50 protein-coding genes and 2 pseudogenes (1 of these 52 running past the window's edge) are annotated in these 57671 nt (G+C 40.4%); 25 read left to right on the top strand and 27 right to left on the bottom strand.

What is annotated here, in order from left to right:
• A partial coding sequence (locus tag AABK37_RS09530) for an AAA-like domain-containing protein (RefSeq protein WP_432551330.1) occupies window positions 1-2980 on the bottom strand: 2980 nt, incomplete at its 3' end.
• Between the two features lie 296 nt (window positions 2981-3276).
• Here AABK37_RS09530 and AABK37_RS09535 point away from each other — a divergent pair.
• The 6 genes from AABK37_RS09535 (at window position 3277) to AABK37_RS09560 (ending at window position 9192) form a co-directional block, all read left to right on the top strand.
• A complete protein-coding gene (locus tag AABK37_RS09535; RefSeq protein WP_432551331.1) occupies window positions 3277-4584 on the top strand; it encodes an AAA-like domain-containing protein in 1308 nt (435 codons plus the stop codon).
• A 212-nt stretch (window positions 4585-4796) separates the two neighbouring features.
• Window positions 4797-5270: a hypothetical protein gene (locus tag AABK37_RS09540; protein ID WP_432551332.1), complete on the top strand. Its 474-nt coding sequence runs from the start codon at window positions 4797-4799 to the stop codon at window positions 5268-5270.
• Window positions 5271-5806: 536 nt separating this feature from the next.
• The gene (locus AABK37_RS09545) at window positions 5807-7516 is read left to right on the top strand and encodes an ABC1 kinase family protein (RefSeq protein ID WP_432551333.1); all 1710 of its coding nucleotides are present in this window, start codon (window positions 5807-5809) and stop codon (window positions 7514-7516) included.
• Between the two features lie 11 nt (window positions 7517-7527).
• On the top strand, window positions 7528-7677 hold the full coding sequence (locus AABK37_RS09550; protein WP_432551334.1) for a hypothetical protein: 150 nt from the start codon (window positions 7528-7530) through the stop codon (window positions 7675-7677).
• On the top strand, window positions 7659-8033 hold the full coding sequence (locus AABK37_RS09555) for a hypothetical protein (RefSeq protein ID WP_432551335.1): 375 nt from the start codon (window positions 7659-7661) through the stop codon (window positions 8031-8033). Before AABK37_RS09550 ends, AABK37_RS09555 begins: the two co-directional genes overlap by 19 nt.
• Before the next feature lie 277 nt (window positions 8034-8310).
• Window positions 8311-9192, top strand: a complete 882-nt coding sequence (locus AABK37_RS09560; protein WP_432551336.1) for a hypothetical protein — start codon at window positions 8311-8313, stop codon at window positions 9190-9192.
• Window positions 9193-9291: 99 nt separating this feature from the next.
• On the opposite strand, the gene AABK37_RS09565 is transcribed toward AABK37_RS09560, so the two are convergent.
• From AABK37_RS09565 to AABK37_RS09595, 7 genes are all read right to left on the bottom strand, one after another.
• Window positions 9292-10212 (bottom strand): Npun_R2821/Npun_R2822 family protein, encoded by a 921-nt coding sequence (locus tag AABK37_RS09565; protein ID WP_432551337.1) that lies wholly within the window; start codon window positions 10210-10212, stop codon window positions 9292-9294.
• Window positions 10213-10222: 10 nt separating this feature from the next.
• The gene (locus tag AABK37_RS09570) at window positions 10223-11227 is read right to left on the bottom strand and encodes an Npun_R2821/Npun_R2822 family protein (protein ID WP_432551338.1); all 1005 of its coding nucleotides are present in this window, start codon (window positions 11225-11227) and stop codon (window positions 10223-10225) included.
• 27 nt (window positions 11228-11254) lie between these two features.
• Entirely contained in the window at window positions 11255-12211 is a 957-nt protein-coding gene (locus tag AABK37_RS09575; protein WP_432551339.1) for a glycosyltransferase family 10 domain-containing protein, read from the bottom strand.
• A 50-nt stretch (window positions 12212-12261) separates the two neighbouring features.
• Window positions 12262-13473 (bottom strand): glycosyltransferase, encoded by a 1212-nt coding sequence (locus tag AABK37_RS09580; protein WP_432551340.1) that lies wholly within the window; start codon window positions 13471-13473, stop codon window positions 12262-12264.
• A gap of 86 nt (window positions 13474-13559) precedes the next feature.
• Window positions 13560-15806: an ATP-binding cassette domain-containing protein gene (locus AABK37_RS09585; RefSeq protein WP_432551341.1), complete on the bottom strand. Its 2247-nt coding sequence runs from the start codon at window positions 15804-15806 to the stop codon at window positions 13560-13562.
• 72 nt (window positions 15807-15878) lie between these two features.
• Window positions 15879-17078, bottom strand: coding sequence for a glycosyltransferase family 4 protein (locus tag AABK37_RS09590; protein WP_432551342.1), 1200 nt, complete (start codon window positions 17076-17078; stop codon window positions 15879-15881).
• A gap of 425 nt (window positions 17079-17503) precedes the next feature.
• Window positions 17504-17731, bottom strand: coding sequence for a hypothetical protein (locus AABK37_RS09595; protein WP_432551343.1), 228 nt, complete (start codon window positions 17729-17731; stop codon window positions 17504-17506).
• Window positions 17732-18121: 390 nt separating this feature from the next.
• On the opposite strand from AABK37_RS09595, the gene gloB reads away from it, so the two are divergent.
• Window positions 18122-18895 carry a hydroxyacylglutathione hydrolase gene (gloB, locus tag AABK37_RS09600; RefSeq protein ID WP_432551387.1) on the top strand — a complete coding sequence of 258 codons (774 nt, stop codon included), beginning with the start codon at window positions 18122-18124 and terminating at the stop codon, window positions 18893-18895.
• A 7-nt stretch (window positions 18896-18902) separates the two neighbouring features.
• On the opposite strand, the gene AABK37_RS09605 is transcribed toward gloB, so the two are convergent.
• Window positions 18903-19070 carry a hypothetical protein gene (locus tag AABK37_RS09605; RefSeq protein ID WP_432551344.1) on the bottom strand — a complete coding sequence of 56 codons (168 nt, stop codon included), beginning with the start codon at window positions 19068-19070 and terminating at the stop codon, window positions 18903-18905.
• 332 nt (window positions 19071-19402) lie between these two features.
• Between AABK37_RS09605 and rplI the strand changes: the two genes are divergently transcribed.
• The 4 genes from rplI (at window position 19403) to AABK37_RS09625 (ending at window position 23342) form a co-directional block, all read left to right on the top strand.
• Window positions 19403-19861 carry a 50S ribosomal protein L9 gene (rplI, locus tag AABK37_RS09610; protein ID WP_039752392.1) on the top strand — a complete coding sequence of 153 codons (459 nt, stop codon included), beginning with the start codon at window positions 19403-19405 and terminating at the stop codon, window positions 19859-19861.
• A 281-nt stretch (window positions 19862-20142) separates the two neighbouring features.
• Window positions 20143-22773, top strand: coding sequence for a replicative DNA helicase (gene dnaB / locus AABK37_RS09615; protein WP_432551345.1), 2631 nt, complete (start codon window positions 20143-20145; stop codon window positions 22771-22773).
• Between the two features lie 105 nt (window positions 22774-22878).
• Window positions 22879-23145, top strand: a complete 267-nt coding sequence (locus tag AABK37_RS09620; RefSeq protein WP_432551346.1) for a ribbon-helix-helix domain-containing protein — start codon at window positions 22879-22881, stop codon at window positions 23143-23145.
• Window positions 23142-23342, top strand: coding sequence for a type II toxin-antitoxin system RelE/ParE family toxin (locus AABK37_RS09625; RefSeq protein ID WP_432551347.1), 201 nt, complete (start codon window positions 23142-23144; stop codon window positions 23340-23342). Before AABK37_RS09620 ends, AABK37_RS09625 begins: the two co-directional genes overlap by 4 nt.
• A 275-nt stretch (window positions 23343-23617) precedes the next feature.
• On the opposite strand, the gene AABK37_RS09630 is transcribed toward AABK37_RS09625, so the two are convergent.
• Window positions 23618-24139 (bottom strand): FKBP-type peptidyl-prolyl cis-trans isomerase, encoded by a 522-nt coding sequence (locus AABK37_RS09630; protein WP_432551348.1) that lies wholly within the window; start codon window positions 24137-24139, stop codon window positions 23618-23620.
• Between the two features lie 81 nt (window positions 24140-24220).
• A complete protein-coding gene (locus AABK37_RS09635; protein WP_039752394.1) occupies window positions 24221-24544 on the bottom strand; it encodes a phasin family protein in 324 nt (107 codons plus the stop codon).
• 141 nt (window positions 24545-24685) lie between these two features.
• Here AABK37_RS09635 and AABK37_RS09640 point away from each other — a divergent pair.
• The 3 genes and pseudogenes from AABK37_RS09640 (at window position 24686) to AABK37_RS09650 (ending at window position 27618) form a co-directional block, all read left to right on the top strand.
• Window positions 24686-24995: pseudogene (locus tag AABK37_RS09640) on the top strand (TIGR03792 family protein).
• Between the two features lie 66 nt (window positions 24996-25061).
• A pseudogene (locus AABK37_RS09645) lies at window positions 25062-25729 on the top strand (Uma2 family endonuclease).
• Window positions 25730-26601: 872 nt separating this feature from the next.
• Window positions 26602-27618 (top strand): sulfate/molybdate ABC transporter ATP-binding protein, encoded by a 1017-nt coding sequence (locus tag AABK37_RS09650; RefSeq protein WP_432551349.1) that lies wholly within the window; start codon window positions 26602-26604, stop codon window positions 27616-27618.
• A gap of 76 nt (window positions 27619-27694) precedes the next feature.
• On the opposite strand, the gene AABK37_RS09655 is transcribed toward AABK37_RS09650, so the two are convergent.
• From AABK37_RS09655 to AABK37_RS09670, 4 genes are all read right to left on the bottom strand, one after another.
• Complete coding sequence (locus AABK37_RS09655; protein ID WP_432551350.1) at window positions 27695-27850, bottom strand: DUF6887 family protein; 156 nt, start codon at window positions 27848-27850, stop codon at window positions 27695-27697.
• Window positions 27851-27889: 39 nt separating this feature from the next.
• Window positions 27890-28321 (bottom strand): PIN domain-containing protein, encoded by a 432-nt coding sequence (locus AABK37_RS09660; protein ID WP_432551351.1) that lies wholly within the window; start codon window positions 28319-28321, stop codon window positions 27890-27892.
• Between the two features lie 2 nt (window positions 28322-28323).
• The gene (locus AABK37_RS09665) at window positions 28324-28539 is read right to left on the bottom strand and encodes a hypothetical protein (RefSeq protein WP_432551352.1); all 216 of its coding nucleotides are present in this window, start codon (window positions 28537-28539) and stop codon (window positions 28324-28326) included.
• Between the two features lie 202 nt (window positions 28540-28741).
• Entirely contained in the window at window positions 28742-29404 is a 663-nt protein-coding gene (locus AABK37_RS09670; protein WP_432551388.1) for a hypothetical protein, read from the bottom strand.
• A 235-nt stretch (window positions 29405-29639) separates the two neighbouring features.
• Here AABK37_RS09670 and AABK37_RS09675 point away from each other — a divergent pair, with 235 nt between their 5' ends.
• Window positions 29640-29834: a hypothetical protein gene (locus AABK37_RS09675; protein ID WP_432551353.1), complete on the top strand. Its 195-nt coding sequence runs from the start codon at window positions 29640-29642 to the stop codon at window positions 29832-29834.
• A gap of 31 nt (window positions 29835-29865) precedes the next feature.
• On the opposite strand, the gene AABK37_RS09680 is transcribed toward AABK37_RS09675, so the two are convergent.
• Complete coding sequence (locus tag AABK37_RS09680) at window positions 29866-30285, bottom strand: putative toxin-antitoxin system toxin component, PIN family (RefSeq protein ID WP_432551354.1); 420 nt, start codon at window positions 30283-30285, stop codon at window positions 29866-29868.
• Window positions 30282-30548 (bottom strand): hypothetical protein, encoded by a 267-nt coding sequence (locus AABK37_RS09685; RefSeq protein ID WP_432551355.1) that lies wholly within the window; start codon window positions 30546-30548, stop codon window positions 30282-30284. The genes AABK37_RS09680 and AABK37_RS09685 overlap by 4 nt, the downstream gene beginning before the upstream one ends.
• Window positions 30549-31195: 647 nt before the next feature.
• On the opposite strand from AABK37_RS09685, the gene AABK37_RS09690 reads away from it, so the two are divergent.
• A complete protein-coding gene (locus AABK37_RS09690; RefSeq protein WP_432551356.1) occupies window positions 31196-34219 on the top strand; it encodes a CHAT domain-containing protein in 3024 nt (1007 codons plus the stop codon).
• Window positions 34220-34383: 164 nt separating this feature from the next.
• Here AABK37_RS09690 and hisC read toward each other — a convergent pair whose 3' ends face one another.
• Together hisC and AABK37_RS09700 are read right to left on the bottom strand one after the other, a co-directional pair.
• The gene (hisC, locus tag AABK37_RS09695) at window positions 34384-35436 is read right to left on the bottom strand and encodes a histidinol-phosphate transaminase (protein WP_432551357.1); all 1053 of its coding nucleotides are present in this window, start codon (window positions 35434-35436) and stop codon (window positions 34384-34386) included.
• 252 nt (window positions 35437-35688) lie between these two features.
• Complete coding sequence (locus tag AABK37_RS09700; protein WP_432551358.1) at window positions 35689-36477, bottom strand: SDR family NAD(P)-dependent oxidoreductase; 789 nt, start codon at window positions 36475-36477, stop codon at window positions 35689-35691.
• Between the two features lie 299 nt (window positions 36478-36776).
• On the opposite strand from AABK37_RS09700, the gene AABK37_RS09705 reads away from it, so the two are divergent.
• From AABK37_RS09705 to AABK37_RS09715, 3 genes are all read left to right on the top strand, one after another.
• On the top strand, window positions 36777-37157 hold the full coding sequence (locus AABK37_RS09705; protein ID WP_432551359.1) for a hypothetical protein: 381 nt from the start codon (window positions 36777-36779) through the stop codon (window positions 37155-37157).
• Window positions 37158-37387: 230 nt separating this feature from the next.
• A complete protein-coding gene (locus tag AABK37_RS09710; RefSeq protein ID WP_432551360.1) occupies window positions 37388-37957 on the top strand; it encodes a DUF981 family protein in 570 nt (189 codons plus the stop codon).
• Window positions 37958-38040: 83 nt separating this feature from the next.
• On the top strand, window positions 38041-38574 hold the full coding sequence (locus AABK37_RS09715; protein WP_432551361.1) for a pentapeptide repeat-containing protein: 534 nt from the start codon (window positions 38041-38043) through the stop codon (window positions 38572-38574).
• 565 nt (window positions 38575-39139) lie between these two features.
• Here the strand turns inward: AABK37_RS09715 and AABK37_RS09720 are convergent.
• Entirely contained in the window at window positions 39140-39391 is a 252-nt protein-coding gene (locus AABK37_RS09720; protein ID WP_432551362.1) for a hypothetical protein, read from the bottom strand.
• A gap of 111 nt (window positions 39392-39502) precedes the next feature.
• Between AABK37_RS09720 and chlP the strand changes: the two genes are divergently transcribed.
• The 3 genes from chlP to AABK37_RS09735 all read left to right on the top strand — a co-directional run bounded on the left by chlP (window position 39503) and on the right by AABK37_RS09735 (window position 42230).
• A complete protein-coding gene (gene chlP, locus AABK37_RS09725) occupies window positions 39503-40759 on the top strand; it encodes a geranylgeranyl reductase (RefSeq protein ID WP_432551389.1) in 1257 nt (418 codons plus the stop codon).
• A 97-nt stretch (window positions 40760-40856) separates the two neighbouring features.
• The gene (locus AABK37_RS09730; protein ID WP_432551363.1) at window positions 40857-41087 is read left to right on the top strand and encodes a hypothetical protein; all 231 of its coding nucleotides are present in this window, start codon (window positions 40857-40859) and stop codon (window positions 41085-41087) included.
• 411 nt (window positions 41088-41498) lie between these two features.
• Window positions 41499-42230 carry a choice-of-anchor K domain-containing protein gene (locus AABK37_RS09735; RefSeq protein WP_432551364.1) on the top strand — a complete coding sequence of 244 codons (732 nt, stop codon included), beginning with the start codon at window positions 41499-41501 and terminating at the stop codon, window positions 42228-42230.
• Window positions 42231-42334: 104 nt separating this feature from the next.
• Here the strand turns inward: AABK37_RS09735 and AABK37_RS09740 are convergent, their stop codons facing one another.
• Window positions 42335-43078, bottom strand: a complete 744-nt coding sequence (locus tag AABK37_RS09740; RefSeq protein WP_432551365.1) for a response regulator transcription factor — start codon at window positions 43076-43078, stop codon at window positions 42335-42337.
• Between the two features lie 135 nt (window positions 43079-43213).
• Here AABK37_RS09740 and AABK37_RS09745 point away from each other — a divergent pair, with 135 nt between their 5' ends.
• From AABK37_RS09745 to AABK37_RS09755, 3 genes are all read left to right on the top strand, one after another.
• Entirely contained in the window at window positions 43214-44323 is a 1110-nt protein-coding gene (locus AABK37_RS09745) for a YheT family hydrolase (protein WP_432551366.1), read from the top strand.
• Between the two features lie 101 nt (window positions 44324-44424).
• Window positions 44425-45132, top strand: a complete 708-nt coding sequence (gene hetI / locus AABK37_RS09750; protein WP_432551367.1) for a 4'-phosphopantetheinyl transferase HetI — start codon at window positions 44425-44427, stop codon at window positions 45130-45132.
• 258 nt (window positions 45133-45390) lie between these two features.
• Window positions 45391-46302, top strand: coding sequence for an SDR family oxidoreductase (locus AABK37_RS09755; protein ID WP_432551368.1), 912 nt, complete (start codon window positions 45391-45393; stop codon window positions 46300-46302).
• Between the two features lie 160 nt (window positions 46303-46462).
• On the opposite strand, the gene AABK37_RS09760 is transcribed toward AABK37_RS09755, so the two are convergent.
• From AABK37_RS09760 to AABK37_RS09785, 6 genes are all read right to left on the bottom strand, one after another.
• The gene (locus AABK37_RS09760) at window positions 46463-47461 is read right to left on the bottom strand and encodes an NAD-dependent epimerase/dehydratase family protein (protein WP_432551369.1); all 999 of its coding nucleotides are present in this window, start codon (window positions 47459-47461) and stop codon (window positions 46463-46465) included.
• A 97-nt stretch (window positions 47462-47558) separates the two neighbouring features.
• The gene (locus tag AABK37_RS09765) at window positions 47559-49079 is read right to left on the bottom strand and encodes a thioester reductase domain-containing protein (protein WP_432551370.1); all 1521 of its coding nucleotides are present in this window, start codon (window positions 49077-49079) and stop codon (window positions 47559-47561) included.
• A gap of 8 nt (window positions 49080-49087) precedes the next feature.
• Complete coding sequence (locus AABK37_RS09770; protein ID WP_432551371.1) at window positions 49088-50755, bottom strand: PfaD family polyunsaturated fatty acid/polyketide biosynthesis protein; 1668 nt, start codon at window positions 50753-50755, stop codon at window positions 49088-49090.
• 82 nt (window positions 50756-50837) lie between these two features.
• Entirely contained in the window at window positions 50838-54194 is a 3357-nt protein-coding gene (locus tag AABK37_RS09775; protein ID WP_432551372.1) for a PfaB family protein, read from the bottom strand.
• Window positions 54187-55554, bottom strand: a complete 1368-nt coding sequence (locus tag AABK37_RS09780; RefSeq protein WP_432551373.1) for a polyketide synthase — start codon at window positions 55552-55554, stop codon at window positions 54187-54189. The genes AABK37_RS09775 and AABK37_RS09780 overlap by 8 nt, the downstream gene beginning before the upstream one ends.
• A 515-nt stretch (window positions 55555-56069) precedes the next feature.
• Window positions 56070-57671: the 3' portion of an SDR family NAD(P)-dependent oxidoreductase gene (locus AABK37_RS09785; RefSeq protein ID WP_432551374.1), read on the bottom strand. 132 nt of this gene lie beyond the right edge of the window; only the last 1602 of its 1734 coding nucleotides appear in the window; its start codon lies off the right edge, out of view; the stop codon is at window positions 56070-56072.

Consider the following 57671-nt stretch of genomic DNA (forward strand, 5'->3'; position numbering starts at 1 on the left):
AGGCAATTTCTTTACCAGTGGCGAGATTCCACAATTTGATAGTCTTGTCATTACTTGCAGAAGCTAAGGTTTTGCCGTCGGGACTAAAGACGACGCTGCTGACCCAATCTTGATGCCCAGTCAGAGAGGCAATTTCTTTACCAGTGGCGAGATTCCACAATTTGATAGTCTTGTCATTACTTGCAGAAGCTAAGGTTTTGCCGTCGGGACTAAAGACGACGCTGCTGACCCAATCTTGATGCCCAGTCAGAGAGGCAATTTCTTTACCAGTGGCGAGATTCCACAATTTGATAGTCTTGTCATTACTTGCAGAAGCTAAGGTTTTGCCGTCGGGACTAAAGACGACGCTGTTGACCCAATCTTGATGCCCAGTCAGAGAGGCAATTTCTTTACCAGTGGCGAGATTCCACAATTTGATAGTCTTGTCATTACTTGCAGAAGCTAAGGTTTTACCGTCGGGACTAAAGACGACGCTGTTGACGCTTTCTTGATGCCCAGTCAGGGAGGTAATTTCTTTACCTGTGGCGAGATTCCACAATTTGATGGTCTTGTCATTACTCGCAGAAGCTAAGGTTTTACCGTCGGGACTAAAGACGACGCTGTTGACGCTTTCTTTATGCCCAGTCAGGGAGGTAATTTCTTTACCTGTGGCGAGATTCCACAATTTGATGGTCTTGTCACCACTTGCAGAAGCTAAGGTTTTGCCGTCGGGACTAAAGACGACGCTGTTGACGCTTTCTTGATGCCCCTCTAACTGATTACGTTCGTGGATATTTAACAACATCTCCTGTAAACTAAACAATGGACTGTAAGTCGGATAATCAGCCAAAGATCGTTTACCTTTAGCTAAACTTTTCAACTCCCTTCCAGTCCGCATTATTTCCATTAAATTCTCAATTTGCCCTTCTCGATAAAACTGGCGCAATATTCTGATTCCCGCTTGTTCCAATCGTGTAGCTATTTGGGCTTCTTTTTGCTGCTTTTGGGCTTGTTGTGCCAGTTGTTGTGCTTGTTGCTTTTGTTGTTGTGCAAGTTGTGATTCTTTAACAGCAGTTTCCCTCTCTTGCTGGGCTGTTTTCTTTTTTATTAAAGCTGCTAGCTGTTGTTTCTTTATTATTCCTAGTTGATTTAAAGCTATTTGGCGGGTATTTTCTGCTTTTTGACGCTGTTGTTCAACTAACAACACTTGTTGTTCTGCTTGTTGTTTGTCTCCCTGTGCTTGTTTAACTGCTTCCTTTAAAGACTCTCCTCTCTGTTTTAGCTGTTCAACCTCTTGGGTTCTCCGCTTTACTTCCTGATTTTTTTGATTGAATTGTTGATCAATTTTTTTAAAATTAGCATTTGCCTTCTTCTCTTCAGCTTCTGCTCTTTGAACTTGAACTTGTGCTCGATTAGTGGTAACTTTCAACTCTTGAGCCTTTAGGTTTGCTTTCACCCGTTGCTGATTAGCCCAAGTTGCAAAAATCAACGTAGCTAATGCACCAATTGCAGACAGCGCTAAAACAAAAACTCCAATACGAATCTGTCGCTTTTTTTTTTGTTGCACTTCAGCCAAACTCAGATTCGCTTCTCGCGTTGCCTCAGCCAAACTCAGATTTGCTTTTTTTTCTTCCTCAAGGGCTTTTAACGCTTTTTCTGCTTTTTGCTGCGCCTCTATTAAAAATTGGTTATTTTTCTGTTCCGCTTCCAAATTACGTTGAATTCCACGTCTATCAAAATCCTGACTGGCAATTAAATACTGATTATCCAAATGGCTCAAAGTCTTATCACTTGCCCAAAGTAATGCATCCTGCAATGCTTTTCCTCGCAACAAACAAGACTCATCTTGATATTTGGTCTCTTTCCAAACCTTTAAATTCTCAGCATAAAAACGTAATTTACCTAACTCATTCTCTACCCAATTAATATCAAAAACATTCCCATAAATCTTGTTATAAACCCTCAAATTTCCCTGTTGTTCCACCACCAACCCAGTCAAACGCAACCTCATTTGCTCTGCACTACTATCGACAGCAATCTCATTTTGTTGCAAGATTTGCTGATACAACCCCAACAAAGCCACAGCAATTTGCTCGTTAGTGAGAATCCGATCTCGAATTGTCTTTAAATGCTCCTGTTTATCCTGTGTTTCCCAATTATCAATAATTTTAGTTTTAATAATCCTGGCAATTTTTGATTGAGAATCTATATTTTCTTGCCAATTCCAGTTTCTCAACAATTCACAAACCCTCTGGGTTAAAAATGGTTGTCCCCCTGTCCAAGCTAAAACTTGAGTTATCACAGCTTGGGGATTTTCTACTTTTTCTTCTAAACCCTTCACTAATGCTCCAACTTCGTGAATTTTAAATCCATCTAGTTGAATTGGTTCCCCAATATTAAATGGTGTACGGGTTTTATCGGTAATCAAATCACTAGGGGTTGCTACTCCTAATAAAGCAAAAGTTAGACGCTTGTAGGCTGAATTTTCCGATCGCCTATTATAGCAACTTCTAATCAGAGCAAAAAAATCCTCACGACCAAAATTTAAACTCAGAGTGCTGTCAATTTCATCAATAAAAATAATAATCTTCCCTGGGATAGATGCCAAAAGTACATCTTCTATAAATTCATCTAACTTTTGCATTGATGAAATATCATTGCGATCGCGCCACCAAGTACGGCGAAATTCTACGTGATTGGCAATTTTCAAATCCTTAACAATTCTAGAAACAATACCCGTATACCATTGCTCTTGGGTAACGTTATCTTTGCTACCTTGCCCGGAAATATCGATACTACTACAAGCGACTCCCTCATCTATAAATCGTTGCATAGTCCGAGCTTTCAAGCTCGATTTACCCATTTGCCGTGAGTTAAAAACATAACAATACTTTCCAGCTTTCAAAGCATTATAAAAGTCGGAGTCGGCTTTTCTGACTACATAACTGGGAGCATCTGCTGGAAGACTTGCTCCAACTTGGTATTCATAGTTTCCAGTCATTGCTTAGTCTCCAATAGCACAAGTAATAACGGTAAATCGGCACTGTAAATTATTTTCTTATATTCCTATTTTCTGGTTTTTTTCTTCAGAAAAAGTTTAAAAATCAATAAAAATTAAGTAGAATAAAAAGCCCATACCATAGGATTGTAATTGAAAAAATGTCAAGATGTATTTGAGTTTGATTCGAGTTTCATTCGACTTTTTCAGGGCTTCATTTTTTCAAAGAAATCCTGCTTAGGCTTCATTTTTTCAAAGAAATACTCTAAGCTGTTTGTATTAGTTTTATCAATTCGGCTATGAGTAATAATAAAGGGGTGCGAGTACGTCAGGACTGCATAGACAAAGTTAAATTGGCAAAAAAAGCCATACTAATGAAAACCGGCAAGAACAGTCAAGATGCTTTTGCCCATGAAATTGGGTTAGCACCATGTACTCTGAGTAATTTCCTAAATGGTAAAAATGTTCACCTTGGAACTTTCCAATATATTTGTCAGCACCTAAAGTTAAATTGGGAGGAAATTGCTGATATGGAGGATGATGAAATCTCTGTTTCAACTCCTCAACCTCAAACCGTAGCAACCTTCACAGAAAATACTACCATCGAATATCCTGAAGGTCCGGTAGCCTTAGATTCCCGTTTTTACGTCAACCGTCCCCCGAAAGAACAGGATTGTTACAGGGAAATTAGCAAACATGGTGCGTTAATTCGGATTAAAGCACCCGAACAAATGGGGAAGACTTCGCTACTGATTCAGATTTTACATCAAGCAGACCAACAAGGCGATCGCACTGTCTATATCAGCTTGAAAGGAGCAGACGCACAATGTTTTACCAGCTTAGATAAATTTCTGCGTTGGTTTTGTGTAACTATTAGCCACAAGTTAAAGTTGGAAAATCGGTTAAATGAATATTGGGAAGATGATATTAGCTGCAATATGCGATGCGAAACTTATTTTGAAGAGTACATCTTGCCAGAAATCTCTCAACCATTGACTTTAGCTTTGGATGAAGTCGATAGATTATTTGCATATCCCGATATTTATGGTGATTTTTTCGGCTTGCTCAGATATTTACACGAAGAAGCCAGACGAACAAGTATTTGGCAAAAACTGCGGTTGGTAATAGTACATTCCACCGAAATTTACGTACCTTTAGATATCAATCGTTCTCCCTTCAATGCGGGTTTTCCCGTCGATTTACCAGAATTTAGTTTAGAGCAGGTACTAAATTTGGCTCAATTACATGAATTAAATTGGAGCAGCGATGATGTAACCCAACTAATATCTATGATTGGAGGACACCCGTTTTTAGTTCGTCTTGCTTTGTATCATATTGCCCGTCAAGATGTAACTTTAGCAAAATTCCTCCAAACAGCAGCAAGTGAATCGGGTATTTACTACAACCACCTGAGTCGTCTGATGTCTGCTCTGAGCAAACAACCTGAATTATTAGCAGCAATGCGAGAAGTTGCAAAAGCCAGCCATCCCGTACAGTTAATCGCTGAAATTAAATTTAAATTACAAGCAATGGGATTAGTAAAAATCACAAACGATGGGGTAATACCCAGTTGTGAATTATATCGACAATATTTTCGGAATTTTTAATTATTCTTTAAATCAATAAAAATACCATATCTCAAATCATACCAATTTGGATAAATAATGCGGCTCGTAAATAAGACATCTGGGATATGAATCTAGCAATTTTTAATAACTAATTCAATCAGTATTAAATCAAATGAAAGTCCGATAAATCTCAGCGTTCTATTCTTTTAGAAAGAGACAAGATTGAATTGTCGAGTTCAACAGACAATTCAATGCTACATAAAACACTTCAGGCTAAATTACTCGGAACGATCGCTGCTCTTACTGGTATCTCTGCTACTCTTTTCACTGTACCTACCGCAGTTCGTGCTGATGATAGGGAATATATTTATGAAGTTCGCGACCAGCTAATCGAAAAGGCGATCGCTTCTGGTTTAGCTGGCTATAGTTTAACTCATGACCCTTTTATCGACGCATTAGCTCAAGATCGCTCCGATTATATAACAATAAATCTGCGTGCAGGTACATCATACGGCATAGTTGGAGTATGTGACAGTGATTGTCGAGATTTAGATATTGCACTTTATGATAGCCGTGGAAATCTGATTACTTCTGATTTACAAGATGATGATATTCCTGCCATCACCATAAATCCTTCTCGAAGCGGTACATATCGAGTCCGGGTTGATATGGCTAATTGCAATACCAATGCTTGTTACTACGGTATCGGTGTATTCGGTCAGTAAAACCAACTGACCTTGCATAAACAAAGGGGCAAAGAGACAAACTTTATCTACGTCTTATGTCACTTTGCACCTTTGATTTCTCGCCAACCCTTGAATCTAGGTTTAATACCATTTCTGTATAAAGATGCGCCTAATTTAGCCCACGCAGGTGGGCTTTGTTTGTATAGCCGAGCCAGTGCGTTCGGTCGCCAGACTTGAAGCACCTGGCGTCCAGGCTTCTAGCCTGAGGGCGAATAAAGCGCTAGACATTTTACCAGCTTGACTAGCCTTGACAAAACTTTACAAACGTGACCTTCTTAAACTTTCTGAAAGAAGTATTTGTACTTTTATAAAGTATAATTAAGAATAAAGATAAAAAAGACGGGCAACCTCCCTTGGCTAATATTGCCTAGAAAGTTACCCGGAAATGTAAAAAATTTAATTGTTGTAGATAGTTGTAGATAAAAACTACAAAAATCTTGTCTTTGCAGCCAACTTGTAATGCAAGACAAGCAAACAAAACAGTAAAGTTATCGGTTTAAGAGGCAAAGGTCGGCGTGGGTCAGTATCAACCTGCTCAGTTAACGAGCTACAATGCAAACGCGATCGCTCGCTACTACAGCTTGCGTCCCTGGCTAGCGATAGCGCGATCGATAAAGATAGTTTGGTTTTTTGCGGGATTTATTCTCGGTCTAAAATGGGATGAATGGCGTGGAGAAACTGAACGAAACAAGTTCAAACGAGCCATTCAGTTGCGACAAATATTAACGAGTCTGGGTCCAACTTTTATTAAAGTAGGTCAGGCACTCTCGACGCGACCAGACTTAATACGTAAAGATTTCTTAGACGAACTGGTAAAGCTACAAGACCAGTTGCCACCTTTTGATAATGCGATCGCTTATCGAATTATCGAAACTCAACTGAACGCAAGCGTTTCAGAAATTTATAGCGAATTGTCACCAACTCCAGTCGCTGCGGCTAGCTTGGGTCAAGTATATCGCGGTCGTCTCTACAGCGGCGAAGAAGTAGCCGTAAAAGTGCAACGTCCGAACTTACGTCCGGTGATTACACTCGACCTTTATTTAATGCGTTGGGCAGCAGGTTGGCTGAGTCCTTGGTTGCCCCTCAATCTCGGTCACGATTTAACTTTAATTGTGGACGAGTTTGGCACAAAGCTATTTGAAGAAATTGACTATATTAATGAAGGTCGTAACGCGGAAAAATTTGCGAGTAACTTCCGCAACGATCCGCAAGTCAAAATACCAGCTATTTATTGGAGTTATACCAACACCCGTGTTTTAACTCTGGAATGGATTAACGGCTTCAAACTCACAGATACGAAAAATATCCGTGCGATCGGTTTAGATCCAGAAGCGATTATCCAAATTGGTGTCACCTCAGGTTTGCAACAGTTGTTAGAACATGGTTTCTTTCATGCTGACCCCCATCCGGGTAATTTGTTTGCTATGACTGATGGTCGCATGGCTTACATTGACTTTGGCATGATGGATCAGCTAGAGGAAACCACCAAAGAAACTCTTGTAGATGCGTTGGTGCATGTAGTCAATAAAGATTATAATGACTTCGCCGAAGACTTGGTAAATTTAGGCTTTCTCACACCAGAAACGAATATTGCTCCGATTGTGCCGGCATTAGAAACGGTGCTGGGAAACGCAATTGGTAAAAACGTCAAGGATTTTAATTTCAAGACAATTACCGATGAATTTTCGGAATTGATGTATGAATATCCTTTCCGTGTTCCGGCAAAGTTTGCCTTAATTATTCGTTCTCTGGTGACGCAAGAAGGTATTGCTTTAAGCCTCAATCCGAATTTTAAAATTGTCGAGGTAGCTTATCCTTACGTAGCGAGACGATTGCTAACAGGAGATTCTCCAGGATTGCGGCAGCGGTTATTGAATGTGTTGTTCAAAAATGGTAAATTTCAGTGGCAGCGGTTAGAAAATTTAATTGCGATCGCCCGCACTGATAACAACTTTGATTTATTACCAACAGCGCAATTAGGTTTACAATATTTGCTGTCTGATGAAGGCAAGTTTATCCAAAGACAGTTGCTGCTTGCTTTAACTGAAGATGACCGTCTTCACACCGAAGAAGTTCAACGCTTGTGGAATCTGGTGAAAGATGACTTAAAGCCGAATCGTTTGTTGAGTGTAGCGATCGGCATTTTGACAGAATTCTCTAGAGAAAGCGCAGCCGCTATTTTACCGACTGCTACACATCTTGTTTCTTTTGGAAAAAAACAGTAACAACGTGGGGAATGGGGACTGGGGGACAAGGGAGACAAGGGAGACAAGGGAGACAAGGGGGAGTTAAAATTACCAATGCCCATTGCCTAATTCCCAATTCCCAATTCCCAATTCCCAATTCCCATATTAATCAGGAGTTTTCATGTACTATTATCCTCTAAATCCGCCATATTTTCTGTTAGCTGTTGGCTTATTTATTGCATTAACCTCTGGTGCAGCCTTATCTGGAACGCTAAAGTTAATTATGGAAAAAATGCAATTAAATAGTGTAGAAAAGTTAGGTTCTCGTTTTTGGAGCAGAAAGTTATTTGTTCCATTTCTCGGAATCGCTGGTGGTGTTTGTTTATTTCTTACATCAGGTTTTGAAATATTCGGTTTTCCACCATTCCTTGCTTATATAATTGGTGTACCGATTTCTCTTTTAACAAGCGTACTAGTTTGGTTGCAGTTAGGAAGTATGCTGGCTTTTATAGAACGCCAAGGAATGACATCTCTAGACTTAGATTCTATGCCTTGAGTATAAATATGGACACAGAAATACTGTGTCCAAACCTAATTTATTGTGTTATGTCAAGTCCATTTGATGACTTATTATAAAAATCCTACGTCTTTCTCTGCGCCTCTGCGTGAATTTTAATAATATTTTAAATCTAAAATTTCAAAATATATTAATTCAACATCATTTTATTTATTAAAATAAGAATTAAGTATAACTACTGAAGTTCCTAACTTGATTTGTATTTATACCAAATTTACATACAGTATTTCTATCTAAAGTAGGAAATTAAAGAACAATGAATCAAGCAGAGCCAGAATTTTGCTTTTGCAGTATAGCATTTGGTAAGAAATATCGCGCTCTTGCCTTGTTATTAGCACAAGATATAGAGAGATATTCGCCGAAAACTTATTTTATAGTTTTAACTGACAATCCCAGCGACTTTAACAAACAAGCTAACATTTTAGCCTTTAAACATCGGTCGCAGAGCGTTAAGTTTTATCACGACAAAAGATTTGCGATCGCCAAAGCATTATCTCTGTTTAATTCCTGCATATTCATTGATGCAGATATGCGAATACTAGCACCAGTGCCAGCAGATATGCAATGGATTAAAAAAGTAGGAATAACAGCAAGAACTTGCGAAATTATGCCCAAAAAGTATGCCAAAGTTATTGCAGGCACTGCTAGCGCTAAACTTTGTCGAGAATTTCAAGTAACCAAAAAAGCTGCACAAAAGTTAAATCTAGACCTAGAAAATGAAAAGATTAAATTTGTGTACGAGTATTTATTTGCAGTTACAAAAGACTCTGGAAAAGAACTTGAATTTTTAAAACAATGGGAGACACTCGCCAATTATTTTGAATTAAATGGAATTTATGACGGTGAAGGAAACGCAATAGGTTTAGCTGCTGCCAAGGCTGGTTTGGATGTTAGATTAAGTGAGATGCAGGGCATTTCCTTTTTTAAAGATAAAACCGAACTAGTCAGAATCCAAAAAGGACAATCAAAGATGGAGGAAATGTCCATATATTTTGAGCAACAGAAGATGCACGAATACCCCAAGCGTTCCCTTCTAGAAAAAGTCGCTGCTAAACTCCGTCAAAGCATTACTCATTTATATAATTTAGTCCGTCTGAGAATTGTTACCTTAAGCAAGTTTGATTTTTATTACCGATAAGTAGGTAATATATAGCAATCCTATCTGATTTGTGAAAATTGGCAGCATCCAGATCCCCGACTTCTTTAAGAAGTCGGGGATCTAGCTTTTCACAAAAACTTACTTTTTCAGAAAGCGGAATAGAGTTTTAATTTGACTTAAAGTTTGCTGCCAAGAACTTTTTTTAACCTTAACTGGGAAAATTGGCGGTGGCAATGATGGATTGAGATTGCGATAATACTCCCAAATTTCCCAATAAGGGCAATCAGGTTCAATCCGCATCCCTGCCCAGTGAAGAAACTGTAGAGGCTGATTCAACTTGGGGTCTATAAGTATATGCCCTTGAGCTTGAAAATGAGGGCTACCTGCCCAATTTCCAGGTGCTTTACCAGGTCTGTTGACTATATTAAATCGGCGCGGTACATGCTTTAAAACGAGATAGTTAAGGATAGTTTGGTCTGAGTTTAATAAATAGAAATATTCCGGATGGCGAACGCATTCTCTAAAGAGTTCCCAGATATCTTCCTCAGAAAAAGCTTGCTTTTTAGAACACCAAAAACCACTATTAAAAACGTCTTTGAATTCAGTTTCATTAAAGATATTATTCTCTTGAATTGACTGATTAAATACTTCATAAATTCCGCCTGTATGTTGATAGTCATAACAAACGAAATCATTTTCTTGAAGATAGCTGAGATTGTCGATAATTTTGTTAAACACAACAATATCAGTGTCTATATACAAAAACTCATCGAAAGAACCAAACCAGCAAACAAGCTTACGAAGTAAGTTAGGTCTCTCAAAGAAATTTTTTCCGCAGATGTTATCGACTTGCTCGCAAAAGTACTTGATATATTCTAAATTTTCGTAAATTGTTACCCCAGAAAAGTTAGAAAAAACCTCTGCTATCTTTTGATAATTGTCATTGTAGGGAATCATGACAATTGGTGTATCCGAGTCATAAAAACGGATACTATTAATTAAGGCAACGGCATTATCCATCACCTTGTCATTGCCTAGAAGATAAATCCCGCGATTCATTGATTATTCCTCAAACTTTTATACCCAGCTTTTTGAGAACTCTTGTCTTCAAACTAGGAGGTGCATTGTAGGGTTGTGGCTTAGTAGTAAACTTTGGTCGTTTATCGGGTTCGTGCAGGTAACGATAGTGTAAGAAAATATCTCGATATGGGAAATCAATATTGTCACCGTTGCAGACTCTATCAAATAAGCTGGATGACAAGCCGATGTAGTGCAGATAAGTCAGTTTGTTACCTTTGTCATACAACCAATTAGATTTATATTCAAAGTGAGAAGAAGTGACGGCATTTCCAGTTATTTTGCTTTCAGGTAACTGCTTTGATAAGTTACACACCGGAATATTTGCTCGCATTACCATATAGTTGAGAACTGACTGATTAGGCGCTTCTGGGAATAAAATTTCTGCCTCTCCATCTGCCAGTCGAGATACAATAAAATCTCGTTCTTCTGAACTAAATAACCCCCGCTTACCAGCATAAAAACCCGCACAAAAAATATCAGATTTAATTCTGTCTTCACTAAATATTTGAGATAATTTGTCAGATTTTACATTAAAAATGTGTGAGGGGTCTTTGTACTGAAAGTCATAAACAACTAAAGGATGGTCGTTTAACTTATCAAAAATAATTTGCAGAGAATCTAAGACCAAAATATCTGCATCAAAATAGGCAAATTTGTCAAAGGGACTGCTGTTATCAAAAGCGCAGTATCGACGGTTCATGCCAATCCGACGCACCCCTTTAATGCCTTGTTCTTCCCAAACTTTTAAAGCAGTGGGATGTGTTTGCCACACTCGCAAAGAAAAATCTTCCCAATTTTTAAACAATTGGGCATCATTTAGCAGAGTCACATTTTTTCTTGTAGCGACTTCCGCACTAACTTTTTCGATGTTGTTGTCATAGGCAATTACACATACTGGAATATCTGTACCTACGTTGACTTCAACACTATTAAGAAAAGCTACGAGTTGGTTATAAACTACATCGTTGCCGATTGTATAGATACCATTAGTCATGGAAATTTCCGTAAGTGTAAATTTTATTTATGCAATTTGGTTAACTGCGTTATCTAACCAGTTCAGCAGATTTAATTTGTGCAAAATAATCTGCCTAGCTTCAGCGATCGCCTCTTTAGCTGCGTACCAAGCATCAGGAGTAGACGTTACTTCCTGAATGTATGCCAAACCCTTTTCATCTATACTTGGTAGTCTCAAAAAGCTTCCTGGTGGCAATAATTTATCAGCGGCAGAACCACCATAATAAATTGGCAAACACCAAGCCAAAAGAGAATCCCAAAGCTTCTCACTCACATACCAATTATTGTCAGCATAATTTTCTATTGCCAAGTTGTAATAATAGGGAGCCATGCTATGCCATTTATTATTAACTTTTCCATTTCCCTGTGCCCAATCTGGTAAATCTCGTCCATACAAATCGAAGATTAAACCGCTTGATTGCAGCATTTTTAAAAAGTTAAGACGTTGCTGATGATTTGCCGTGCGATCGATACCAGATGTAATCCAACTGCAAGGACGAACCTTTTCTGGAGGTGGCATTTCATTCAGTTCTCTAAACGAATTCGCATGATACCAAATAGCAGGCATATACTCAGGAATGGGCGCAAAATCATCTGGACCAGAGACATAACCGCAGTATTTAGAAGCGTTTTCGTAATCAGTAATTCGCTTTTGTTCCAACTCTGGAAATGGCGGTTCTCTTACTAAAGAAATTATTCTTTCTTTCGGCACTCCTCGCAGTAGATTTGTTATGTTTTCTTTCTGCTGTGGCTGTGGTTTAAACTTATTCAACCAGCTTTTCTTGGCAACAGGTTTAACAAAGTCGCAGAAATTGTATAACAGTAGAAAGTCTGGCTTTGAGTGATTTGCTTGGATTTGAATATTTTTCCACTCACCAAATGCATTAGGGGTTTGATGCCAAAGCCAATCACTTTGGTTAATAGCTTGATAGCCAGTAATCATACCGATAGTTTTTTTTACCATAATGATAGCAAATTAGTTGAATTACTACTTTGTTGTTCGGCGATTTAATCTCAATTCATTGCCACTGGACGCATAGAATCATCGACATAGCTAAGAATTTTTTGGATTCTATTTTCCCAAGTAAACTGCTTGACGAACTCAAGACTATTTGAATAGCCTTCGATTTTTCTGGGACGGGTTTCTAAAACGTGTTTAATACATCTGGCAAATTCTTGTGGATTATCTGGTTCGCACCAAGCAGCCACAACATTTGCAGGCTTAAATTCCATCAATGGTGGAATCTCCGTTGAGACGATGGGTGTACCAGCAGCCATATAATCAAAAAACTTCAGAGGAGAGGTAAAAGTTGATGCATTTCCCGAACAATGAGGGTGAGCTAAAATATCAGCAGCTTGCAGCAAACTTCCTAACTTGTGGTGTTCTATGTAGCCTAAAAATGTCGTGTTGGTAACTTGCTTTTCTCTTGCCATCTGCTGATAAGCTTGCACTTGCTCTTCTTTTCCGCCGGCAAATACAAATTGGACGTGCGGTAAATCTTTGGCAACATCAATTAATAAATCAACCCCTTTAAATGGATACAGCGCTCCAGAATAGACAACCATATGTTGGTATTTATCTTGAAGCAGTTTTTCTCGCCATTCTTCAGCTGCTTCCGGTTGTCTGGTAGCAAACAATTGACTGTAACCATTATGCATTTTGACAACTTTTTCAGGTGGCATTCCATTTTGGATCATGCTTTCTCTAACTGTATCGGCAACAGTTATAGCAATCGTAAAAAGTGGATTTTTGACAATTTCTGGTTCAAATTTTTTGTCTTCGTGATGGTGGTGTTCGTAAATTGCGGGAATTCCGTGCCTTATTGCTACTTTGACAAAGTTCCAGTCGCGAGTATGGACTATTTTAGTGGTAGGAAGAATATGAAAGGGGAAATAGTATTTTGATATAAGGGTGCTAGAATTTGTCAATTTGCCACCAAATTTATCTACGAACCAAGGCATTGAAAGAGGAGCAACTTTGAGTTTTTCTTGTAAGTTGTAAAGCTTGGCAAGTTTTTCTTCGGGTTTTCTGGGTGAAAACGGACGAATTAAACTAATAGGGTTATGAGATGTTAATCCTTTGTGGCTGTAAACTAAAACGGTTGAATAACCCAAGTTAGCAGCTGCGTTGGCAGAATTTGCTACCTGCACTAACTTTGCCTCTGGTTTAGTTAAAACATTTCTCGTGAAAAATATATAATTGTTTCTTTGGGAAGATGTTTTCATGATATTAAGTCAAGTATTTTTCTGGTAGTTATTGTTTTGTAATGAAAATTAATCGATACAATTATTTCATTGTTTTACGGGAGAATTTAAGGCTTTATGCTATCCTCCAAATATTCTATTTTGTTTAGTAGATGTATTGCTGATTCACAAGCTTCTTCAAAAAGTTGATTTTGCTCTAGGGGATTTTCTACCAAATTGTCTGCTAGCGATCGCAAAGAACTAAGGATGTCATTGAGAATTGTCCGAAACTCTTTAGAGAAATGAGTTAAGATTTCACTATCAATAGTTTCACCGTAATTTTTTGATGTAAATGATACAGGTTGGTATTTGATTTGCAGGTTAGCAATATCGTCAAAAACATCAACAGCGTTGAGAATTTTAAAAGCAGATTTGTAAGATTCTGCAATTAGTTCTTGACGTTCTTGGGGATTGTCTACCATATCATCAAGTATTAAGCGCAAGAAACCAATCATCGAGTTAAGACGCGATCGCATTTCATGAGAAATCCGAATCAAGCTTTGATGAGGTTTGCTGTTCACTTCCGAGCGATCGCTAAATTGCATTGAGTACAAACGCGAATAGTAGCCATTCTTGCTTAACAGTTCTTCATGAGTTCCCACCTCAACGACACGTCCTTGATCTAAGACAGCAATTTGATCGGCTTTTTGGACTGTGGAAAGTCGGTGTGCAATTACTAAAGTAGTGCGATCGCGACTTAGATCGTCAATTGCAGCTTGTACCAAACGTTCAGAAACGGTATCCAAAGCGCTGGTAGCTTCATCGAGAATGAGAATTTCCGGGTTTTGCAGTAATGCCCTCGCGATCGCTAATCTTTGTCTTTGTCCACCAGATAACATCACACCGCGATCGCCAATCATCGTTTCAAATCCCTGAGGCAATTTGCTGATAAACTCATAAGCATTTGCCCTTTGCGCTGCTGCAATAACTTCATCTTCTGTAGCTTCTGGTTTTCCGTAAGCTATATTATTCCGCACCGAATCATTGAATAAAAACGTATCTTGACTAACAATTCCCATCGCTTTCCGTAAAGACGTAATATCAAAGTCGCGCAGGTCAGTTTTATCAATCGTAATACTGCCAGATATCGGGTCATAAAATCTTGGTAAAAGGTCTGCAAGCGTTGACTTACCCGCACCCGAACCACCTACTAAAGCTAAAGTAGTACCACGCGGTAAAAATAAATCGACATCCTTCAACACCAACTTTTCTTGATTCGGGTAAGAAAACGAAATGTTATGAAAATGCACTCCTTTCTCTAATTTTGTGTAGTTTAACTCACCCCTCTTCATTAAAGGTTTATTATCCAATCGTAAAAACTCTGTCACCATATCTACACTACCAGCGGTATTAGCAAAAGCACTGCGGACAGTATTTAACTGAGAAATTAACGGCAGAAGTCGCAAAAGCACCAATAAATATGTAAAAATAACCGCTGAAAGTGACGCAATTTGTGCTGCAAAAAAGGTGCGACTCAAAAACACAATTAGCAGTAAAGCCGTAATTCCCATCACCTCACTAACTGGTGCGATTATCTCTGAATTAGCCTGGGATTGGTACTCTGCTTTTTCGCGATCGCGAATTAGTTTTTTAATTCTTTGATATTCCTTCTCTTCATTACCAGTTGCCTTGACTAAGCGAATTCCACTCAAAGTTTCTAGTGTACTGACTGAATAAGCTTTAGACATCTCTGACAATTGCTGACCAAACTTTTTGGAACGACCTATAGCATACTGATTAATTAGCATTACCAAAGACAGCAAAAACGTAGCAGCAATTGTCAATTGCCAAGAAATTGATAACAAAAAGCCAACAAAAACTAAAATTGTAATTCCGAGAATAACTAATTTAACTGCATTCCCTATAGCACTAGCAGCACGGGCAATTTCTCCACCAAGACGATTGATTAAATCACCAACTTTCATCTTGGCATAATAATCTATGTCAATTTCTAGTAATAACTTCACTCCCGCTTCTCGCATATCCGAGGTCAGCATTCGCGTTAAAGTACTAGATGCTAACGTACTAGCATAAGTTGCACCATTTTTTAAAATAATTGTGAATATAATTGCTCCTGCCATCAACGGTAATCTGTAACTTTCCGATACCTTATCAAACGGATACAGAATTACTTTGAGAATACCAGGAGCGCTGGTTAAATTCACTTCTTGTCCGACGATTTTTAAAATCACTGGTACAATTAGTGCTGTACTTATCCCATTAAATAAAGCTCCAGAAAACCCCAAGATTATTGTTATAATAATCCAGCCAGGATAAGGTTTAGCAAATTTGATTAGTAGCTTATTGCCCAACATACTGTATGTATTTACTTTAATAATATTACGTTTTAATAATACCGTGAAAGACACTTATACATCCATGCACTACTATATCTGTTGCATGATGTTTCCTAAGGTAGTTGTCATTGCATCAATACTGTAGTACTCCACACATCTTTTTCGAGCTAGCTTTCCTCGCTCATTTGCTTCATCTAAATGTTGGAATATGTATTGAATTTTCTCGGCTATTTCAAGAGGGCAACTTGGCTCAACTAGATAACCAGTTTCACCTAAAATATCAGGAATATCTCCTACCCGTGTTGCTAAAACTGGCTTTGCCATTGCCATTCCATCGGTTAATTTCAATGGAAACTGAGCTAAAGCTGCTGGGGTATCTCGCTGGGGGACAACAATAACGTGCGCTGCTGCCACGATTGCAGGCATTTCTGAAGATGGATGCTTTGGTAATTTAATTATCCAGCGTCCCCATTTTTCAGTGAGTTCAGCATCATAGTTATCATAAGGACTGCCACCGACAATCACCAGTCTTAAATCTGGCTGATTTAGTTTATCTAGCGCGATCAATACATCTTCAACACCTTTGTATGGTCTTGGCGCACCAGGAAACATTAAAATGCGATAGCCATTAAGTCCATAACGTGTTCTACTTTCTTGAGGATCGTAGCGTGAGGGATTAAATAAAGTAGTGTCTTTACCATTGGGCAAATAAAAGCCACCAAATCGCTCTTTTAAAAAGTGGGTGTGAATTGTAATCGCATTAGCATTTTGTGCCATCCCTTCAACCCACTTTAAATAAAGCGGATGATCCGGATATCTCAAAGCACCATCTGATTTAAAAACGTCTCTAGCAAATTGCTTAATTGAAGGGCGATATTGCCACTTATCGCCACCATGCCAACTGAGTTCCCAGTCGTCTATATCTAAAATTAGAGGTCGATGATTATTTAATTTTTTTAGCAAAGATAAACCGAAGGTTGTTGGTTTCGGTCGCATTGCATAAATAATATCACCATCAAGTTTTTTCAGAAGCTGAGAAGCTGATACTATAAATTTTGGATAGTTGTAGCCAACAAAGCTACTAACTGGAATTTCCGATTGAGGAATTACTGCTGGCTCGTCGCCAAAAACAAATCCTAAAATTTCTACTTGATATTGAAGCTTTTGGAGTGCTTGAGCTAGTAAAAATGAACGAACACCTCCACCTCCCCACCTTCCAGCTCCAGCGCTCGATAGGTCACTGACAAGTATGGAAACTTTCAATTGAGTTTTGCTTTGCTGTAAACTCACAAGACTTTGCTGTTGTTAATGTGTGCAAAAAAGTAGTAGATTCATCACACCCTTGTTTTAAAAGTAACACTTAAATATTGGTGATACGGGATGTAAAGATTTTATGTTACTTGCAAGCCGAAAAATCAAAATCAATCTAACCTTACATCTGCTACCATTTCAATAGAAAATTCACGGATAAATCAAGCTTATTTTGCTGATATATGAAAAATAATCAGTAAAATCACGGTAGCCACTCAGAAAAATATTATTGCTATTTCTGAATCTGAGCAATATTTATTAATACTTATTTACATCCATCGTTTTAATTCTTGTATTTACATCCTATAGACTTATTACTTGTTATTAAAAATAATGATAGTGGCATATTAACTTTTTTAGTGTTGACTTCTAAATAGATAAATAGCCACAATTATCTACGGATGCTACCAGTCAATTAATTTTAGCTGACCTGTCTGGATACGATCAAATACGCGATTAATTTGGCGACGGTTTACTTCGCTGACATTACCTTCAGCAAGTACGGTAGAGGTAAGCAGGATATGGTCTTGACGACTCATCTTTCCTGAGCGGAGAATTCGATCTACAATCTTTTTCACAGTTAATTTACATTGATTACTAACGTCTGTGTACGTAGAATTTTGGTAATTCATATTCCTCCGGTTGGATGCCAAAAAAAGAAAGGTAGTATTTGCTCACCCTTTTTTTGCAAAAGGGAACTGTATAGAAATTGAAAGATTTTGAAAACTAACAACTGAGAGCAAATATGTATGATTTTTGGAAATACTCAGACTTGTTCGTATCTTGACAAACACGATAACAATATAAATTTCACTTTGCATACTCTTTACAAAGGAATTCTGTCTAAAGGTGTAGATAATATATTTCCAATCAAATACGGTTGACAATCTGGAGATTATATGCGTAAAAAGTTATAATTAAAAAATAGTTAATATACTTTGTGAAGGTAACCAAAGTTAACTTAAAACGTTCGGTAGACCTGTCGCTGCTAACTCAAACATAGAATGAGGGAGGCTATTGTCATGCAGGTATTTCGTCTTGAGGCGTTATCAGACAATTACATCTTTCTGCTTTTCGAGCCAAAGCAAAATATCGCTGCTGTAGTCGATCCGGCGGAGGCTGAACCAGTATTAAAGCAACTTGCTAAACTAAACGCTAAGTTGGTGGCGATTTTTAACACGCACCATCATCAGGATCATGTTGGTGGCAATAAACACTTAATGCAAAAATTCCCGGATGTGACGGTTTATGCTGGTGCCGAGGATCGGGGGAGAATACCAGGACAGCAGGTATTTCTTGTAGAAGGTTCCCACGTTCAGTTTGCAGACAGAATCGGGGAAGTTGTCTTTGTTCCCGGACATACCCGCGCTCACATCGCTTACTATTTTCCCCCAGCGCAACCGAGTGAAACGGGGGAATTATTCTGCGGTGATACGCTGTTTGCTGGGGGTTGCGGTCGCTTATTTGAAGGAACTCCTACACAAATGGTGGATTCCCTGAGTAAACTACGCTCTCTACCGGATGATACGCGGGTTTGGTGCGCCCACGAATACACTTTAAAAAATCTTCAATTTGCCCTGACTGTAGATACAGAGAACGCCGATTTACAAAATAGATATGATGAAGTGAAGGCTTACCGCAGTCGGGGAGAAGCTACTGTTCCTTCGCTACTGGGGGTGGAGAAGCGGACAAATCCCTTTTTACGTTGGGAGCAGCCGACGTTACAATCATCTGTTAAGAGTAGCGACCCAGTACAAACCTTTGCGCGTTTGCGGGGGATGAAGGATAAATTTTAGTTAAGAGTTAGGAGTTACTCTTGTCACGCTTGTTCGCCGCTAGGTGTTCGGTGCAAGGTAGATTACCTATTAACGAACCGCCCTTCTCCCAAAGGGAGACGCTGCGCGAACGGGTTCGCCAGTCCCCCATCGTGACGGAAAGCGGAGCCACTGCGGTGGACGGGTCTCCCGGCATAAAGCAAGTGGCGTCCAAGACGGGGGCTGGACTCACAAAGGCACGAAGTACACAAAGTAAGAAAAGAAAGAAAAAGGTAGGTAATTTTGTAGCGAGAAGAAAGTAGGAGTTAATAACCTTGGACTATGGACTGTGGACTATTGACTTTGGGAAGCGGGTAGAATTTTCTTGTGGCTAATGGTTGCGATCGCACCCTACATGAAGCTAGGATCTTTAAGCTTAAAGCTATATGCTCCGATTAGCTTGTGGGAACACAGCTACAAATTATGTGAGTTACCCTGCCCAAAGCTAAGATGTGAGAGATTTTACCGGAAAAAGAGAAACGAAAAACGATGGCGAAACGCATACAGTTAGTTTTAAACCAAGATGTCAACAAGCTGGGAAAATCTGGTGACTTAGTAGAAGTTGCTCCTGGCTATGCTCGTAATTATCTGATTCCACAGAAGTTGGCAATTAATGCTACTCCTGGTATTCTAAAGCAAGTTGAACGCCGTCGCGAGGTGGAACGTCAGCGGCAATTAGAACTCAAGCAACAAGCGCTTGAACAAAAAGCAGCTTTGGAAAAAGTTGCTAGCTTGAGAATTGCCAAGCAAGTTGGTGAAGGTGAAGCGATTTTCGGTACTGTCACTACTCAAGAAGTTGCTGATGCAATTAAAGAAAGTGCAGGACTAGAAGTAGATCGACGCGGTATTACTATACCTGATATTAGCCAAACAGGTACTTACAAAGCTGAAATTAAGCTGCATTCGGAAGTAACCGCGCAAATCGATATTGAAGTCGTATCTAACTAACAGCTTTTTGATTTTAAACCACAGATACACACTCTGTTAATTTGTGTTGGTCTGTGGTTCTAAAGTTTGCTGTTGAATGTTTAGCAAATTGTCGCGCTTGTAAGTGGGTGAAATTAAACTTCAAACAACGTAGTGAGCGGTAAACCGCTCAAATCAAGGTTTTAAGGGCTGTTAGCGAAGCTTTCCCGTAGGGTAGCCCTTACTACAAAGGAATGCCCATCTACACCTGATTAAAAGGGATTTTGAGATATAAAATCCCAAATATATATATAAAATTATTTATGGCAGAAGAACTAAGTTTTCAAGGTGATGGAAGCGATCGCTTACCACCCCAAAACATCGAAGCGGAAGAAGCGGTTTTGGGGGGAATTTTATTAGATCCTGAAGCGATCGGACGAGTTAGCGAAAGTCTTATTCCAGAAGCTTTTTATATTAGCGCTCATAAAGACATTTATCAAGCAGCGCTGCGTCTCCACGCTCAACATAAACCCACGGATTTGCTGGCGGTGATTAATTGGCTAGCTGACCATGATATGCTTGCCCGCATTGGTGGCAGAAATAAATTAGCCTCTCTTGTAGATCGCACCGTTTCCGCTGTTAACATCGACGCTTTAGCATCGCTCGTAACAGAAAAATATCTCCGGCGTCAGTTAATTAAAACTGGTAATGAAATTGTCCATCTCGGTTTCCAGACAGAAACCGAATTACCAATAGTTTTCGATCAAGCAGAACAGAAAGTTTTCAACGTAACTCAAGAACGTCCGCAATCAGGTTTAATTCACATTGAGAACATTTTAATTAATGCTTATCAGGATATTGAAGATCGTCATCAAGGAGTAGCTTTACCGGGTATTCCCTGCGGATTTTATGATTTAGATGCGATGACAACCGGCTTTCAGCGTTCTGATTTAATCATTGTCGCTGGCAGACCGTCAATGGGAAAATGCTTGCATGAAAATGCGGAAATACTTTTGAGTGACGGGAGTATCTCAACTATTAAAGAAATATATCATCGTCAGCAAGCTGAGTTAATAACTTTAGGAGATGATTGGAAATTTCATCTAACTCAAGCTTCAGCCTTTGTTGATGATGGTATTAAACCGATTTTTGGTGTTACTACTCGCTTGGGACGATATATTGAAACTACTATCACCCATCCTTATTTAACCATCAATGGATGGCGACAACTTTCAGAATTAAGAGTAGGCGATAAAATTGCTGTACCTCATAAAATCGATGTATTTGGTACAGAAACTATCCGCGAATGTGAAGTTAAATTATTGGCATATTTCATAGGTGATGGGTGCTTGACAGATTCCACACCAGAATTTACTAATATTAACTCTCGCATTCAAAATGATTTTACCTACGCTATTACCAGCTTTTCAGATAAGTTGAAAGTTAGGATAGAAATTAGGAGCGATGCCTGCGGCGGGCTACGCCTACGCACACCAATACTTACGGCTGCGATGTGTCAAGGGCAAAAGAATCCTTTAACAACATGGTTGGAAAACATAGGGTTATGGGGCAAAAAAGCTGATGCCAAAATCATTCCGCAAGTTATTTTTAAATTGGAGCGATCGCAAGTTTCTTTATTCCTCAATCGTTTGTTTGCAACCGATGGATGGGCTACATTACTTACAAGCGGTCAATCGCAATTAGGCTACTGTACTGTCAGCGAAAAATTAGCTAGACAAATACAACATTTATTATTGCGATTTGGAATTATTGCCAGTCTGAAAAAACGCTCTGTGAAATATAAAGACACTCGCAGACAAGCTTGGCAATTAGATATTACTGATGCCCAGAGTATCAAAACTTTTATCTCAGAAATTGGGATTTTTGGCAAAGAAGAAGCATTAACTAAGGTCGCAGATGCAATATCTAAAAAGAGATATCAAACAAATCGTGACCTCATTCCAATAGAAATTTGGCAACAGATAACAACAGCTAAAGGTAATGAACCTTGGACTCTTTTAGCTCAACGTGCCGGAATTCAAGGGTATTCAAATATCCATGTTGGTAAACGTGCTTTATCACGAGAAAGACTGTGGATATTAGCAAGTACTTTAGAAAATTTGCCACTTCAGCAGTTAGCAGCGAGTGATGTGTACTGGGATGAAATAGTTTCCATTGAATCGATGGGATGCAAACAAGTTTATGACTTAACAATCCCAGAGACACACAATTTTGTCGCCAATGATATTTGTGTTCACAATACCGCTTTCTGTCTCAATCTAGCTCATAATGTTGCTACTTCTTATAAATTACCCGTTGCTTTTTTCAGTTTAGAAATGTCAAAAGAGCAATTGGTACAGCGATTATTAGCTAGTGAAGCGCAAATTGAAAGTGGTTATTTGCGGAGTGGACGCATTAGCCAAACTCAGTGGGAATCTTTAAGCCGTGCTATTGGTATACTCTCAGAAATGCCAATTTATATTGACGATACGCCGAATATTACAGTTACACAAATGCGGAGTCAAGCGCGACGTTTGCAAGCAGAAAAGGGAACAGAATTAGGATTAATTGTCATAGATTACTTGCAATTAATGGAAGGTGCGGGCGATAATCGCGTACAAGAATTATCTAAAATTACGCGCAATCTCAAAGGTTTAGCTCGTGAATTAAGTGTGCCAGTTATTGCTTTATCTCAGCTAAGTAGAGGTGTGGAAGCGCGTACTAATAAGCGTCCGATGTTGTCTGATTTAAGAGAATCGGGTTCGATCGAGCAAGACGCCGATTTAGTTATTATGCTTTATCGAGATGAATATTATACGCCAGATACACCCGATCGCGGTGTGGCAGAAGTGATAATCGCTAAACACCGCAATGGTCCCACAGGAACTGTGAAACTTTTGTTTGACCCGCTGTTTACTAAGTTTAAAAATTTAGCTAAACCAAGTAATTATTAATTGCGGTAAAAAGAATTAATCATAAAAATACCTAGCACCTTGGTTGAACACTAAGAGTGTTGTTATAACAAGGTTAAAGCTGTAAATAAACTAAAAGTAGAAATCATGAATATCCAACTAAAACCTGAACTAGAGCAAATTATCCAAGCGCAAATTGCTACAGGTAGATACGCAAATGCCGAAGAAGTACTTAGTAAAGCCTTGAAGCTGCTATTAGACTGGGAAAAAGGTTATCAGCAGTGGGTAGAAGAAACACGACAAAAAGTTGAGGTTGCGATTGTTCAGTTGGATAGAAAAGAAGGTATTGATGGGGAAGTTGTAGTTGAGCAACTACGAGAAAAATTGCGTAAAGCGAGAGAAAAGCAAGGATGAAACAACATATTATCTCTCCAGAAGCAAGCCAAGATTTAGAAGAAATTATTGATTATTTTGCTAGTATAAATATTGATGCTGGAGAGCGTTTTGTTGATGAGTTTGATAAAAAGTGTAAATATTTAGCTAATTTTCCCAATATGGGACGGAGTTACGGAAATATTAAACCTGATTTAAGGGGGTGTTCCTTTAGATGATTACATTATCCTTTACCGAGTTATAAACAGTGAAGTTGAAATTGTGCGTGTAATTAGTGGTTATCGAAATTTAGAGTCTTTATTTACAGAATCAAACGAGTAAGTTGTTGATTAAAGGTTAGTAGTTGGTTGAATTTCCCACCAACTACGCTTTCAGTAGTATTAAGTTTGGGAACGCGGTAATTGGGAACGTGCGAATTGGAAAAAACCCATTACCCATCACCAATTACCCATTACCCATTACCCATTACCAATCACCCATTACCCATTACCAATCACCCAACCTTCAGCAATTCCACATCAAAAAGCAGGGTAGCGTTAGGTGGAATGACACCACCAGCACCACGCGCACCATAACCTAACTCTGGGGGGATGATTAATTTGCGACGACCGCCTACTTTCATAGTGCTAAGTCCTTCGTCCCAACCTTTGATGACTTGTCCGACGCCGAGTTTAAAGTCGAAGGGACGGTTGCGATCGCGTGAACTATCAAATTTTGTACCATCTTCTAAAGTGCCGGTGTAGTGTACTGTCACCTTTTGTCCGGTTTTAGGAGTGTCACCAGTCCCCTCTACTATTTCGACGTACTTCAATCCAGAGGGGGTAGTGACGGCATTTTCATCAGCCATAGTTTTGCTCGCTATCAGAATATTGTTTTCAGTTACAGTAGTGGACGCTGGTGTAGTTTCACTCAAAGGTGCAGCAACAGATGTATTCTGTTTTCCGCCAACTTGAGCCAATACTAAAACCACTACACAGACCAGCATGAAACCCACGCTAAGTAAAATTGCTTTCATTCATCAGTCCTCCCTACATACGTGGTTTAGGATTCTTGTTTACCAGTAGGACAAAACTTAGTTTAAATCAGAAAGCGCATCCTAACGCCAGAGCTTATTTTCTAAATCGCGAATTTGACGCTCCAGACGATCAATTCTACCGCGTAGTTCGTCCACTTCTGACTGGCGAGCAACACCCAAATCCTGCATCATATTTCGCATTTGCCGTTGCATGTTGCCTTCAAAGTTGCCCTGTTCGGACTTTAACTGCTGTGCAATATCATCGATTACCGCTTTGGCTTGTTCGGGATTCAGCTTGCCATCTTTGACCAAATCATCGCCCACTTGCTTGAGTTTGTCTGCTACCAAAGAGGTTGTACCAATACCAACCATTAATAATTGTTGCACCCAATTGTTGTTGTCCATATTTTTTTCCTATTACTTTTTTTAAACAAGCCGATTCTTGCTTTTGTGTGTAGGTAATTAAAGCTATGCTAAAAACAAGCGCTATTTTAGCCTACAGCTCTATTTTGGCAAATTTGCACTATTATATAAGGAATTAAAGGTGTGGTTATCGAACTACTCAAGGTGAAAATACCGCCCAAACTGCGAGAAAAATATATTCAAACATAATGCAGAAATATGGACAGCAGCGCTGGCTAAGTATCCAGGATTTATCGCTTCATAGGTTTGGATCAACCCCAACGATCCCACAGAAGTTGTGCTGATAATTCGTTGGCAAACTCGCGAACATTGGCACGCTATACCCAAAGTTGATTTAGAGGCGATCGCGAAGACGTTTGATGCAGCAATGGGAAAATCTTATCCTATTGTCGAGTCCGCTGAATATCAAGTGCGGAAATTTCCCCATTCCTAAAAGCTGTGCCTCTACTAGAAGAGAAAATCGTTATAATCATCTTCGAGTTTTACAAAAAAACCAGCCATGTTATTTAATCTGCCGAGGTACTTGCCTAGAACCGAAGAACTACCCGATGACGAAACACCTGTAGATAACGAACTGCAATAATTAATACCAGGGTTGTTGAAAGCAATACTGCTGATACTTTGGTCAGAGCGCATGGACTGGTTTTTTGGCGTAGATATGGGTATTTATTATCACCACGATAACCGCCGATTGTACCAGATGGATTTCTCAGCTTAGGGGTAGAGCGCGTTTATGAAGAATTACGCCCCAGTTATGTACTGTGGGATGAAAATGTTATTCCTATTTTGGTGCTAGAAGTAGTTTCTCAAAATTATCGCAAAGAATACAGCACCAAATTAGATGAATATGCAGCTTTGGGTGTACTTTATTATGTAATTTATTCATCTCGCCGTCGCCGCAAACCGCGTTTGGAAGTGCATCGGTTAGTTAATGGTAAGTATGAATTACAAGAAGGAAATCCCGTTTGGCTACCAGAGATTAATTTAGGAATTGGTTGCGAACGGGGAAATTATTGCGGGGTGACGCGAGAATGGATGTATTGGTATGATGAGCAGTTGAAACGATATCCCACACCACAAGAACGAATTAAACAAGCAGAACAACGATCGCAAAAGATGGCGGAACAATTGCGATCGCTTGGCATAGATCCTGATACTCTTGAGTGAAGTACCCCACCGCATGGCGGATGGGGCTTCGCGTCTCATTTGCCGTTGCTCTGTTAGGTACATTCATTGCTGAATGTTCGTCACTGAAGACGATCTGAGTCTGACACAGCATCTCTGGTATTGCTACCTTTATCCCTCGTGGGAACCCGCGCAGCCGCCCCTCTTCCAGGGGCAGATAACTGTTTCGTACAACAAGGCTTGGATTATATTTCACAGTCGGACGTAACCTGACTAACCAGCGGTCTTGTTCTTTCCTCCTTTCTCACGCTCTTAGTCGAGGCTGTGCATATTACTGCTACTGTAGCCGTTTGTTACGAGTCGTGTGAGTGGGTCATCGACCAGTACTATAATAGCATCAATATAGTACCAAATGGCAACTATGAAAGCGCTAAATATTCGTTTTTCTGATCAAGAACATAAGGACTTGCAAAACGCTAGTCAACAGGTTGAAAGATCTATTAACGAGTTGGTTCGTGAAGCAGTCAGGGATTATTTGCTAAAGTTGAGGGCATCGAACCCTCAACTTTAGCACAGCACACCATCCCCACCGCGTGGCGGATGGGGAATTCCGCGAAAATGCGTTAACAATGATGTCTTTTGACTTGCCGCTTTACTCAGACTAATGTATACTCTTAGTCAAAATTTCACACATATTTTACGCTCTCACGTTATTGGATAGTGGTTAATTGATAGTTGAAGCGTTGGTAGTTGCATTTTTGACGCTCCCAACAACAAAGCTCCTACTAACCAACAACCATTAACCACTATCTACTTTCAATCTTATTAATCTAAAAGCACCTGTGTGTGATATATGTATATAACACCGTTAACGTACCTGCGAACGGGTGATTAGTTGCAGAGGTGCAGAATCAGTGGGCATTGTAGTTGAAAACGTATCCAAGCAATTTGGCAGTTTCAAAGCGGTTGATGATGTCAATCTGGAAATTAAGAGTGGCTCTCTTGTGGCTTTGCTTGGACCGTCGGGTTCGGGAAAGTCTACGCTGCTGCGGTTAATTTCCGGTTTGGAAATGCCGGATAGTGGCAAAATATTTCTCACTGGTAAGGATGCCACATATCAAAGCGTGCAAGATCGCAATATTGGGTTTGTATTTCAGCATTATGCTTTGTTTAAGCATCTGACTGTACGGAAAAATGTTGGCTTTGGTTTGGAGCTTCGCAAAGCACCGAAAGCGAAAATTAAAGCGCGGGTAGAGCAGTTGTTGGAGTTGGTGCAATTAAGTGGATTAGGCGATCGCTATCCTTCGCAACTTTCTGGCGGTCAACGACAACGGGTAGCATTGGCACGAGCGCTAGCTGTTGAACCTAACGTTTTATTACTCGATGAACCTTTTGGCGCACTTGATGCGAAAGTCCGTAAAGACTTACGCGCATGGTTACGACACCTCCATGATGAAGTACATGTTACCACAGTTTTTGTCACTCACGACCAAGAAGAAGCGATGGAAGTTTCCGATGAGATTGTGGTGATGAATAAAGGACGTGTGGAACAGGTAGGAACACCAGCATCCATTTACGATCATCCAGCTTCGGCGTTTGTGATGAGCTTTATTGGACCTGTGAATGTGTTGCCGAGTTCTTCGCGGATTTTCCAAGGTAACGGATTTGATTCGGCAAACCCAGAAATGTTTTTACGTCCGCAAGATGTAATTATAGAAACTTCTCCCAACGGTTCAACTGCACCAGCTAGGGTAAGCAGGTTGATACATTTAGGTTGGGAAATTCAGGTAGAATTAACTTTAGATGATGGACAAGTGGTGACAGCGCATTTAACACGCGATCGCTTTGACCAATTGCACTTGGAACCACAACAGCGAGTGTATGTCAAGCCTAAAGATGCAAAGTCTTTCCCGCTTTATTATTCGATTTGATTGGGGTGTAGAAGCGAGCGATCGTTGCTAAATATTTTGATCGAGTTTCTCACAGAATAGCTGCTAGCACCTTTGCTTACCAGTTTGGATCGTCAAATTTAATTACAACTTTATCAGGTCGAGAATGCCGCCTATCCATATAGGTGTAAAATGCTTCTTGGTCATCCCGATGCGCTAATATATAGCGTTTTAACTCTTGGTCACTCATTGCAGCGTAGTTAACTTGGGTCATGACTCAAAACTCCCGTCTAACTTAACTTCAAAAATCCTTTCATTTAAACGGATTTACAATCTCTAATTGACCTGTTACTATTAATCCATCCTGCATATCTTCAGAATAGAGAACACTCGCTTCTGCTACTAAAGCACTAGCAACAATCAAACCATCCCAAAAAGATAAATTATATCGACTGCGAATATCCGATGCAGATTCTAAAATAGTCAGGTTAAATTCTATTACAGTGCAACGACGATAAAGCGATTGAATTACAGCTTTGATTTGGACTTCGTTAAAAGCTGCTTTCTTCAGCAAATTGCTAGAAATTTCATTCACAACCTGGGTGCTGATAATTATTCCTTCACCCTCTGTAATTGAAATAGCGATGTTACGCTTTATTTCTATTTCTGCAACCTCCATCTTTTTGTTGTCAAACAAACGATAAAGCCAAATATTCGTATCAATAAAAGATGCATCATCACTCATAATTATCGGTTGTAAATTTCCTCACGGTTGAGTACATCATCTACTTGAATAGGGTTTTCAGTCAATTCATCAATAATGTCTCTTTGTCGAGATGATTTTTTTGTGACTAAAACAATTACTTTAACATCATCTCCTTCACCGAGTTCTTGTTTGTACTCTTCAGGAATCTGAATTAAACCATTTTGAATTTTTGCTTGAAACTCAATTGCATTTAGCATATGACAGTCTCTGTTATATTCTTGATACAACTCAATTTTAGTATTTTGCGTAAAACCGAGCGCGTTTTTAAACGCAGAGGGACGCAGAGTAAGCGCAAAGTAACGCAGAGTTTTTCATAATTTAATATTAAACGTAAAATGGCGATCGCCACAAAGTTGATCGCCATATATTTATCAAAGCTGTATCCGCAATAAATTAAACTTAATTTGCTGCTTCTTCCACGAATTTTATCCGCCCTTGCTGATATGCTAAACGTAAAGCTATAGCTTCCGCGACGATTTGTTGTGGTAATAATCCCTCTTCATCCATCATCTTTTGTAGCGTGGTTCCGGTTCTTTCATCTACTTCATGAATTGGGGGAATTTGACAATATCTAGCGCCATTTTTCGTGCGACGCCAAATACTGGGTTTTTGCGGTTTTGGTTGCTTGGGAGTGCGGTGCTTTTTAATTAACTCGCGTACCGCAGGTTGGGAAATTTCTGCTAAATCCAGCAATTGATCGAGTACTAGCTGGTATTTATTGCTATTTTGTGCTAGTAAAAATATTGTTGCTGGTTCGATGGGTGCTAAATTATCCGGAGAGAATTTTTCAAAAGCTGCTGCTACCTTCAGATATTTTTTCTCTTCACCTGAAAAACCATACTGTGAAAGTATTTGTTTATACTGTCTTTTCGAGTGCGTCTTTTTCAAGTCAGCTAAAAAGAAAGCATAACGTAGAATAGTTTCGGTGGCATCAGACAGCGCTCGAAAGTAGAAGTTTTTCGCGTCAACGCTTCTATTTTCTTCAGCGTATTGCTCAATCGAAGTTTGAGCAATTGCCCGATCAACTTTGGTTGCAATTGCACCTTTCTCTTGTGTCTTCAGTAACATGAGACTAAATATTTAGGTAGGTGTGAGATGATTAATTTGATGGTGAAGCCTTACCCCTGCGGGAAATTCAAATATTTTGAACCTTAGAATAGACTTAGGGGTGGTTGAAACAAAGATTTTTTTATAAAATAATCTGAGGTATTAAGAGGATGACGATCGCCTTTACTCATTTGTCGTCGATTCAAACTAGAACAATTGTACTACAATATTAGCAAAAAAATCTCCATGCGTGGGAAAAGTTTGGAGAAATAATCAAAGCTTTATATATGTGCGGTTTGGGGGTGATGGTGTCGCTGATATGTTGCAGGCGATCGTCCTCATTTTACCAAAAACCCTCGTAGAGACGTTCCGCCGGAACGTCTCTACAATCGTGTGGAATGGGGTTGGGGGTAAGGGAGTGCGAGAATTTGAAACAATGAAATAGCTTTGGGTACAAAATATGAGATTATAAATAATTAATCTGAAAAATAAGAATTGAGAAAATCTTGTACTGTCAAAATTGGAATTCCATTAAATTCAGTCAGCACAAGTAAATCTAAATCACCAGTAATAATTATCTCGGCATTTGCAGCAATAGCCGCAGCGAGAACTATTGTATCTTTAGGATCGCGCAATTGAGGAGCATCTACAGAGATAGTTGGACAAAACTGTATTACATCTTTTGTGGCATTGATTACATCTTCTACTTTTAAATTTAAAGACTGAATTTTAGACTGAAATTTTGTGCGACGTAGAGTAGTTTCTAGTTCCAGAAATAAAGCTTCAGAAGCATATATAATGATTTTCCGTTCTTCTGCCAGTATCAAAACTTGATCTGGAACTCCTCCCCAAAGTAATGCGGAAATCCAAACATTAACATCAACTACAACCCTCATTTTTCAGTCCAAAGTTCTTGGCGTACTTCCTTGACGATTTGACTAATTTCTTCGAGCGTTGGTTGGTTTGGATCTGAACCAGCTTCTATCACTCTTTGTCTTAATTCTTTCAGTGTCAAGCCTTTGTGAGTTTTTTTAAACACAATTTCATCTTCTTTAACGAAAACTTCATATTCAGTATCAGGCTGAAGCTTCGCTAACACCTCCTGCGGAATTTCTAGTTTTCCATCAACTGTCACTTTGGCAATCATACCTGTGTTCATGATTTCGTCCTTCTAGCTTAGAACTAATTTTATCGCTTTCCCCCATCTCGTCATATGATGTCCGACAAATCACCCATAAGATGTCTTGGCAATACCCTGCAATGCCAAAACATCGCGATGTTAGGTTAATACATCGCCATGTTAGGTTAATACATCGCAATGTTAGGTTAATACATCGCAATGTTAGGTTAATACATCGCAATGTTAGGTTAATACATCGCAATGTTATGTTAATACATCGCAATGTTATGCCAATACATCGCGATGTTATGCCAATACATCGCGATGTTATGCCAATACATCTCGATGTTATGCCAATACATCGCGATGTTAGGTTAATACATCGCCATGTTATGTTAATACATCCCCCTGCATTTAAAAACGCGATCGCTTTGGCGGAGCCTCTCGTAGAGAAGCGTTTCTTTTGGAGAATCGCTCATACACTCATCCTGTACAAAGTACATCCCCCACCTCGTTACAAAATTAGAAACGGATCGCATATCTATTTGAGAATGCCTGTAAGATAACAATCAAACTTCAGTAATTTATCTGAAGTCAATTAAATCATTTGCTCATATCGCATTCACAAGATCCCCGACAACTTTACGAAGTCGGGGATCTGAAGAATAACTTATTGAGGCTGAACAATGAATAAAGGTGCAAAGTCTCAGCGGATTTTCTGGTGCTTGCTACCCAGTTTTACCCGCTACAGTTTAATTTTATTACTCAATGGTGTCTTTTTATCAACCGTGGCAGCGACTCGCAGCACGAGTGTGCAGATAGCACAGCGATCGGAAACTCCTTCTACTCAAGCAACTCGCGCAGCGGCGAAACGCCTCTATGTTGAGGGATTTCAACTGCTTAAGCAAGGCACAGCAGAATCACTGCGACAGGCACTTGAGAAATGGAAACAAGCACTACCCTTATTGCGGCAAGTGGGCGATAAAGCGGTGGAAGCTGCCACACTCAACAATATTGGCTTTGTCTACAACGATTTAGGCGACAAGCAACAAGCCCTGAACTATTACAATCAGTCACTTCCCTTATCGCGGCAAGTGGGCGATAAAGAACGGGAAGCTACTACTCTCAACAATATTAGCTCAGTCTACAACGATTTAGGCGACAAGCAACAAGCCCTCAACTTCTACAATCAGTCACTACACTTGTGGCAAGAAGTGGGCAATAAAGCGTGGGAAGCTCGCACCCTCACAGGTATTGGCAGAGTCTACAACGATTTAGGCGACAAGCAACAAGCCCTCAATTTCTACAATCAGTCACTACCGTTGTGGCAAGAAGTGGGCGATAAAGCGGCGGAAGCTACCACACTCAACAATATTGGCTTAGTCTACGACAATTTAGGCGACAAGCAACAAGCCCTCAACTTCTACAATCAGTCACTACCCTTGTCGCGGCAAGTGGGCGATAAAGCGGCGGAAGCTGCCACTCTCAACAATATTGGCTTAGTCTACGACAATTTAGGTGACAAGCAACAAGCCCTCAATTTCTACAATCAGTCACTACCCTTGTCGCGGCAAGTGGGCAATAAAGCGGGGGAAGCTGCCACACTCAACAATATTGGCTTAGTCTACCACGCTTTAGGCGACAAGCAACAAGCCCTCAATTTCTACAATCAGTCACTACCCTTGTCGCGGCAAGTGGGCAATAAAGCGGGGGAAGCTACCATCCTCACGGGTATTGGCTTAGTCTACAACAATTTAGGCGACAAGCAACAAGCCCTCAATTACTACAATCAGTCACTACCCTTAAGGCGGCAAGTGGGCGATAAAACAGGGGAAGCTCGCACTCTCAACAATATTGGCGGAGTCTACAATAGTTTAGGCGAGAAGCAACAAGCCCTCAATTACTACAATCAGTCACTACCCTTATCGCGGCAAGTGGGCAATAAAGCGGGGGAAGCTAGCACCCTTTCTAATATCGCTTCTGTAGAACGCGATCGCGACAATCTCCAACAAGCCCTGACTCAAATTCAAGCAGCAATAAATATTATTGAAGATTTACGCACTAAAGTTGATAGCCAAGACCTGCGAACATCTTACTTTGCCTCTCAACAGGGCGTTTATAAATTCTACATCGACTTGTTGATGCAACTGCACAAAAAAGAGCCATCAAAAGGATATAACGCCGAAGCACTCCACGCCAGTGAAAGTTCTCGCGCCCGTGGTTTAATTGAACTGTTAACCGAAGCTAGAGCAAATATTCGTAAAGGCGTTAACCCCCAACTCCTGGAAGAAGAAAAGCGCTTGCAATTAAAAATTGAAGCTATAGGAAAACAAATACAAGAGTTATCTAACAAACCACAAACGGAAACCGCAGAAGAAAACTTTAAAAAAGAACTTGAAACTCTCCTCACTCAACAGAAAGAACTACAAACCAAAATCCGCACGAATAGCCCGAAATACGCAGCGCTGCAATATCCCCAACCATTGACTTTACCGCAAATTCAGCAACAACTCGATAAAGATACCCTATTATTAGAATATTCCTTGGGTGAAGAACGCAGTTATCTTTGGGCTGTAACTCCCAACTCTATCGACAGCTACGAACTTCCCAAACGGAAAGAGATAGAAAAAGCAGCCACGGAATTTAGACGCAACTTGCAACAAAACGCAGCAGGGGACTTAACAGCTTTATCTACTTTATCTGCAACTAAACTGAGTAAACTCATCCTTGCACCTGTAGTTGACAAGTTAGGGAAAAAGCGCTTAGTCATTGTTGCTGATGGGGAATTACAGAAGATTCCCTTTGCGGCATTAAATGACGTAGAGACCAGACAGCAAAACGTCTCTACAAAACGCCCTATTTCCCAGACAGAGGTTTATCAACCCCTAATAGTCAACCATGAAATAGTCAACTTACCTTCAGTAACAACAATTGCTAACCATAGACTTGACTTAAAAGGACGAAAAAGCGCACCCAAAACCCTCGCTATACTTGCCGATCCGGTATTTGAAGTTAATGATACGCGAATCACTGGCAAACCTACAAGTATCGTTCCTAACCTCGACCTTCGCGCTCAAATCGAACAATCTGACTTGAAGCGGGGAGCGAAAAATCTCAATCGCTCACGCTGGGAAAGAATTAAAGGTACACGCACTGAAGCAAATGCAATTTTAAACCTCGTACCATCTTCTCAACATCTCCAAGCTTTTGATTTTGATGCTAACTACAACTGGGTAACAAATAAGCAACTTTCTCAATATCGCTTTTTACATTTTGCTACCCACGGCTTTGCTGACCCCATCAACCCAGAATTATCAGGAATTGTCTTATCTCTGGTAGACAAACAAGGTAAACCCGCTAATAAAGGTTATCTGCGACTAGGTGACATTTTCAATCTTGACTTTGCAGCGGATTTAATCGTACTTAGTGCTTGTGAAACCGGTTTAGGCAAAGATGTCAACGGTGAAGGATTAGTAGGCTTGACAAGAGGATTGATGTATGCAGGTGCAGAACGTGTTGCCGTGTCTCTTTGGCAAGTTGACGATGCGGGGACGGCAGAATTTATGCAAGAATTTTACACGCTTTTGTTGAAGCAGGGCAAGTCGCCTACGGTTGCTTTGCGTGCAGCACAACTGAAGTTCTGGGAAAATTCAAGTTTGCAAAATCCTTATTATTGGTCTGCTTTCACTTTACAGGGTGAGTGGCGTTGAGGTGCATCTTTACGCCCGCAGGCTAGAAGCCTGGGGCTATACGAACAAAGCCTGCCGACCCAGGCTAAAAACCTTATTTTTCCGTAGTCCGCGTAGGCGGACTTGGTTCGTTTAGCTGCACCCTTCTAGGGTGACGGGAATGTGGTGTAAGTGAGCGCGATCGCCTACTTTATCAAATTACTCAACGTCTCCACCAAAACTTGATTTTGCTCATCGGTGCCAACTGTAATCCGTAATTTATCATTAATTCCAGGCTGGGGGAAATAGCGTACCAAAATTCCCCTTGATTTCAAGCTTTTATATAGATATTCGGCATTTTTTTCTTTCGGCTGTACCAGCAAAAAGTTAGCTTGAGAATCCCATACTTGAAAATTCAACTGTCTCAAGTCTGCTGCTAACTTTGTGCGCGATCGCTTAACTTTTTCTGCACAAGCATTTTTATAAGCTTGATCGCTTATCGCCGCTGCCCCAATTTTACAGGCGATCGCATCAATATTATAGCTATCCTTCACTTTATACAATCCACTCAGCAACTGCGGATTTGCGATCGCAAATCCCAAACGCAATCCTGCTAACGAGTATCCCTTAGAAAGTGTGCGAATAGCAATGACATTCTCAAATTCTGCAACCAAAGAGAGTGCATTCTCCTCAGCAAAATCTACATAAGCTTCGTCAATCACCAAAACCCCAGATAAATTACTTGCTAATTTCCGCAGTTCATCAGTTGAAACCACATGTCCCGAAGGACTGTTAGGAGAAGCAATAAATGTTACAGAACCATTAGCATCAATCAATTCTGCCAAAGGTAAGCGATAGTCGTCAGTGTAGGGAATTTCGATAATTTCCGCTGATTGCATCTGTGTCAGCGTACTATATAATACGTAAGTAGGCGTAGGATAAACTACTTTGCGTCCTGGTTCTGCACAAGCGCGAATCACCAAATTTAACACCTCATCACTGCCATTTCCGACAAGAATCCAATCAGCAGGAACTTTCAAAGCTTCACTTACAGCGCGTCGAAACTCCTGTGCAAACGGATTTGGATAGCGTCGCAACGATTCCGCATCAAAGTTACGCAGCACCTCCAACACTGCCGGTGAGGGAGGATAGGGGTTTTCGTTGCTGTTGAGTTTGATGATTTGGCTATTAGGTTGAGGCTGTTCACCAGGAACATAGCCAGCCATTGCATCAATATTCGCACGGAAGTATTCATTCATTGGTTGAGATGCTATCTGGCAAATTTTATTATCCTACAGGACTTACGCAGAAATCTCTCAAACTCTTGTTTCTCTGTGTTCTCTGCGTTCTCTGCGGTTCGTCGCATCCGTGAAAGAGTGCGTAAGTCCCGATCCTATAGGACTTACGCTCATATGATGGAATTAAACGAACCGCAGAGGCACAGAGTTCACAGAGGAATGAGGAAGAGAGAATTTTGCTTAAGTCCTAATTTTAATAGAAGGAAACAACGCTTACCATCCTTGTTCAGTCGGTCGAATCAGGATTTCGTTAACGTTAACGCGCTGCGGTTGGGTGACTGCGTAAACGATCGCCGCAGCAACATCCTCGCTTTGCAGTGGTGTGATAGAGTTGCGCCTTTCTATGGTACGCTGTTTAGCGATCGCATCAGTTATATGACTGTCTATTTCTGTGTCTACCATCCCAGGTTCAACGATGGTAACGCGGATATTGTCTTTGTATACTTCTTGCCGCAACGCTTCGGAAAAACCGTTGATACCCCATTTTGTCAAATTATAAACACCGATGCCCGCCCGCGCTGTCCTACCCGCCACTGAGGAGATGTTAACGATATGCCCCGCTTTTTGCGCTTTAAATATTGGTAGAGTAGCATGAGTCACATAAAGCACTCCCAAAAGGTTAATGTCTATCATCCGTCGCCAATCTGAGGTATCCGCGCCATCAATATCACCAGCTAATGCCAAGCCTGCATTATTTATCAGTATATCTACGCGACCGTAATGAGCATGTACCTTTTGCACCAAATTCTTCGCTTGAGTTTCGTCAGTCAAATCGGCAACAATTGGCAAAGCCTCGCCACCACTAGCTTCAATGCGTTGTGCCAATTTATCTAAGAGTTCTCCACGTCTTGCGGCGATCGCCACTTTTGCCTTTTCTGCGAAGAGTGCGATCGCTGTGGCTTCACCAATCCCTGATGATGCTCCGGTGATAATTGCTACTTTATTATCTAATTTACCTGCCATAAATACCTCCTTGGGAATTGGGCATTGGGCAATGGGCATTGGGCAATGCCCTATAAATATCAGTTTTAAAACTAAAATTTGGAAATCTTGTGACTATGAAGAATGCGAAATTTTGCACTTTTTTTGACATTATCACGATACGCTGACATATTTTTCATAAATTACTTAATTTGTGAGATTTTCCTGACTTAAATAAAGAAAGAAAATCGTAATGTTAAGTAACAGTTAATTTAAGAATCAATATTAAATATCAATGTATTAAAGCTATACTTATGACTGATGAAAAAATATGTCAATATAGCTTAAGTTAAATCTGGTTAAAAGGAGTATAAGTAAAAATGGTTTTCACAACATGCAAATACGCTGTGGGTATATTCTCAATTCGTCAAGATGTCGAAGCTGCCCTTGGTGAACTGAAAAACGCAGGTTTTTCTTTAGAGAAAGTATCTTTGTTGACTAATGCCTGGATTAAAAGCGCAATGGGTGAAGAAGACAGTATCAGTAGTGCTTTAGCAAAAAGGGGTATTCCTGAAGAAAGAGCCAAATTTTATAAATCTCAATTGTTCGAGGGTAATTTTTTACTCGTATTAGAAAATGTCAAGGATGAAATAGACGATGCGAAAGCGATTCTTCAGCAACGGGGTATTCAAGAGTGGGGTGTTTATCATAAGAAAGTTAGATCCGGATGGGGAAAGAAAGGTAATAAAGTAAGTGTCTAACAAAAAATTTTAAGTAGTTACAATGAAAAATCAAACCAGTGGTCTAGTCAAAGATATGCCATTGGATAGATGCGGTAAACAATGAATTCACTAAAGTATTAAAAAGACGGGTTAGTGAAGCATTTTTAGATGAGTTGAAAATAAATTTAAGAAGCGATATTGTACTTTGAGTTAGTTTGAGTTTGTTCGCTTCTATTTGAGCAACCCGGAACCAGAGCAAGAGGTGAATTGTGTTTATCGATTACATCACGCTAATGCTGATCAACATGGTAGCCGGGTTGTTTTTACTGGCTTACTATCTGTATGAGGGGATAGATAACCCTCGTCAAAAGCAGTGGATTCCGGGTTTTGGAATTGTGGGTGCGATCGCTCTTGTGACTGGTTTGCACATGATCTTGACTTGGCCCGTAATTAGTAGCTTTAATATTGCTTTTGGGGAAACTACCGTTTTATTTGGTGCGTTGTTCATGGCAACGGCGATCGCTCTTTCTCAAGGATGGGAGTTACTGACAATAGCGATTTATGCTTTTTTCGTTGGTTTAGTGGCGATCGTCATCGGTTCGCGCATTATCAGCTTGGGGCTAACAAAACAACCACTGATATCAGGCATCGGCTTTATTTTAACAGGGTTGGGCGGCATCTGTGCCGCGCCAACACTCTATTGGAAAAATCGAACTTGGCGATTAATTGGTGTAGCTGTGCTAATACTAGCCGGTTTGATTTGGGGATTTATTGGCTATAACGCTTATTGGATTCATCTAGAAGGTTTCCAGAAATGGGTTCCCACACCAATGCGTTAATTGAATAACTATCGCAGGGTAGGGGTGTTTCTGATTAATTTGTGGCTTAATTGATATAGCAGAAGCCTTACGGAGAAAAGCCGATGAAAGCCGAACAACTTCTGGCAAAATATGCCGCAGGTGAAAGAGATTTTACAGAAGTAAATCTGAGTGAAGCTTCTTTGCAAGGAGTGGATCTTAGTGGGGCAATTTTAGATAGAGCCATACTTGATGGTGCGAATTTGAGTCAGGCTAATTTGCGCTCTTGCAGTTTAACTCAAGCAGACTTGAATGGGGCAAATTTAACGAATGCCGATTTAAGTGAAGCTAACTTGAGTGGAGCAATTTTGGATGGGGCAATTTTAGAGGGAGCAATTTTTAACAACGCTAACCTTAGTCAATCTGAATTGACTGTAGCCAAGATGATTGAGGCAAATTTAAGCGACGCAGATTTGAGCGAGGCAAATCTGAGCGCGGCAAATCTCGATCAAGCTGATTTGACAGGAGCTGATTTAGCTGTTGCAGATTTGAGTCAAGCAAATTTGAGTCAAGCCGATTTGAACCAAGCAAACTTGAATGGGGCAAACTTGGAAGGAGCAAATCTGGAAGGAACTATCTTTGATGAAAATCAAAAGTGATGAAATTTGATATTCAGTAGTATTACGGTGGCGTTCAGGTAAATATGCATTAGAGCAAGTGGCAATTCTCAGGTGGATATACAGCTATTTCCGCCTTGCTGAATATTAATATAAAATTCCTAATTTATCGAGCGAGACGTTTTGACGGAACGTCTCTACTTTGCGCTTGAAAGCCAATACGGTTCGGTTAAAAATTATTGGTAAAAATCCCACACCCCCCGTACAGACCTTATATCATGTCCATTTAATTGCCCGTAATCAAATATTTTTGTAATCAGGACTTCAGTCTTGATCTCATCTTCACAGAGGTTATTGGTGGTAAATAATTTTAATCTTATCCAAAGCGTATGTGAAGGCGGCTTACATATTTGCTTCAAACACTTGTCAAAATTTTGACCATTGTTTATATTGAGCCAGTGTAAGAATTTTGACTGGTTAGGAGAAATACTGTGGTTGAAGCCGCAACAAAATTAATGTTAGCTTTTATGATGCTTTTCGGTGGTGGTCATCATGGACACAACAAACACCAAAACAAAGCGCCGGACAAGCAACCAGAGACTGTAAGTCAAACTTGGGCTACTAAAAATAACCAAAAAGCATCCGTAGCTGTACCGGAACCACCAAATGCCGGAATAATATTTGCTGGCGCGGGTATATCAGTGATACTACTGAGAAAGTGCCAAAAGCAGAAAATGAGGAATTGGTAATTGGGCATGGGGCATTGGGAATTGGGCATTGGTAATTGGGCATGGGGCATTGGGAATTGGGCATTGGTAATTGGTAATTGTCCCCCTTGTCTCCCTGCCCCCTGCCCCATTCCCCATTCCCAATTCCCAACTTTGGCTTTTGTAGCGAAAAATTAAGGAATGTTGCATTTCACGCTTTTGCGTCAGCCAAAGAGACAAAAGAGCCAAAAGTACGTGGTAGTATGCTTTCGGTAAATGTCAAGATTGGGAGAAGACCTTTGACACTACGGGTTGCTGTTGTTGGGTCAGGTCCAGCTGGTTCTTGTGCCGCCGAAACTTTGGCGAAAGCTGGAATTGAAACTTACCTATTTGAGCGCAAGCTAGACAATGCCAAGCCTTGCGGTGGTGCAATTCCCCTGTGCATGGTAAGTGAATTTGATTTGCCTCCGGAGATTATCGATCGCCGAGTGCGGAAAATGAAAATGATTTCGCCCTCGAACCGTGAGGTTGATATCAATCTAGTAAATGATGATGAATATATAGGAATGTGCCGGCGCGAAGTGCTGGATGGCTTCTTGCGGAATCGTGCGGCAAAACTCGGCGCAAATTTAATTAATGCCACTGTTCATAAACTCGATTTTCCCACAAACAATACAGACCCGTATACCATCCATTACGTTGACCATACGGAAAGCGGCGCACAGGGTATTGCGAAAACCCTAAAAGTTGATTTAATTATTGGCGCAGATGGAGCAAATTCCCGCATAGCCAAAGAGATGGATGCTGGGGATTATAATTATGCGATCGCTTTCCAAGAGCGCATTCGTCTACCTCAAGACAAAATGGCATATTACAACGACCTCGCCGAAATGTACGTTGGCGATGACGTTTCTACCGACTTTTATGCCTGGGTTTTCCCCAAATACGACCACGTAGCCGTCGGTACCGGCACAATGCAGGTTAACAAAGCCAGCATCAAACAACTACAAGCTGGTATCCGTGCCCGCGCTGCCCGAAAACTCGCCGGCGGTCAAATTATCAAAGTCGAAGCACACCCGATTCCCGAACATCCCCGTCCCCGTCGCGTTGTCGGTCGCATCGCTTTAGTAGGTGATGCTGCTGGTTACGTTACCAAGTCCTCTGGTGAAGGCATTTACTTTGCCGCTAAATCCGGGCGGATGTGTGCGGAAACGATTGTAGAAATGTCTAACGGCGGTGTTCGTATTCCCACGGAAGCAGACCTTAAGGTTTACTTGAAGCGTTGGGATAAAAAATACGGACTCACCTACAAAGTGTTGGACATCCTGCAAAATGTCTTTTATCGTTCCGATGCTACCCGCGAAGCATTTGTAGAAATGTGCGGTGACATGGATGTGCAACGGCTAACTTTTGATAGCTATCTGTATAAAACGGTTGTTCCGGCAAACCCGATCGTTCAACTGAAAATTACCGCAAAGACTATTGCTAGTCTACTTCGCGGTAACGCCCTCGCGCCCTAAGGGGAGTGGGGGAGTGGGGCATTGGGCATCGGGCATGGGGCATTGGGCATAGGGCATAGGGCATGGGGCATGGGGCATGGGGCATTGGGCATAGGGCATGGGGCATGGGGCATGGGGATTTAAAGAGGGGGAAAGGGAAAAGGGAAAAGCGGAAAATCTGAGCGGAGGTTTCCTCCGATCAGACTTTTTCAAGACAGGGAAAAGGGAAAAAAAAGAATTATTACCAATGCCCATTGCCCAATGCCCATTGCCCAATGCCCATTGCCCAATGCCCATTAAACAATTGCCCATTGCCCGATTCAATGTGTATTTTTCTCTGACGGAATAAGTAATCGCCACTAGAAATTACCAATTTTTTGTTATTATAAAAACACAGGGTTAAATACGTAGAGACTATATGAGTATGCTTGCTAATAAGCAAGATACTTGTATCAAGTGATTATTTTGTGAAAAACTGAGCAGTCTACCGACCAATATTTTCAGTAGTTCTTCATCAGAGCAGTCTACTAAGCATCTACAAATCAATTTAGACTAATACAGGCATCAAACTACTGAAAATTTCCAGCCAAGAGCATCAAAAGCTGTTTAGAAAATAAACTCTTTTGAGAAGAAATTACGAATTGAATATAAAGATTTCATGAAAATGACAATAATAGGTTGGCATGTGTTCCGTGTATTTACTACTGTGGACGGGTCGCCTACTTGAGACGAACTCCTGGATAGGAGTTGTAGCCTAACTATGAAACTAAGTTCAGTTTTTGTTACTACTTTGTCTGCTTTAACTGTTACTGCTTTAACAGCGCTTGGTTTCTCCAGTCAAGCTCAAGCTCTAACTTTTTCAGGTGAATCGAGTGGTGTGTGGGGAAAACCTACTCCAGGAAGCATGAATACCAAACCCATCTATTCAGGTGTGGGAAGTAATTCATTTAGCTGGGGAGATGCTGATGATTTTGGCACGGGTCAAAATCAACTTATCTTTAGTGGAGATTCATTTTCTAGTGAAATGGGATCTTTATTTAAGATAGGTGATTTGACTTACTTTAATGGATCGGTAACACCAGGTACAAGCGTTGATTTTGTACCTTTAAATCTCCATGTATCATTTGGCGATCGCATTAATGTTAGTGAAGTTTTTAACTTCGACTTTCATCTAAAAAATACACCCAACGATTCACCAGATCCTGCCGATAACGCAGATTTTGTTTATGTGGGTAAAAACTTTGGCAATCGCAATTTTACCTTTGCTGACAAGAAATATACACTCTCGCTAACTGGCTTTAGAGAAAAGGGAAGCACTACTGATGTCAGCGAGTTTCGAGTTCTTGAAGGAGAAAAAACCACAGCAGCTATTTTTGCTAAAATCACTCTTGTTCCACCAGATTCAAAAACGATTCCCGAACCTGGGACTGTTGCTGGTTTGTCCCTCTTAGGCATCTACCTGATTTCCTGCCGGAAATCCGCAAATGGCTGAATTTTTCGGAAAATTGAATACATAAAGCAAGATTGGCACTCTCTGAATTTTTTCAGTCTGAGAGTGCCAATTTATGTCTTAAACTGACCCAATTGAGAGTTATTTTACTCGACTACTGAAGTGGAAGCACTCTCAGTGGATGGAGGAACGCTGGGTAACTCAAGGCAGTATCCCGCACCATATACCGTCTTGATGTAGCGCGGATGGCGGGGGTCTGGTTCTAGCTTGGTTCTCAGATGGCGGATATGCACTCGAATCGTTTCAATGTCATCATCTGGATCGTAGCCCCAGACTTCCCGAAGGATTTCGCTAGGAGAAACTGTCTGTCCGTGACGTTGCAATAAACAGTGAAGTAACTCAAATTCCAAGTGAGTCAGTTTCACAGTTTCATGGAACCATATCGCCTCAAATCTTTCCGGAACGAGGGTCAACGGTCCATAATTGAGAATTTCGCTGTGCTTGGCAGCTTGGGGAATGCGGTCAGTACGGCGCAATAATGCTCGTACCCGCGCCAGCATTTCTTCTACTTCAAACGGCTTGGTGAGGTAGTCATCCGCGCCGGCATTGAAGCCTTCTACTTTATCTTGAGTCTGGCTTAAAGCCGTCAACATCAACACGGGAATTTCAGAGGTGCGATCGTCCCGTCGCAGGCGTTGGCAAACGGTAAATCCATCTACTCTGGGCAACATCAGATCGAGCATGATCAAGTCTGGTTGCAGCTGGAGAGCGAGCGCCTGACCTTTGATGCCGTCTTCAGCTTGGCTGACATCGTAGCCAGCCATTTCCAAGTTGACGGCTACAAGTTCGGAAATCGCTGGGTCATCGTCTATGACAAGAATCCTCGGCATTCGTAAAAATTTACTACTACTAGTTAAGGATAATTAAGAATCTTTGGGAGATACAAAGATTGCTTTACTGATTATAAAAAAGATTTTAAATCTAAAATAAACATTAAGACTAAAGTACATTAAAATCTATATATTATGTGTTACGCTGCTTACAATCCGCCTCGATTTTTGCGAAACGGTGTCCAAATGACTATATATGCCGCTTTGTGGGGCAAACGTTATTGGGATACTACTCCACATCCCGAGCCACCTTATGAAGAAAAAATATTTACAGGTGGGCAAGGTGTACCAATTTATGGCTTGGTTGCTATACCAAAAAATGCTCATAGCACGATTGTCGGTACTTACGGCATTACAGGCGAGTTAGAAAAAGAATGGATTTTGAGAGTGCTGGGACGCAAAGCATACGCTCAAGGATACGCGATAGTGTTGTTTGATTGGCGGGCACACGGCAAAACCGCAGAATTATCGCCGACTTTGACCAGCGATGGTTTGTATGAGGGGGAAGATTTTGTTCGCATAGCGGCAGCTGCTAAGGCTATGGGATGCCCTGGAAAGTTTTGGTTTACAGGATATTCTTTAGGAGGACAATTGGCGTTATGGGCGCTCAAAGCCGCTGTAGAATTAACTAGAGGAAATAATATAGGAATAACAGAAAGTGAGATTGGCGGTGGTGCGGTAATTTGTCCGAGTTTGGATTCTTTGCGATCGCTTACTTATTTAGTTAGACAACCCGTTGGTAAATATTTTGAAGCTGGTATCGCCCGCAATTTAAAAAAACTCGCATGGCGAATCCACGATCTGCATCCGGGAACCCTAGACCCCGCAGCGATTAAACGCGCTAACAGCATTTGGGGTTTTGATGAAGAACTGGTAATTCCGCGATTGGGTTTTCCTACCGTCGAAGCTTATTACAAAGCAAGCAGCGCTTTACAACTGCTGCCAAAGTTAGAAAAACCAACTTTGATTATATACGCCCAGGATGACCCATTTTTTCATCCAGCGATCGTCCCAGAATTAGAAGCCGCTTGTGAGGAGAATCCGGTGATAGATTTGTTACTTACCCCTTACGGCGGTCATATAGGCTATTTGAGCAGCAAAGAAGGACAGCGGCAAGCAAAAGACCCAGACCCGTGGTGGGCTTGGAATCGGATTTTAGAATGGCTGGGGGAGAGGAGTGGGAGAGGGGGAGATGGGGAGAGGGGGAGAGGGGGGGACAAGGAGATGGGGGGGATGAGGAGATGAGGGGGACAAGGAGGACAAAGAGGACAAGGAGGACAACTAACAACTATCCACTATCCACTAACAACTAACAATTATCCACTATCCACTAACAACCAACTCTTGTGACAAATGACCAATGGCTAAAAGCACCGACAGATTTAAGTTTGTCGGTGGATGATGTTCATGTGTGGCGAGTTGAGCTTTCGCGATCGCAATTACAATTGCAAGAATTGGCAGAAACTTTATCCAGTGATGAACTTTGTCGAGCGGAGCGGTTTTATTTTGAACAGCATCGGCAGCATTTCATCGCTGGTCGTGGTATTCTGCGAACTATATTGGGTCGCTATTTGGGTGTTGAACCGCAAACGCTGCGATTTGATTATGAAGCTCGTGGCAAACCGATTTTAGGTGATAAATTTGCTACTAGTGGGCTGTCGTTTAACTTGTCTCATTCGCAGGGGTTAGCGCTGTATGGAGTTTGCAGGCATTTGATTGGTGTAGATTTAGAATGTATACGTGAAAATACTGAAGTAGAAGCTTTGGCAAAGAGGTTTTTTACAAAAAGAGAATATGAGGTAGTGCGATCGCTTCCTCCCAACCAACAGCAACAAGTCTTTTTTCGTTACTGGACTTGCAAAGAAGCTTATTTAAAAGCAACTGGTGCCGGATTATCTCAATTAGAGCAAGTAGAGATTTTGCTCACACCAACACAACCAGCCAGTTTACAATCTGAAGACTGGAGTTTAACAGAATTGATACCTGCTAATAATTATCTTGCTGCTGTTGCGGTTGCTGGGCAAAACTTGCATTTGCAATGTTGGCAATATTGATTTAGACATTTGTATTAAATGACCTGTAGCGACCTGCAAGACTAATTGCCTCAACCTACTCTTACCAAGATTTTGATCGCCAGGATTATTGGTAAACTAATGACCTGTATAAAGTGGATTAAGTAGAAAAAGTCTGTTTAATAAAGAGTTAGACCGCAGGTAGATGCGATTGGAAACAGAAGTGATTATTGTAAATAGAATTTGCAATTTTTAAGTTCATTAGACCGCAGCAACATGTCGAATTAAGAGGAGTGAGACATGAATATTTTCCTTACAGGAGCAACCGGATATATCGGTTCAATTGTTGCCCAAAGACTCAAAGAAACAGGTCACAATGTTTTTGGTTTGGCAAGAAGTGAAGCGTCTGCACAAAAGCTTAAAGAGCTAGGGATAGAGTCAGTTTTAGGAACTTTACAAGACAGAGAAAAACTTATTGAAGCTGCACGCAAAGCAGATGCAGTGATTCATACCGCATTTATTCATGACTACAGTGATTTTGCTGGTGCAGTAAAAACAGAAAGAGATGTGATAGCTGCATTCACAGAAGCTCTAGCAAATTCAGGAAAAGCATTCATTGCGACATCGGGAACGGGTTTGCTTGGAGATACGGGAGATCGCGTCATTGATGATGAGGAAAGTTTTGAGTTTCAAGGAGAGTTAGCAGGCAGAGCTGCTGCTGAACAAGATATAGTTAATGCCTCACAGCAAAATATCCGTAGCGTTGCGTTACGTCTACCAATTTTCATCTACGGACGTGGTGGAAGCCAGTTTATTCCCTTCCTCATTAAGGATGCCAATCAAACAGGTGTCGCTCGGTACATTGAACCGGGAAACTTCAAATACTCAGTTGTTCATGTCGATGATGCAGCAGAACTTTATATTCAAGCTTTGCAAAATGGAAAAGCGGGTTCTGTTTATCATGCTGTTTCTGAGTCAGGGATTACCAGCAAAGCTATAACCGAGGCAGTTGCACGAATGCTTGGATGTAAAGTTGGCTCTATGTCAAAAGAAGAAGCCATTCAAGCTTGGGGAATAGCGGTAGCTACTTTCTTTTCACTCAACAACCAAATTTCCTGTTCAAAAGCTGAAAAAGAGCTTGGCTGGAAACCATTTGTAAAGACTACTATGCTTGAAGACATTGAACATGGTTCGTATAAAACGGTCTTTTAAGAAGCTAGATTTAACCAAAGCCCTCTATCAATGTTTATTAGTATCTTGTCAATACGTCAGTCCTAACCACATTAACTCTTAAGAAACATATTTTTATTTCTAACCCTACAAAATGTGTTTCTTAAGAGTTAACATTCACTTTATAACCAAGCTATTATTACTAAATTAATTTTTTCATATCTGTTTTTTCCAACCATTGCCGGACACGTTCCATCCCTTCTTCTAAAGAAACATTCGGCGTAAAACCTAACTGATTCTTTGCTTTTTCAATCGAATAAGCATAACGTCGAGTTAAAAAATCGATAGATTCCGGCAAAATATCAACTTCTTGACCTAACATTTTTTGTTGCAAACATTGCAGCTTAATTAAAAACTTAACAACAGATGCAGGAAGAGAGAAAGGTTTAGGTAAATTTGCAACTTTAGCTAAACGAGTAGCATATTCTTTCCAAGTAGTTTCTTGCCCATCAGTGATATTAAAAGCTTCTCCGTAAGCTTCTTTTTCGATAGCGAGAAAAATTGCATCAATCAAGTTATCTATATATACATGATTCATGACTCCGCTTCCACCGTTGGGTAGAAAAAACTTTCTTTGATGCATCAGTGAAAGCGGACGAATTACCCAAGAGTGGCTTCCCGGTCCATAGACATCTGCGGGTCGAATAATAATTACGCCAAAATCGGGCGAATTTAGTTTTAAGAGTTCTTTTTCGGCTTCGATTTTAGTCTGACAGTAAGGATTATTATCACCGTAAAAGGGTCCTGATTCTGTCACTTTGTTGGGATAGTTAAAGCCATATACCATGACGCTGGAAGTGTGAATAAAGATTTTTGCCCCAGCGTTTTTGGCAGCGTTAGCCATATTTAAGCTTCCACCAACATTTACCTGGCGAAATTCTTCTAATGCGCCTCCTTCTTTCACCAGGGCGGCTGTATGCAGTACAATATCAACGCCTTGGCAAGCGTGTGAGGCTGCAATTGGATCGGTGATGCTACCGATAGCGACTTCTGCACCGAGGTTTTGGGCTAGTTTTGCCTTAGCTAGGGAGTGTTGGAGTCCGCGAACATGCATATTGCGAGCGATCGCTAACTCGGTAGCACGCAAGCCAATAAATCCCCCAATTCCGGTTATCAGTAAAGTTTTGTTTTCAAGGTTCATAAATTTCTTTTGTGTTTTTGTGAAATGCAATGTAATAAGCGCTTCAGCGCTTGTTTTAAAAGCACTGAAGTGCTTACTACTAGATATAACCCCTTATTTAGTCAGCCAGATTTAAGAAACCGCTTTCAATTAAATAAGCGGTATAAGTCATAAACAATTTTGAGTCAATTGGCGCACAAACAACCCCACTTCCTGCTAATGCATTCAGGGTATCCTCACAACTGATTTCAGGTCTTCTTGCTTTCAAATACAAATCGGGAATTGTCAATTGTTCTTCAGACCTACGCTCAAGCAAAAAGGGTCGCAGGGTGTATAAAGGATTTTCGGCAGAAGTCACATTGTTAATTAATTTCTCTTGCCAAGCATCGTAAGAAATCACATCAACTGGATAACCAAACGAGCGCACCCAATCAACTAAAACAGTTAAAGGAACAGGTTGAGGATGTTGCAAGTGAAAAGCTTTACCTATCGATTCTTTTTGTCTAGATAGATGAACAATAGCTTTACTTACATAGTCTACAGGAGACATATCCAACATATAATCTACTTCGGGAAAACTTCCCATTTGCAGACAGCCTTTTGCCATCAAACAGATAAAATCGTGTGTGTTGGAAACACCTGTTTGGCTGTGTCCGGCTATTAATGGGGGTCTGTGGATAGTAATTGGGAGTCCGCGATCGCCTGCAATTTTAACTAACTTTTCTGCAACCCATTTTGTTTGAGAATAACCAAGATGAATACCTTCCCAATGCTCAAATTCATCGTCTTCTTTGACAACTTTACCAGCATAAGCATTAGATTCAAAAACAGCCACACTGGAAACATAATGTACAGGTTTAACTTTGATTTGACATGCTAATTTCAAAATTTCCTGAGTTCCCAGAACATTGGCTGCTTTCAGTGCTGAATAGGGATAAACATAATTCAACAAAGCAGCACTATGATAAATAGTGTCAATGTTTGTCGCCAACATTTGAAATTGTTCAGCACCAATTCCTAACAATGGCTCAGACAAATCGCCAACAACAGGAATGATTCTGGAATTAAATTTATCATCCCAAAGTGCATACTGTCGGAGATTTTTTATTAGTTTATTTTTACCTTCCTCTACATTGGCAGCACGTACCAAGCAATAGATAGTAGCTTGGGTTTGCTGTAGCAATTCTTCGATTAAGAAAGCTCCGAGAAAACCAGTTCCACCAGTTAGAAAAATTCGTTCTGGTTCAAGTACAGGCTGAAAAGATAGTGTGACAGGACGGATGCTAGAATCGAGAACAGCTTCAGCTTTCAAATCTACAATAGGGGTTGTATTTTTGATAACCGAATTTGACTCACCGATAACTTTTGTATCTTCTGATTCTTCAGCTAAACGCTGTGAAAGTGATTCGATATTGGGATAATGCCAGAGTAGAACAGGAGACGGTTGAAAACCAAGTAAATCTTCCAATCTACTGACAATCATCATTGCCTGTGCTGAACTCAAACCGTAGTTTTCCAAGTTTTCTTGGATATCTATCTCATCAATTTCGACTTTGAGCAATTCAGCAATATTTGACACTAAAAAACTTTGGATATCTTCAGCACTATGAGGCTGATTTGCAGTATTTGATAAGCTCATTTACACACCTAAAACTTAGAAACTTCCGGACGATATTGACTGTAAAAATCTGCTACTTGCAATCCTTGAATCTTCAGATTTTGTATGCGATATAAAAATGCGGCTCCTGTCATGATGTGATCAGCTACATCAACGACTCGGCGATTTTCTGGCTCAGACAAATAGGAACCGCGCACCCAGTCATTAAAGCTACCCATCGCTGGACCGCACCAAATTTGATAATCGACTTCTCGACCTTTTTCACCAGAACTAGACCAACGCGAAGATAAGCCTAAATACCAGCGAAAAATTAGAGCCATTTTTAACTTAGGATTATTGACTGCTTTCGCCAATTTTTCCGGATTCTTTTGCGATAAATAAGCAGCAGTTCCTTCCCATACTTCAGCTATAGTTTTGCGGAAAACTTGTTTTTCTAATTTCTCTCTTTCCGCAAGAGGAATTTCTTCAACCGAGTTATAACTTCTATATAACTCATATAATTTCTGCGCTCTCATCGGGAAGAGAGTTGCTCTTTTGAGAACTTGAAGTTTTACCCCCATTTCAAACATATCTGCTGCTGGTGCCATAATCACATCAGCCATTTCTGCTTGAGCTAGCAATTTCTTAGTATGTTCGCAAGCTCCAGATTCAATACACGACTGATTAATTGAACCAGTAACTACAAAAGCAGCACCCATCATAAAGGCAGCTAACGCTGATTCTGGGGTGGCAATTCCTCCAGCTACACCAACTCTAATCGGTTTTTCGTATTGATATTGTTCTTGAATTTCATCTCTCAAGGCAATAATTGAAGGTAACATACAAACTAGGGGACGATTGTCTGTATGACCACCAGAATCGGCTTCGGCAATAATATCATCAGCCATTGGAACTTTGGCTGCTAAATTAGCCTGTAATTCAGTAATTAATCCTTGTTGAAGTAGTTCTTTGATAATTTTTGTTGGTGCTGGTTGCAGAAATTTGCTAGCAACTTCTCGGCGCGAAATTTTCGCAAGGACTTTGTTTTTAATTTCGATTTCATTTGCTGCATTCAAACTTAATCCAGCAACCCGATAATAAACAATGTTGAGAGTTAAGTCTAAAAATGCCGAAGCTTCTACAGTTTTTACGCCATATTTAAGGTATAAATCTACTGCACGACGTTCAATAGTAGGTTCGTTGGGACTGTGAATTAAATTAAAAGCGTAGGGACCATAAGGTAAAGCTTCTTGAATGCGTTTAATAGCTACTTCCAGACGTTCTGGACTTAATCCACCTGCACCAAAGGAACTCAAAATTTTTGCTTTTCCTAGTGCAATCACCATTTCTTCGGAAGCAATACCCCCAGCCATTGCACCAGTCGCATAGGCATATTTAACATTATGAGAAGATAGAAAAGTGGGATCGCCTAAGTTTTGAATTGAAATTGGTGGAACAGCCATCAGTAGTTCTACTGTTCCTGGTTTACCGCTATGTTCGTTAGGACAAGAATAACCTTCGTTAGTGACACCGATTCTGCCTTCAACTCTTACGATATAAGTAGGTTTATCTATAGCCAAAAGTTTTTCTTTGATACCTTGGCGGTCAAAAGATACACAATCTAAGGAACATTTCCAAAGCTGATTTTGGTTGTAAGATGAGGCAGAAAAACGAAGCCCATCATTATATTTACTCGATAATGTATCTACAGTTTTCAATGTGGTTAACCCTCGAATTGTAAGTAATAAATGGGTAATGGGGTAGAGACGTTCCGCCGGAACGTCTCTACTGTAATTTACTTTATTGATTCAGCAAATTTTCGGCGCAGGCTAACTGTAATTGAATGATTTCACTCATTTGCTGGCTAAATTCCTGTCTAGCTTGTAAAAACGCGGTGTGAGTTTTTGTAATGCTTGAATTGTTGTTACTCAATTTTTGATACTGAGAATTACGTAAATCATTTAGATTTACTGTGTGATTTATCTCAGTTACAACGGGTGGACGAGGAATCGATTGAGTAATTCTCTCTTTTGTAGCGGTGGACTGATAAGATTGTGATATTTCTCTAGGCTGAAAACTGTTATCAATGATATTTTTCATGGTAACTTCCTCTTGTTTTGTTTGAGATGGGGGAATATTGTTGTGTTTGCTACCAGCTTTGGAAGAATTTATCAGTTCTCTAGTTTGTTCTTGGGTGGGAATACGTTTTACTACTTTTTTATGAGCTTGATTTTGGAAAAGTTTCCGGTTTTCTTCACTCAGGATTGTAGAAAGAATTGGCTTACCACCCAAGGTGATATTTCTGATTGTTGGTAATCGTTGACTTTTAGTTTCTTTTGCCTGAATGTAGAGTGGTGATAAGTCGAGTTCAACTCGATGGCTGACGAGTTTCGCTAATGCTTTGACAAAAGATGTATGGTCGTCTACACCTCTTCGATTTAGGGATACGGTGAGATGTTCTTTACCATCGAGAATTTTGTCAATCCACCGAGAACAAACACTACCTGCACCAGCTTCGATAAAGATTTTGGCTCCATCAGAGTAGACTTGATTAACTAATTGGAGAAAATCAAGTTGTGAACAAAGAACTTTGGCGACACTGTGCGCGATCGCCTGACTTTCAAGTACAATCGGTTTATGCTCTAATGCTGAGTAAAAAGTAGCATCAGGAAGCTTTTTACTTGTTGGTAATGTGTTAACTTTAACTAGTTCTTCGTACTCCGATTGCATCGGTTCGCAATGTATTACGTGGTCGAAGGGAGCGCGGAAAGCATCGCAACCCAAAGTTTTAATTACTCTCTCACAAGCTGCTGTTTCACCAGCAATTACAACTTCTTCGGGTGTATTAATTTGAGTCAAATAAACGCGGTTCTCATTTTTAATACACTCTTGCACCTCAAATGCTGATGCTATCAATACATAGTTACTCCAAAAATTGTTGTCGTTTGATGTTGCTTTTGGTAATCCCCAATATTCGCGAACGGCGTTTTTTGCACCAGATAATCTCTCACCAAACAAAGGAGATGAGTTAAAGTTGTTACTTCCTTGGTAAAAGTTACTCCAAATTCCTTGAGCAACCATCATGCTAGTTTCACCCAAGCTATATCCAAAGACAAATTTTGGCTTGATTTGAAAATCGTCTTGGATAATTGTTGTTGTGAGTCTGGTATGAAGCATTTCGGCTTCAAATAATGCCAAAGAATCATCTAAAAGTTGCTTTTCCAGAGTTTCTAATTGTCTGGTTGTCAACTTATTCAAGCTTCTGGGAAATACCAATCTCTCAACGTCAGCAGCACGTTTGTAAAGACTTTGAACAATCTCGTCATTATGGACTTTCGGAAATAAGCGAAACAAATTCCGACCAAGACCAACATAAGCGTTAACTGCTGCTGGATAAACGTAAGCAATACCGCCTTGTTTACCTAATGGTTTAGCCGTAAAATAACTACCAAGAGGTGTTAGCCAATCTATATCTTTTTCAAAGGCATTATTTACACCTTTGCGGGCAGATTCGATTTCTCTAGTTAATTCTTTTTTGTTACGTCCAAGAATGGAGAGAGCGTATTTTGCTTGAGGATTCTGTTGGAAGGTTGTAAAGGTATTGCTAGCAGTAGCTGAGAGAGAAGTAGACTTTTCGATGCTTTGTTGAAGTGCGGTAAGATGCTGTAGTAATTCTGTGCGATCGCTTGCTGCAATTGGAAACAAATAAAATGGCGTTTGCTGTAAATATGTGCTGCTGCGTTCTTTCTGGTTCGGTTGTTCCGACAAGATGACGTGGGCAAATGTCCCATCTATGCCCATGCTGTTAATTGCTGCTACTCTGCGCGTGCTTTCTTTGCCGAGAAACCAAGGTCTAGATTCGGTAGCAACGTAAAAAGGACTACCTTGCCAAACTTGCGGCGTTTTCACTCCAGACCACTTCGGGCATCCGGGAATATATCTGTGATACAGACACAAAGCGGTTTTTATCAAGCTAGCGATTCCCGATGCCACAAAGGTATGACCGATGTTAGCTTTCACACTACCTATCGCACAATCTAATCCATCCCCAGTCGGAGGATAAGCTTGCAGTAACCCGGCAATTTCCGCTTCGTCTTCTTGGGGAACCCCACTACCGTACACTTCGAGATACTTAATCTCTTTCGGTTCAATACCTGCAATCTGAAAAGCTTGTTTGCAGACAGAGTTGACAGTTTCTGTATCTGCGGTGACAATACCGCTATTTAGTTGAGTTGCAGTATGATACCCTTGTCCAAAGCTAAGAGCATCAATGACTGCATAGATGCGTTCATTTCTTTCTAGTGCGGTGTCGTGACGCTTGAGGACAACTGCTCCCGCACCTTCACCAACCATCCAGCCGTCAACTTTTTGGTCATAACTGAGAGTTGGAACACCTGTATTAATTTTAGCTAACTTGCTCCGCAATAATACATTTTCCAGACCGCCAGCCAAATCGACGGCACCAACTAGCACAGTATCAACTTCTCCGGAAGTAAGCAGCATTTCTGCCACTTCCAGCGCTTTGAGAGCAGAATTTTCTACTGCTGTGATGGTGAAGGAAGGACCGCTAAAATTCCACAGCGAAGAAATCCGACTCGCCATGATGTTACCGATGTAACTAAGATATTCACCAATATCAACTTGATGGTGAAGTCCGTCTTTAACAATCGTTTCTAATTGAGTAACTTTTTCGGTGGGTAAGGAAATTTCTCCAGCGTTTAAACCATCTTTTATTTGCCAAGAGAAATTCCATCTTTGCTGTAACTGATGAACAGAAAGTTCGGTTTCAGCAGCAATAATTACTGCGACATTTTCACCTTCTTTAATTTGTGCATCTTTCAAAGCGCGATCGGCAACTTTTAGCAGTAATAATTGTTGCGGATTTAACTTTTCTACTTCATTCGGCGGAATTTTGTAAGCGAAAGTATCGATTTCAAAATCTTTAATGTATGCTCCTATTGGTGCTTTGCCTTCTGGTAAATCGTACTTCTTAAGTAAGGTTTCTTGCTCTTCGATACCTTGCCATCTTTTCGGTGGTAAAGAAATAAAATGCTGTGTTCCGTCATAAATGCTACGTTCAAAAGCATCTAATCCATTACACTCACCAAAAAAGGCATCCATACCGACGATGGCAATTTTTGCAGATTGTTCAGTCATTTTCTTTTTCCCCTCTTTCGAGAATTAAATGAGCGTTAGTTCCACCAAAACCAAAAGCACTTATAGCTGCACGTTTAACTGATGCTTTTCCGCGCCATTTAGTGGCATTTATAACAATTCTTTTAGGTGCAATTACATTGTCATTAGAGCCGATTGGATCGGTGACATTTATTGTTGCGGGAATTACATTTCCACACATGCTTAAAATGACTTTCATTAAGCTCACCGAACCGGCAGCAACCATTAGGTGTCCGACATTTGCCTTCACAGAACCGACTAAAGGTGTTGCTTGATGTTCACCAAAAAATGTTTCGACAGAGTTAAATTCGGTGGTATCTCCTAATAATGTGCCGGTAGCATGGCACTCCATGTAATCGATATCTTTGGGGCTAAGTTCAGCTTCAGTGTATGCTCGCTCAAAAGCGAGAATTTGCCCTTGAGAATTAGGACTTAATAAATGCTTGCCCCTACCATCGTTTGAGAGTCCAATGCCGCAAATTGTCGCTAAAATGTTATCGCCATCTCTGATAGCATCACTGTGTCTTTTTAAGACAAACATCCCTATACCATCGGCGGTAATTAGCCCTCTGGATGTGTTGTCTAAAGGACGGCTGAGGTCATTTTCGGGATATCCTTGGATACCACAAAAGAACATTCGCAAAAAGAGCGGATCGGCACAACTAATTCCCCCAGCTAGCATTAAGTCAGCTTTATGCGATCGCAAATAATGAGATGCTAGTTTAATCGCATATGAAGGTGAAGAACAAGCTGCGTCTAAGCAAAAATGAATATTCGATAAAGACAGAGCTTGAGCGACCATCGCTGCTGGAAATCCTGATATCATAGCGTTATAAGGAGACGCTTTGATAGATGTCGGTAAAGAAGGCAAATGAAAGTCTTTATCTTGCAAAAGTTCCTGAATTGCTGGCTGTATTGTTTGCTGATAAATAGGAGCAAACAATTGATTAGAAGCTTTTGTAGGTAAAGATAAAGTACCTAAAATTACGCCGCATTTAGAGAGTACAGCTTGATTGCCTAAATAACCACTTTGCTGAATCGCTTGTTTAGCAGCGTACAGCGACCATTGAAAAGTGTTATCCAAACTAGCAAGTAGTTCGGGTGGTAAATTATATTCAGTTGGCTGAAATTTAAAGTTACGGACAAATCCTCCATTGAGGTTATATATTGTTTCGGGTTTCCCTTTTACTGAATCGTAAAATATTGCGGGATCTACTCCGATATCCTCAATAGTTAGAGATGATATTGAATCTTTTTCTTCGTTAAGATTCTGCCAGAATTCTTCTGGGTTTTTAGCCCCAGGGAAAAGGCATGATAAGCCAATTATGGCGATTTTCTCCACTGCTGATATCCTCGTTTGGGTTTAGCAAAAGGGAGTCAATTCAAATTTGAATTGTCTTATACCAAGTTGCGAGTAAAGATGTCATTCTCTCCTCTTATAATCCCGGTTTCTCCAAGAAACCGGGATTCTCGTTTTGAGATAACTTTTTTACGTCTATGCAACTTGGTATCAGTAATTACTTGACCTCTTGCAAAAGTCTCCTAACACCCCACCCCCAGCCCCTCCACCCCGTGGTAGAGGGGAGACTTTGACTTATGTCAAAGGCGGGGTGGGGTTCTTTTTTTTGATTTATGCAAGAAGTCTACTGAATCCCCGAACTTGAAAGGATTTACGCTATTCCCCAAACTGAAAAGGATTTATCAGGATTTACGCTGTTGTCGGACTGGAAGTAATGTTACTCGTTTCCCACTTAAGAAATATTTATTTACAAACCGCAGAGACGCAGAGAACGCAGAGAAAGATGTGGGAAGAAACTAAAAAATGACAAATTCGTAGTGAGCGCTTTAGCGCTCAAATTACTTACGCTTGGATAATTGCATGGGCCAAATTACGGCTTTTGCTCCCATAATGCGTGAGTAAATTTCTCCTTGGCGACTGTGTAGAATGAAATTAGCTGTGACGCTGGTTTGTGTTTTTCCTTCGATTTCGCACGAAACATAAAATGGTTCGTTGCATGGTGTGACTGCAAACTGTTCGGAATGAGTTAACTGTCCGGGTAAACAAACTTCTTGATGCAAATGGCTTAACCAAATCCATAAGGATTGTGTACTCAAGTCAGTTGTGTAAGGATTGTGCCAGCGAACTGGAAATTGTCCTTGTTGTTGTTCTGTGATGTTTTCCCAAAGACATTCTACAGTAATTTTTTCGGAACTGATGTTTAAAACTCTGGTGATTTTTTGAAAGGCTGGTCCGTGAAATAAGGTGGAATCTCCATTTTGATAAAAAGCTTTACCAGTGGTGGTAATGATGTTATCTTCTTCTAGATTAAGTCCATTATAGATAGGAACGGCTGGCATTTCTCGCAGAAGGGTTACAAAAGCTTTGAAATGATAGTGAGTTTTTCCTTCGGGAGTTTTACTCAAAATTGTAGCTTGAAATTCGATACTTTGAGAACCAACTTTAGCAATTTCTTGCAGTTCTAAAATATGTTCGTTCGCTAAGGTTTGATTGAAGGTAATTCCTTTCAATACTTTAAATTCTCGACAACTGTTATATGTATAACCTGGATACAGTTCTTCGCAAGCGTTAATCATCCATGACATCGCGCAGGTTGCTGGCAAAACTTGAGAACCAGCGATTGTATGATCCACTAAAAAGGGATTAGCTTCTAGTGTCATTTTGCGACGAATGCGATAGGTGCGTAGTTCAGAATCTAACTCTGCTGGTGGTGGAGTAATTGGACTACCGATGACTACTTGTGTGGTAGCGCGATTAATAGCATTGAGTTCTTTAACTAACATTTTTGTGCCGACTTCTACGGGAATAATATCAATTCCTCTTTCGGCAAAGGCTTTTTTCAGTTCTGGTGTCACCATTCCGCTATCCCAACCACCCCAGTTGATAGCGACGACGTGACAACCGGGATATTTTTGTTTAATTAGATGAGCCGATTTGTTGAGAATTTCGTTGGCGATCGCATAATCAGTTTGTCCAATATTCCCATAAAAACCTGCTACGGAAGAAAACAAAACTAAATGTTGCAGTTGGCTGGGATGTACGCAAGCTAAAAGATTTTCTAACCCCTTAACTTTTGCCGTGTAAACCTTTTCAAAATCCTGCTCAGTTTTCTTTTCAATCAACTTATCGGCTAAATTACCAGCACCATGTATAATGCCAGTAATAGCACCTGTACGCTTGACAACAGCGGCAATTTTCTCTTGCAAGGCGATAGGATCTGTAACATCGACGCTGATATATTCTGCCGTGCTTCCTGCCTTTTCAATGCTGGAAATTGTCTCTTTAATTTCTCGGCTGGAAATAATGTTGTTATAAACTTTTTGTACACTCATGGGTGTAGGCTTCTCTCCTTGAGAAAGAAGATTTTCCATGATGCGTTTTTTCAGTACAGGTTCTTCAAAACAACCTTGAGCAAACTCTGGCTCAGATTGAGCGATCGC

This window comes from Tolypothrix sp. VBCCA 56010 (assembly GCF_050875635.1).
GTDB lineage: Bacteria > Cyanobacteriota > Cyanobacteriia > Cyanobacteriales > Nostocaceae > Hassallia.

Excerpts from the sequence above, each read along its gene's own strand:
- AABK37_RS09535 (WP_432551331.1), top strand. The coding sequence starts at position 3,277 with ATGAGTAATAATAAAGGGGTGCGAGTACGTCAGGACTGCATAGACAAA.
- AABK37_RS09540 (WP_432551332.1), top strand. The coding sequence starts at position 4,797 with ATGCTACATAAAACACTTCAGGCTAAATTACTCGGAACGATCGCTGCT.
- AABK37_RS09550 (WP_432551334.1), top strand. The coding sequence starts at position 7,528 with ATGGGGACTGGGGGACAAGGGAGACAAGGGAGACAAGGGAGACAAGGG.
- AABK37_RS09555 (WP_432551335.1), top strand. The coding sequence starts at position 7,659 with ATGTACTATTATCCTCTAAATCCGCCATATTTTCTGTTAGCTGTTGGC.
- AABK37_RS09560 (WP_432551336.1), top strand. The coding sequence starts at position 8,311 with ATGAATCAAGCAGAGCCAGAATTTTGCTTTTGCAGTATAGCATTTGGT.
- AABK37_RS09565 (WP_432551337.1), bottom strand. The coding sequence starts at position 10,212 with ATGAATCGCGGGATTTATCTTCTAGGCAATGACAAGGTGATGGATAAT.
- AABK37_RS09570 (WP_432551338.1), bottom strand. The coding sequence starts at position 11,227 with ATGACTAATGGTATCTATACAATCGGCAACGATGTAGTTTATAACCAA.
- AABK37_RS09575 (WP_432551339.1), bottom strand. The coding sequence starts at position 12,211 with ATGGTAAAAAAAACTATCGGTATGATTACTGGCTATCAAGCTATTAAC.
- AABK37_RS09580 (WP_432551340.1), bottom strand. The coding sequence starts at position 13,473 with ATGAAAACATCTTCCCAAAGAAACAATTATATATTTTTCACGAGAAAT.
- AABK37_RS09585 (WP_432551341.1), bottom strand. The coding sequence starts at position 15,806 with ATGTTGGGCAATAAGCTACTAATCAAATTTGCTAAACCTTATCCTGGC.
- AABK37_RS09595 (WP_432551343.1), bottom strand. The coding sequence starts at position 17,731 with ATGAATTACCAAAATTCTACGTACACAGACGTTAGTAATCAATGTAAA.
- gloB (WP_432551387.1), top strand. The coding sequence starts at position 18,122 with ATGCAGGTATTTCGTCTTGAGGCGTTATCAGACAATTACATCTTTCTG.
- AABK37_RS09605 (WP_432551344.1), bottom strand. The coding sequence starts at position 19,070 with ATGCCGGGAGACCCGTCCACCGCAGTGGCTCCGCTTTCCGTCACGATG.
- rplI (WP_039752392.1), top strand. The coding sequence starts at position 19,403 with ATGGCGAAACGCATACAGTTAGTTTTAAACCAAGATGTCAACAAGCTG.
- dnaB (WP_432551345.1), top strand. The coding sequence starts at position 20,143 with ATGGCAGAAGAACTAAGTTTTCAAGGTGATGGAAGCGATCGCTTACCA.
- AABK37_RS09620 (WP_432551346.1), top strand. The coding sequence starts at position 22,879 with ATGAATATCCAACTAAAACCTGAACTAGAGCAAATTATCCAAGCGCAA.
- AABK37_RS09625 (WP_432551347.1), top strand. The coding sequence starts at position 23,142 with ATGAAACAACATATTATCTCTCCAGAAGCAAGCCAAGATTTAGAAGAA.
- AABK37_RS09630 (WP_432551348.1), bottom strand. The coding sequence starts at position 24,139 with ATGAAAGCAATTTTACTTAGCGTGGGTTTCATGCTGGTCTGTGTAGTG.
- AABK37_RS09635 (WP_039752394.1), bottom strand. The coding sequence starts at position 24,544 with ATGGACAACAACAATTGGGTGCAACAATTATTAATGGTTGGTATTGGT.
- AABK37_RS09655 (WP_432551350.1), bottom strand. The coding sequence starts at position 27,850 with ATGACCCAAGTTAACTACGCTGCAATGAGTGACCAAGAGTTAAAACGC.
- AABK37_RS09660 (WP_432551351.1), bottom strand. The coding sequence starts at position 28,321 with ATGAGTGATGATGCATCTTTTATTGATACGAATATTTGGCTTTATCGT.
- AABK37_RS09665 (WP_432551352.1), bottom strand. The coding sequence starts at position 28,539 with ATGCTAAATGCAATTGAGTTTCAAGCAAAAATTCAAAATGGTTTAATT.
- AABK37_RS09680 (WP_432551354.1), bottom strand. The coding sequence starts at position 30,285 with ATGAGGGTTGTAGTTGATGTTAATGTTTGGATTTCCGCATTACTTTGG.
- AABK37_RS09685 (WP_432551355.1), bottom strand. The coding sequence starts at position 30,548 with ATGAACACAGGTATGATTGCCAAAGTGACAGTTGATGGAAAACTAGAA.
- AABK37_RS09690 (WP_432551356.1), top strand. The coding sequence starts at position 31,196 with ATGAATAAAGGTGCAAAGTCTCAGCGGATTTTCTGGTGCTTGCTACCC.
- hisC (WP_432551357.1), bottom strand. The coding sequence starts at position 35,436 with ATGAATGAATACTTCCGTGCGAATATTGATGCAATGGCTGGCTATGTT.
- AABK37_RS09700 (WP_432551358.1), bottom strand. The coding sequence starts at position 36,477 with ATGCCCATTGCCCAATGCCCAATTCCCAAGGAGGTATTTATGGCAGGT.
- AABK37_RS09705 (WP_432551359.1), top strand. The coding sequence starts at position 36,777 with ATGGTTTTCACAACATGCAAATACGCTGTGGGTATATTCTCAATTCGT.
- AABK37_RS09715 (WP_432551361.1), top strand. The coding sequence starts at position 38,041 with ATGAAAGCCGAACAACTTCTGGCAAAATATGCCGCAGGTGAAAGAGAT.
- AABK37_RS09720 (WP_432551362.1), bottom strand. The coding sequence starts at position 39,391 with ATGGGGCAGGGGGCAGGGAGACAAGGGGGACAATTACCAATTACCAAT.
- chlP (WP_432551389.1), top strand. The coding sequence starts at position 39,503 with ATGCTTTCGGTAAATGTCAAGATTGGGAGAAGACCTTTGACACTACGG.
- AABK37_RS09730 (WP_432551363.1), top strand. The coding sequence starts at position 40,857 with ATGGGGCATGGGGCATGGGGATTTAAAGAGGGGGAAAGGGAAAAGGGA.
- AABK37_RS09735 (WP_432551364.1), top strand. The coding sequence starts at position 41,499 with ATGAAACTAAGTTCAGTTTTTGTTACTACTTTGTCTGCTTTAACTGTT.
- AABK37_RS09740 (WP_432551365.1), bottom strand. The coding sequence starts at position 43,078 with ATGCCGAGGATTCTTGTCATAGACGATGACCCAGCGATTTCCGAACTT.
- AABK37_RS09745 (WP_432551366.1), top strand. The coding sequence starts at position 43,214 with ATGTGTTACGCTGCTTACAATCCGCCTCGATTTTTGCGAAACGGTGTC.
- AABK37_RS09755 (WP_432551368.1), top strand. The coding sequence starts at position 45,391 with ATGAATATTTTCCTTACAGGAGCAACCGGATATATCGGTTCAATTGTT.
- AABK37_RS09760 (WP_432551369.1), bottom strand. The coding sequence starts at position 47,461 with ATGAACCTTGAAAACAAAACTTTACTGATAACCGGAATTGGGGGATTT.
- AABK37_RS09765 (WP_432551370.1), bottom strand. The coding sequence starts at position 49,079 with ATGAGCTTATCAAATACTGCAAATCAGCCTCATAGTGCTGAAGATATC.
- AABK37_RS09775 (WP_432551372.1), bottom strand. The coding sequence starts at position 54,194 with ATGACTGAACAATCTGCAAAAATTGCCATCGTCGGTATGGATGCCTTT.